Annotated in this window: 48 protein-coding genes and 2 tRNA genes (1 of these 50 cut by a window edge); 17 read left to right on the top strand and 33 right to left on the bottom strand. The window is 60.8% G+C overall.

The features are described from left to right. Positions 1-194 precede the first annotated feature (194 nt). Positions 195-3,152 (bottom strand): ABC transporter transmembrane domain-containing protein, encoded by a 2,958-nt coding sequence (locus ABWV42_RS18960; protein ID WP_353341545.1) that lies wholly within the window; start codon positions 3,150-3,152, stop codon positions 195-197. A 296-nt stretch (positions 3,153-3,448) separates the two neighbouring features. On the opposite strand from ABWV42_RS18960, the gene ABWV42_RS18955 reads away from it, so the two are divergent. Further along, entirely contained in the window at positions 3,449-3,835 is a 387-nt protein-coding gene (locus tag ABWV42_RS18955; RefSeq protein ID WP_353341544.1) for a DUF3307 domain-containing protein, read from the top strand. Here the strand turns inward: ABWV42_RS18955 and ABWV42_RS18950 are convergent. The 4 genes from ABWV42_RS18950 to ABWV42_RS18935 form a co-directional block, all read right to left on the bottom strand. Next, positions 3,832-4,617 carry a MaoC family dehydratase gene (locus ABWV42_RS18950; RefSeq protein ID WP_353341543.1) on the bottom strand — a complete coding sequence of 262 codons (786 nt, stop codon included), beginning with the start codon at positions 4,615-4,617 and terminating at the stop codon, positions 3,832-3,834. The two genes, ABWV42_RS18955 and ABWV42_RS18950, sit on opposite strands and share 4 nt — an antisense overlap. Then, positions 4,610-5,821 (bottom strand): beta-ketoacyl-[acyl-carrier-protein] synthase family protein, encoded by a 1,212-nt coding sequence (locus tag ABWV42_RS18945; RefSeq protein ID WP_353341542.1) that lies wholly within the window; start codon positions 5,819-5,821, stop codon positions 4,610-4,612. The genes ABWV42_RS18950 and ABWV42_RS18945 overlap by 8 nt, the downstream gene beginning before the upstream one ends. Continuing rightward, a complete protein-coding gene (locus ABWV42_RS18940) occupies positions 5,818-6,090 on the bottom strand; it encodes an acyl carrier protein (RefSeq protein ID WP_353341541.1) in 273 nt (90 codons plus the stop codon). The genes ABWV42_RS18945 and ABWV42_RS18940 overlap by 4 nt, the downstream gene beginning before the upstream one ends. A 187-nt stretch (positions 6,091-6,277) precedes the next feature. Further along, positions 6,278-6,670 carry a rhodanese-like domain-containing protein gene (locus ABWV42_RS18935; RefSeq protein WP_353341540.1) on the bottom strand — a complete coding sequence of 131 codons (393 nt, stop codon included), beginning with the start codon at positions 6,668-6,670 and terminating at the stop codon, positions 6,278-6,280. A 423-nt stretch (positions 6,671-7,093) separates the two neighbouring features. On the opposite strand from ABWV42_RS18935, the gene ABWV42_RS18930 reads away from it, so the two are divergent. Next, positions 7,094-7,960 carry an FRG domain-containing protein gene (locus ABWV42_RS18930; protein WP_353341550.1) on the top strand — a complete coding sequence of 289 codons (867 nt, stop codon included), beginning with the start codon at positions 7,094-7,096 and terminating at the stop codon, positions 7,958-7,960. A gap of 330 nt (positions 7,961-8,290) precedes the next feature. Here ABWV42_RS18930 and lepA read toward each other — a convergent pair whose 3' ends face one another. Then, positions 8,291-10,090: a translation elongation factor 4 gene (lepA, locus tag ABWV42_RS18925; protein ID WP_353341539.1), complete on the bottom strand. Its 1,800-nt coding sequence runs from the start codon at positions 10,088-10,090 to the stop codon at positions 8,291-8,293. Positions 10,091-10,101: 11 nt separating this feature from the next. On the opposite strand from lepA, the gene ABWV42_RS18920 reads away from it, so the two are divergent. Continuing rightward, positions 10,102-10,314, top strand: coding sequence for a hypothetical protein (locus ABWV42_RS18920; protein WP_353341538.1), 213 nt, complete (start codon positions 10,102-10,104; stop codon positions 10,312-10,314). A 108-nt stretch (positions 10,315-10,422) separates the two neighbouring features. Here ABWV42_RS18920 and arsJ read toward each other — a convergent pair whose 3' ends face one another. From arsJ to ABWV42_RS18890, 6 genes are read right to left on the bottom strand one after another with little or no spacing between them, the layout of a single operon-like run. Then, positions 10,423-11,685: an organoarsenical effux MFS transporter ArsJ gene (gene arsJ / locus ABWV42_RS18915; protein WP_353341537.1), complete on the bottom strand. Its 1,263-nt coding sequence runs from the start codon at positions 11,683-11,685 to the stop codon at positions 10,423-10,425. A 7-nt stretch (positions 11,686-11,692) separates the two neighbouring features. After that, a complete protein-coding gene (locus tag ABWV42_RS18910) occupies positions 11,693-12,682 on the bottom strand; it encodes a DUF1036 domain-containing protein (protein ID WP_353341536.1) in 990 nt (329 codons plus the stop codon). 22 nt (positions 12,683-12,704) lie between these two features. Further along, positions 12,705-13,715 carry an ArsJ-associated glyceraldehyde-3-phosphate dehydrogenase gene (locus ABWV42_RS18905; RefSeq protein WP_353341535.1) on the bottom strand — a complete coding sequence of 337 codons (1,011 nt, stop codon included), beginning with the start codon at positions 13,713-13,715 and terminating at the stop codon, positions 12,705-12,707. Positions 13,716-13,764: 49 nt separating this feature from the next. Further along, positions 13,765-14,817 (bottom strand): ACR3 family arsenite efflux transporter, encoded by a 1,053-nt coding sequence (arsB, locus tag ABWV42_RS18900; protein ID WP_353341534.1) that lies wholly within the window; start codon positions 14,815-14,817, stop codon positions 13,765-13,767. Next, the gene (locus ABWV42_RS18895) at positions 14,814-15,335 is read right to left on the bottom strand and encodes an arsenate reductase ArsC (protein WP_353341533.1); all 522 of its coding nucleotides are present in this window, start codon (positions 15,333-15,335) and stop codon (positions 14,814-14,816) included. Before ABWV42_RS18895 ends, arsB begins: the two co-directional genes overlap by 4 nt. 13 nt (positions 15,336-15,348) lie before the next feature. Further along, positions 15,349-15,681: an ArsR/SmtB family transcription factor gene (locus tag ABWV42_RS18890; protein ID WP_353341532.1), complete on the bottom strand. Its 333-nt coding sequence runs from the start codon at positions 15,679-15,681 to the stop codon at positions 15,349-15,351. Positions 15,682-15,828: 147 nt separating this feature from the next. On the opposite strand from ABWV42_RS18890, the gene ABWV42_RS18885 reads away from it, so the two are divergent. Next, the gene (locus ABWV42_RS18885; RefSeq protein WP_353341531.1) at positions 15,829-16,500 is read left to right on the top strand and encodes a cupin domain-containing protein; all 672 of its coding nucleotides are present in this window, start codon (positions 15,829-15,831) and stop codon (positions 16,498-16,500) included. On the opposite strand, the gene ABWV42_RS18880 is transcribed toward ABWV42_RS18885, so the two are convergent. Continuing rightward, a complete protein-coding gene (locus ABWV42_RS18880; RefSeq protein ID WP_353341530.1) occupies positions 16,497-16,964 on the bottom strand; it encodes an Lrp/AsnC family transcriptional regulator in 468 nt (155 codons plus the stop codon). The genes ABWV42_RS18885 and ABWV42_RS18880 overlap by 4 nt on opposite strands. A gap of 113 nt (positions 16,965-17,077) precedes the next feature. Between ABWV42_RS18880 and ABWV42_RS18875 the strand changes: the two genes are divergently transcribed. After that, entirely contained in the window at positions 17,078-18,490 is a 1,413-nt protein-coding gene (locus ABWV42_RS18875; RefSeq protein ID WP_353341529.1) for an aminotransferase class V-fold PLP-dependent enzyme, read from the top strand. On the opposite strand, the gene ABWV42_RS18870 is transcribed toward ABWV42_RS18875, so the two are convergent. The 7 genes from ABWV42_RS18870 to ABWV42_RS18840 all read right to left on the bottom strand — a co-directional run bounded on the left by ABWV42_RS18870 (position 18,487) and on the right by ABWV42_RS18840 (position 24,850). Then, on the bottom strand, positions 18,487-18,900 hold the full coding sequence (locus tag ABWV42_RS18870) for a PaaI family thioesterase (RefSeq protein ID WP_353341528.1): 414 nt from the start codon (positions 18,898-18,900) through the stop codon (positions 18,487-18,489). The genes ABWV42_RS18875 and ABWV42_RS18870 overlap by 4 nt on opposite strands. 16 nt (positions 18,901-18,916) lie before the next feature. Next, positions 18,917-19,549, bottom strand: coding sequence for a LysE family translocator (locus ABWV42_RS18865; RefSeq protein WP_353341526.1), 633 nt, complete (start codon positions 19,547-19,549; stop codon positions 18,917-18,919). Positions 19,550-19,623: 74 nt separating this feature from the next. Continuing rightward, the gene (locus tag ABWV42_RS18860; RefSeq protein ID WP_353341525.1) at positions 19,624-20,409 is read right to left on the bottom strand and encodes an SDR family NAD(P)-dependent oxidoreductase; all 786 of its coding nucleotides are present in this window, start codon (positions 20,407-20,409) and stop codon (positions 19,624-19,626) included. Beyond that, on the bottom strand, positions 20,402-21,427 hold the full coding sequence (locus ABWV42_RS18855) for a phosphotransferase family protein (RefSeq protein WP_353341524.1): 1,026 nt from the start codon (positions 21,425-21,427) through the stop codon (positions 20,402-20,404). Before ABWV42_RS18855 ends, ABWV42_RS18860 begins: the two co-directional genes overlap by 8 nt. A gap of 11 nt (positions 21,428-21,438) precedes the next feature. Then, entirely contained in the window at positions 21,439-22,107 is a 669-nt protein-coding gene (locus ABWV42_RS18850) for a histidine phosphatase family protein (protein ID WP_353341523.1), read from the bottom strand. Continuing rightward, positions 22,104-23,093 (bottom strand): NAD(P)H-dependent flavin oxidoreductase, encoded by a 990-nt coding sequence (locus ABWV42_RS18845; protein WP_353341522.1) that lies wholly within the window; start codon positions 23,091-23,093, stop codon positions 22,104-22,106. The genes ABWV42_RS18850 and ABWV42_RS18845 overlap by 4 nt, the downstream gene beginning before the upstream one ends. 137 nt (positions 23,094-23,230) lie before the next feature. Further along, positions 23,231-24,850 carry a long-chain fatty acid--CoA ligase gene (locus tag ABWV42_RS18840; protein WP_353341521.1) on the bottom strand — a complete coding sequence of 540 codons (1,620 nt, stop codon included), beginning with the start codon at positions 24,848-24,850 and terminating at the stop codon, positions 23,231-23,233. A 202-nt stretch (positions 24,851-25,052) separates the two neighbouring features. Here ABWV42_RS18840 and ABWV42_RS18835 point away from each other — a divergent pair, with 202 nt between their 5' ends. Further along, positions 25,053-25,967, top strand: coding sequence for a pirin family protein (locus ABWV42_RS18835; RefSeq protein ID WP_353341520.1), 915 nt, complete (start codon positions 25,053-25,055; stop codon positions 25,965-25,967). Positions 25,968-26,004: 37 nt separating this feature from the next. On the opposite strand, the gene ABWV42_RS18830 is transcribed toward ABWV42_RS18835, so the two are convergent. Then, positions 26,005-26,592 carry a TetR/AcrR family transcriptional regulator gene (locus ABWV42_RS18830; protein WP_353341519.1) on the bottom strand — a complete coding sequence of 196 codons (588 nt, stop codon included), beginning with the start codon at positions 26,590-26,592 and terminating at the stop codon, positions 26,005-26,007. A gap of 99 nt (positions 26,593-26,691) precedes the next feature. Between ABWV42_RS18830 and ABWV42_RS18825 the strand changes: the two genes are divergently transcribed. From ABWV42_RS18825 to ABWV42_RS18790, 8 genes are all read left to right on the top strand, one after another. Then, entirely contained in the window at positions 26,692-26,925 is a 234-nt protein-coding gene (locus ABWV42_RS18825; RefSeq protein WP_255110239.1) for a hypothetical protein, read from the top strand. 108 nt (positions 26,926-27,033) lie between these two features. Beyond that, positions 27,034-28,320, top strand: a complete 1,287-nt coding sequence (locus tag ABWV42_RS18820; protein WP_353341518.1) for a homoserine dehydrogenase — start codon at positions 27,034-27,036, stop codon at positions 28,318-28,320. A gap of 163 nt (positions 28,321-28,483) precedes the next feature. Continuing rightward, the gene (gene glpX / locus ABWV42_RS18815) at positions 28,484-29,446 is read left to right on the top strand and encodes a class II fructose-bisphosphatase (RefSeq protein ID WP_255110243.1); all 963 of its coding nucleotides are present in this window, start codon (positions 28,484-28,486) and stop codon (positions 29,444-29,446) included. A 3-nt stretch (positions 29,447-29,449) separates the two neighbouring features. Beyond that, positions 29,450-30,013: a cysteine hydrolase family protein gene (locus tag ABWV42_RS18810; RefSeq protein WP_353341517.1), complete on the top strand. Its 564-nt coding sequence runs from the start codon at positions 29,450-29,452 to the stop codon at positions 30,011-30,013. Next, positions 30,010-31,749, top strand: coding sequence for a single-stranded-DNA-specific exonuclease RecJ (gene recJ, locus ABWV42_RS18805; protein ID WP_353341516.1), 1,740 nt, complete (start codon positions 30,010-30,012; stop codon positions 31,747-31,749). The genes ABWV42_RS18810 and recJ overlap by 4 nt, the downstream gene beginning before the upstream one ends. Before the next feature lie 156 nt (positions 31,750-31,905). Then, a tRNA-Glu gene (locus ABWV42_RS18800) sits at positions 31,906-31,980 on the top strand. A 50-nt stretch (positions 31,981-32,030) separates the two neighbouring features. Continuing rightward, positions 32,031-32,105, top strand: a tRNA-Glu gene (locus ABWV42_RS18795). Positions 32,106-32,283: 178 nt separating this feature from the next. After that, positions 32,284-33,183 (top strand): LysR substrate-binding domain-containing protein, encoded by a 900-nt coding sequence (locus ABWV42_RS18790; RefSeq protein ID WP_353341515.1) that lies wholly within the window; start codon positions 32,284-32,286, stop codon positions 33,181-33,183. Here the strand turns inward: ABWV42_RS18790 and ABWV42_RS18785 are convergent. From ABWV42_RS18785 to ABWV42_RS18730, 12 genes are all read right to left on the bottom strand, one after another. Further along, entirely contained in the window at positions 33,180-34,208 is a 1,029-nt protein-coding gene (locus tag ABWV42_RS18785; RefSeq protein ID WP_353341514.1) for an ACP S-malonyltransferase, read from the bottom strand. The two genes, ABWV42_RS18790 and ABWV42_RS18785, sit on opposite strands and share 4 nt — an antisense overlap. Continuing rightward, positions 34,205-36,388, bottom strand: a complete 2,184-nt coding sequence (locus ABWV42_RS18780) for a dehydrogenase E1 component subunit alpha/beta (RefSeq protein WP_353341513.1) — start codon at positions 36,386-36,388, stop codon at positions 34,205-34,207. Before ABWV42_RS18780 ends, ABWV42_RS18785 begins: the two co-directional genes overlap by 4 nt. A 100-nt stretch (positions 36,389-36,488) precedes the next feature. Beyond that, on the bottom strand, positions 36,489-37,703 hold the full coding sequence (locus ABWV42_RS18775; protein ID WP_353341512.1) for an acyl-CoA dehydrogenase: 1,215 nt from the start codon (positions 37,701-37,703) through the stop codon (positions 36,489-36,491). A 13-nt stretch (positions 37,704-37,716) separates the two neighbouring features. Continuing rightward, positions 37,717-38,916 carry a pyridoxal phosphate-dependent aminotransferase gene (locus tag ABWV42_RS18770; protein WP_353341511.1) on the bottom strand — a complete coding sequence of 400 codons (1,200 nt, stop codon included), beginning with the start codon at positions 38,914-38,916 and terminating at the stop codon, positions 37,717-37,719. An 83-nt stretch (positions 38,917-38,999) separates the two neighbouring features. Next, on the bottom strand, positions 39,000-39,524 hold the full coding sequence (locus ABWV42_RS18765; RefSeq protein WP_353341510.1) for an SAM-dependent methyltransferase: 525 nt from the start codon (positions 39,522-39,524) through the stop codon (positions 39,000-39,002). Positions 39,525-39,809: 285 nt separating this feature from the next. Continuing rightward, positions 39,810-41,462, bottom strand: coding sequence for an amino acid ABC transporter ATP-binding/permease protein (locus ABWV42_RS18760; RefSeq protein ID WP_353341509.1), 1,653 nt, complete (start codon positions 41,460-41,462; stop codon positions 39,810-39,812). Further along, a complete protein-coding gene (locus ABWV42_RS18755) occupies positions 41,459-43,114 on the bottom strand; it encodes an ABC transporter ATP-binding protein/permease (RefSeq protein ID WP_353341508.1) in 1,656 nt (551 codons plus the stop codon). The genes ABWV42_RS18760 and ABWV42_RS18755 overlap by 4 nt, the downstream gene beginning before the upstream one ends. Positions 43,115-43,268: 154 nt before the next feature. Then, positions 43,269-44,141 carry a dimethyl sulfoxide reductase anchor subunit family protein gene (locus ABWV42_RS18750; RefSeq protein WP_353341507.1) on the bottom strand — a complete coding sequence of 291 codons (873 nt, stop codon included), beginning with the start codon at positions 44,139-44,141 and terminating at the stop codon, positions 43,269-43,271. After that, entirely contained in the window at positions 44,141-44,878 is a 738-nt protein-coding gene (locus ABWV42_RS18745) for a 4Fe-4S dicluster domain-containing protein (protein WP_353341506.1), read from the bottom strand. The genes ABWV42_RS18750 and ABWV42_RS18745 overlap by 1 nt, the downstream gene beginning before the upstream one ends. Next, positions 44,878-47,706, bottom strand: coding sequence for a molybdopterin oxidoreductase family protein (locus ABWV42_RS18740; protein ID WP_353341505.1), 2,829 nt, complete (start codon positions 47,704-47,706; stop codon positions 44,878-44,880). The genes ABWV42_RS18745 and ABWV42_RS18740 overlap by 1 nt, the downstream gene beginning before the upstream one ends. A gap of 155 nt (positions 47,707-47,861) precedes the next feature. Further along, positions 47,862-49,313 carry a siroheme synthase CysG gene (gene cysG, locus ABWV42_RS18735; RefSeq protein ID WP_353341504.1) on the bottom strand — a complete coding sequence of 484 codons (1,452 nt, stop codon included), beginning with the start codon at positions 49,311-49,313 and terminating at the stop codon, positions 47,862-47,864. Between the two features lie 135 nt (positions 49,314-49,448). Next, positions 49,449-50,018: a TetR/AcrR family transcriptional regulator gene (locus ABWV42_RS18730; protein WP_353341503.1), complete on the bottom strand. Its 570-nt coding sequence runs from the start codon at positions 50,016-50,018 to the stop codon at positions 49,449-49,451. 216 nt (positions 50,019-50,234) lie between these two features. Here ABWV42_RS18730 and ABWV42_RS18725 point away from each other — a divergent pair, with 216 nt between their 5' ends. From ABWV42_RS18725 to ABWV42_RS18715, 3 genes are all read left to right on the top strand, one after another. Next, a complete protein-coding gene (locus tag ABWV42_RS18725) occupies positions 50,235-50,417 on the top strand; it encodes a hypothetical protein (RefSeq protein ID WP_353341502.1) in 183 nt (60 codons plus the stop codon). An 83-nt stretch (positions 50,418-50,500) separates the two neighbouring features. Continuing rightward, positions 50,501-50,965 carry a nuclear transport factor 2 family protein gene (locus tag ABWV42_RS18720; protein ID WP_255109124.1) on the top strand — a complete coding sequence of 155 codons (465 nt, stop codon included), beginning with the start codon at positions 50,501-50,503 and terminating at the stop codon, positions 50,963-50,965. 14 nt (positions 50,966-50,979) lie between these two features. Then, positions 50,980-51,150 carry the start of a pyridoxamine 5'-phosphate oxidase family protein gene (locus ABWV42_RS18715; protein ID WP_353341501.1) on the top strand. It continues 447 nt past the right edge of the window, so 171 of the gene's 618 nt are visible here — the first part of the coding sequence; it begins with the start codon at positions 50,980-50,982; the stop codon falls past the right edge of the window.

The raw sequence follows: 51,150 nt of genomic DNA, 5'->3' as shown, positions 1-51,150 counted from the left end.
CACAAAAAATTCAAACATCCTTAAAAATAAGGCGCATTGGGATTTCAGAGCCTGTGTTTACGCCTCTGCCCCCATGAAATTTGCGGGGCTCAAGCCGCATGTTCTGCCCAAATCGCCAAAGAAGCCGCCGAGTCACCGTTTCCGGAAGGAGAATCCATGAATCATTTCCCGGAATCGCCGACGACTCGGGGCGATTATTTGTTCGAACGCCCCACGTAGCCCGCGAGCACCTGGAGAATCTTGTAGGCCGTTCCCGCATCATTGCCGACAACCGCGAGGAATTCTTCCTCACCCAGACGCAGCGCCTTGAGATCACTGCGCACATACATGTCGAGCGCGCGCTTTTCTTTGCGCACCAGCGCCAGTTCCCCGACCAGAGTGCCCGGCCCCGACACGGCAATGACATCACGCCGTCCGGCATCGTCGCTGAACAGCATTTCCGCTTCGCCCTCGAGAATGAGGTAAGCACCATCAGCGGCGTCATCCCCGCGATGGAACACGTAACCACCGGCTGCTGCCTCGAACCATTGCGCACCAAACGCCAAAAGGCGCAGTTGCTTGCGTCCCAATCCTGAAAACAGATCTGTCGAGACCAACGCCCGCATCTTCTTTTTCAGGTCGGCACTGGCCGCGTTGTCGTCGGTTTCCGAAGACATACCACCGCTGTCCTTGATCCGTCCGTGTTCGATCTCGACGGTGAGGTCGAACTCTTCTGGCTGGGCATGTGTTTCTTCCAGGAACAGGATCGTGGAGTTCGGGAGCAGCTTGCGGATGTTCCGGATGATCTCGCGGCATTCCTCCGGATCGTCCATCGCCAGACAGCCATCCAGGATCAGGACGTCAGGGCGCTTGACCGCCGCCCGCCCGACCGACAGGGGTTCGACAAAGGCCGACGGGAGACCGGCGCCACCGATCCCGGTCGGAACCGTGAACAGAAGTTCGGCCACGTTTGGCTTCAGCCCTTCATCAATCAGGACACGCGCCACGACATCGCGGACCTGCTCTCCCTTGCCACCGGAACTTGTGGAAAGGGTGCCATAAATCGCGTTCTCAAGCACACTCAGCCCGGGAGAGAAGGTGTTTTCGTTCAGAGGCTCAAAGGAGTCCGAAACCCAGCCTTCCAGCTTGACGCGCTGTTGATGGCGCAGATCAAGGATCATGTCCTTCAACTCGTCCGAGAAGGCCGGGCCGATCTGCTCGGCCGAAACCTCGAAGGGAAGCGTCAGCATCTTGATCTGATCTTCGTGGTCCAGCGCATCCAGCCCGCTTTCCCGGCTTTTCTGGACGAGATCGACCTTGGTACGGAAATCATCCGGGTCAAGGCCAAGGCGTCGGAACAGCGGGTGTTCGGTGCCGTCGACTCCGAAGGTGAGGTTCAGCATCTCGATCACTTCCTGCGACAGGCGCAGCATACCCGCAGACAGCCCGATTTCGTTCAGCAAGTCGAGAAAGTCGCTGACCGTGGAATGGCCATAGTCGATGGCATCCGTCTTGGGTGTCGCGAAGAACAGGTTCGCCGACACTGGCAAAGCAGGGTTGTAGACCTCGGGGTCAAAGCGGAAATACGCCTTGTCCAGCCCCTCCTCACGCAGCGCCTCCCTGACCTTCGGGCGCAAGGCGACAAGCATTTCCGCCAGTTTGGGGTGATCAACCTGCTGGAACGTCTGATCAAGCCCACGACGGAACATAGCGTTTCCGGATCCGATTGCCTCCATCACCTGAAGCCACCAGTCCCGCACATCCGCACGGGTTTCGCCACCCGCGATCTGGGGATTGACCCAGTCGGCGTACCAGGCATCCGTACTGTTGCCCGAGCGTTCGGACTCCACCGCGCGGTGCTGTTCTTTGGCCTGTTTGTCTTCGGGGATATCCAGCGGGCTTACCGGCGTGCTGCGCAAAGGCATCATCACGTTGTCGCCGAAGCTGCCTTCGAAAACATAAGGGGTCATCTCGGCATAGCCGACACGTGTGGAAATCACCATCTGGTGCAGCTTGTTGAGGTCCTCGCCCCCGATACTCACACTGCCCGAGACCGGAACAACCTCGCGCGTGAACAGATCAGCGAGAGCGCGCCGTTCTTCCTGATCTGCGGCCGAGACAGCAACCAAGGTCCCTTTCGGCACATGTTGGGTGATTTCCTCAAGAACCGCGTCGCCATTGTGATCGACAACCGTTACTTTGCGCAGGTCAATATCCCCATCCAGATGGGGGATTTCCTCTGGCCCCTCATCGAAAAGTTCTTCATCCACCATACCCTGCGGATTGAAACGATCGATGATCAGATGCCAGCGTAGCGACAGGTCCTGTACGCGGTTGTAGTAGTTCAGGAGTTCCTTCCACGGCGAGGACAGATCCTTGTACGCGGCCAGCGCCGCGACGAGCGCGCCAACGGAAACCTGCCCCTTGATGGCGAGATAGCCACCAATCGAATAGAAGAACAGCGGTGTCAGCTGGTTGATGAAGTTGTTGAGGAACTTCATGAAGAATTTCTTCTTGTAGATCGTCAAGCGGATGTCGAACAACGTGCCGAGACGCCGTGTGATGATCAAAAGGCGATGACGCCAGCCAACATTCGAGCGCAAGGTGGGGGCACCAGACGCCGTTTCGCCGATTTCAGCAGCGAGGTGACGCACTTCCTTGATGCGCTCCTTGTTGTAGAGGTTGATTTCACGCTGCAACTTGGGGATCAGCCAGGCCTGCAGGGGGATCAGCGCACAGGCCGCCACCCCGAACCAGAAGCTTTGTAGGAACAAAAAGGCAAGGATGGTGAGCATCTGACCAGCCTGAAGGACCGGCAGGCTGATCGCGTCGCCCATCATGCCGCCCATCGGCTCTGCCTCGGAGGTGATCATCGAGACCATTTCACCCTGCGAAGTCCGCTTGAGGTAGGGCTGCGGGAAACGCATGATCCGGGAAATCAACTGGAACCGGAAACGGCGCAACATCCGCTCGGACAGGATGCCTTTGAGCGTATTGATGCGCATCTTCGTGAGACCATGCCCCAACACGGAAATCAGGAAAGCACCGCACAGCAGCATCAGGAAGGTGACCTGATCGAATTCGCGATCAAGCCACTCGACGTAAATGAACGACTGATCCGACGAAATCGCATCGTTAATGATGCGCTTGGGCAGTTCAAGCGTCAGATACAAAAGAGGAAACAGACAAGCCGTCAAGATCAGGAGGAAAAGCTGATCCCGTTTCGAATACTTCCAAATAAAGGAAAAAAGTGAGCGTTCTATGACTGAAACTCCTGTGCCTCCCGGCCGGTGAATTGCCGACCTGTCGGGATATCGACATCATGCTATCAATCCGCAAGGTGCCAAATCAAGCACTTGCCGTAACGTCCCCGCGTGTGTTTTGGCGCGCCAGCGCACAGGGTGTTTGCACCCCTATCACATTCCCGCTAGTCTTTCCCGCGTAACCGCTCTTCAAATGTGAGTTCCTGATGGACGGCACCCTGACTGTTCTGCTGTTATTGGCACTGATGCAAATCAAGCATCTGTTTGCCGATTTTTTCATGCAGACACCTTGGATGCTGACGGATCGTGAACGGTACATACACATGGGGCGTGCCGTACATGCAGGCATTCACTGCGTGTTTTCCATCCTTATCTTCTGGGCCTTCGGCACCTCGGCTGTCTGGATTGCCATTCTCGTTCTGTTTGAATGGGTGACGCATTTCCATATCGACTTCTGGAAAGCCAGCACCGGCGTCAAGAAGGGCCATACTCCGGCCGATGCAGCATTTTGGCGCGCAATGGGGACAGATCAGGCCCTTCACCATCTGACCAATATCGGGATGGCTCTCGTCTGGTACCTCTACGCGACCTAACGGCCAAACTCCGCGTCCGCCACCGCGGCTATGATACTTTCTGCCGACACGCCGAACACACGCGCGGTCCGCACGATACCGTTTTCATCCCTCTGCCGTGGCAAGACCGCCAGTTTGAGCTTTGCTCCCACTGGAACCGGCGCCATGAAGCGTACCTTCAGGCTCTCGATGGAACCGGCCTTCAATCCGCGATCCAATGCGGCCTCAATAACGCCCGCAAAGAACATGCCCGGCACGACAGCGCCATCCAGCCCAACCAAACGAGCCTCCGTGTCGTCAACATGGATGGGGTTGGGATCATTTGCCAATTCCAAGTAATGCCTGACAGCATCCGCCGCGAAAGCGGAGGTTTCGAACCATACCATCTCGGGATGTTTCTGCCGTTCGGTAAACGCCGCCCCCTTGAGGTTCACCATCACCTCGGGAGGAACAAACTTCAAACGCGTTTGCATCTCTCCGGCGGGCTCTCCCGCGACGGACCAGCGAAAATCGAAAACCCGCCCCGAAGACACCTCGGTTGTTGCGACCTCAAGGGTCAGGGTGTCATCCGGCCTGAGCGAGCGCAAAACCCGAAAAGACTGGGTCTCGTGAACAACGCCCTGCCCTTGCGGCGGTACCATCTTTGCGGCCACCTCCTGCAAGCCCGGATGCCCCAGAAGAAGCGCGGGACTTGTCAGGGGAACGGGCTGCGCCCCATCAAGCATGTCGTTCAACAGGGACGACAGGGCCACAACGGCCTTGGCGTTTATCCTGATTTCCGAAAGCGTCAGGGCCTCAGCCATCGAAACGTTTCAGAATGACCGAGGCGTTCACACCGCCAAAGGCAAGCGAATTGGACATCACCGCCCCCGTGTCGATCGCGCGCGCCGTGTTGGCCACGGGATCAAGGCCGATCTTCGGATCAATTTCGTTGAAATTGATGGTCGGCGGGGCCGTCTGTTCCATCAGCGCCTTGGCCGCGACGATCAGTTCAATCGCGCCAGCCGCACCAAGGGCATGGCCGTGCACCGGTTTGGTCGAGGAGATCTCGACACCTTCGAGATCAGCGCCAAAAACTTCGCGCAACGCGCCGGTTTCCGTCACATCATTGGCGACGGTCCCGGTTCCATGCGCATTGACATAGCCGACATCGGACGGTTGCAGCCCGGCATCCTCCAGCGCAAGCTGCATGCACTTGGTGGCGCGCTCGGGATCGGGGCGCAAAAGGTCTCCGGCATCGGAATTGGTGCCAAACCCTGCGATTTCGCACAGGATCGTGGCACCGCGGGCCTCCGCGCTTTCAAGCGTTTCCAGCACCAGCACCCCAGCGCCCTCGCCAAGGATCATCCCGTTGCGATCTTTCGAGAACGGGCGGTTCTTGTCTGCGGTCATGACACGCAGCAGCTCCCAGACGCGGAACACACCGTTCACCAGACAAGCCTCGGACCCGCCGGCGATACACCGTTCCATCGCCCCGCCCTTGATAAGCTGATAGGCAAGCCCGACACCCTGACTTCCGGAAGAACAGGCCGTGGAGGGACAATAGATCGGCCCCTTGGCGCCAAACTCCATGGACACCCACGAGGCGGACGCGTTGTTCATGATCTTCGGCACCGACATCGGATCAAGCCGCATGGAGCCGTCTTTGCCGAAAGCGAGATAGTTGTCATCCAGCGTCTTGGCGCCGCCAAACCCCGAGCCGATCACGACGCCGCACCGGTCATCAATGTCGTCACTCTCGAGGCCCGACTGGGCAATCGCTTCCCTTGCGGCGTGAACCGCATAGCTCGCCACGGGGTCGCGCATCCGGTGGCCGGACTCTGCAAGCAGCTGTGCAAGGTCTTCCGCAGTCAGCGCCGCAGCTGTTCCGACCCGCTGTTGCGGGAGATCGGGAAAATCGACCGGACGCACACCTGATTTGCCGTTAACCGCTCCCTGCCAGAGTGCATCGACACCCAGACCGCAGGCGGAAACCGCACCCATTCCCGTAACGACAACCCGTCTCACGCGGTTTCGTCTTTCCGATGTTCCTCGATTTTGCCCTGCGCGAGGTCAAGAAGGTCCTGCACGGTTTCGACGTCGGTGAGTTCGTTGTCGACGGAAATGTAGACGCCGTATTCCTCTTCCAGCGCCATTAGGATCATCACGAAATCCGCGGATTGAATGTCCAGATCCTCAAGGCGGCTCTGGGGTGTGATGTCAGAGATGTCGACCATCCCCTCACGTGCAACCAGTTCCAGAAGCTCTTGTGAAAGATCGCTTTTTTCCGTGCCCATGTCTTTCCTTCCCTCGGCGGAACGGCGTCGAAATGTGACGCTCTTTCCCCGAGCTTAGGCAACCCCGCCGCATTTTTCCAGCAAGAACCGCGCGTCAAAACGACAAACCGTGCCCCGAGGGGCACCGCGAAAATCAACGTCGGTATTGCGTCGGTATCGTGACGGTATCGCGGAGGTGCGAAATTGCCTACATGCCGGGATCGACGGGCTCCGAGGCTGGCCCGCCACCCTCTTTCCAGTCGCTCAACCCGCCAAGGTTGAAGACCTCGCCATAGCCCATGTCCTTGAGCAGCTTGCCCGCAAGCGCGGCGCGACCGCCAGAGGCACAGTGCAGGATCACCGCGCGATCCTTCTGCAACTCGGGATCATGAAACTGGGTCGCGGGATCGGCACGGAATTCGAGCATCCCTCGCGGGATGTGATGCGAGCCCTGCGCCCTGCCCTGCATCTGCAACTCGGGGGCGTCACGCACATCCAGAAGCAAGGCGCCCGCCTCGATCCTGGCCATCGCATCCGCCACGGAAATCCGCGGAACGGCGGCATTGGCCGCTTCCATCATCTGAGCCACGGTGAGGGCCATCACATCTCTCCTTTTGAATCTGTCACTTTCACCCTAGCGGGCAACAGACAGGTTGCAAGCCGGAGGAGATGAAGTTTGGGTGAAGTTGGGTTGAGTTTGCGGCGTCTCGGAACGCTTGGGCACCGCTAAGAAACCGGTGACTGAAAGGCCCCCATTACTTGGGACGATCAAGTGCTACCTAGAAAATGCGGTAGGTAATTTATTGAAAATCCCAAAATCCAAAATCGCCTAACCTTTGGATTGCCCTCATTCGAACACTCGAAATGAAAATGAAGATTTAGACTTGGATGGCGAAGACTTGAATTCGTAGGCAAAATACACTTTTTTGAGATCAACTTAAAATTGTTATATGGCGATCTAGTGTTAATAAAATCTCTGCAAGAATACCTAGATTGGGTTCAGAAAACCGCCAAGCGGCAGAAAATGAGGGGCAAGGCCGCACTAGGAGAACGACTTCTGTTTCGGGGGCATAGTAACAAATCTTTTTCGGCGTCACCGTCTGTCTTTCGAACACCTGAGTGGGCACAAGCCGAGGACAAGATGTTAAAGCAACTGCTCGCCAGACATCCTAATGATTTTGAAAGAGACCGGACAGCCCTAGAAAAGATGGTCCGAGCACAGCACTACGGCTTACCTACTAGGCTTCTAGATGTTACTAGGAATCCACTTGTCGCACTGTATTTTGCGTGCTCTTCGAACAAGCAAAATGAAACGAGAGAGGCCACAGGCGAAGTTATCGTTTTTTCACCCTCCTCCAAGAGGCAGAAGTACTTTGATAGCGATACAATCAGCTGCCTTACGAACCTTGGTTTTCTGTCGTCGGAGCAACGTGAATCTTTACAAGCACACTTGTTGAAGACTTATGAGGAAGCCTTCGTAGCGTTTCCTGCAGACAAAGACGAATTTCAAAAGAGATGGGCTGATTTGTTCAATGATGCAGAGAAAAACGAAAATATCCTAAGACTGAGTCAACTGGTCTCGCAAGAGCGTCCTGGCTTCCATCCCAAGATCAATCCAAGAGATCTAGCAAATGTATACGCGGTAGTGCCAAGAATTCTGAATAAGCGTATCGCGGCCCAAGATGGGGAGTTTCTGGTCTATGGATTCGATCTTTCACCGGAAGATCATTTTTTTGTAGAGAGCATTGAGCTTCAGGAAGTTTATATATCGGGGTCAAAAAAAACTCAGATTCTGGAGGAACTCCGTGCTCTTGTGATTTCGCACGAAAACCTATTCCCAGAAATCAGTAATTCAGCAGACTTCATCAAATCGAGTTTCGCCAAAAAGTGAGTTGAAATGCTCTGGCTAAGCTCTTGTGATCGATCGACTAGTCTCAGAACTAAGGCACTTAGTTCCTAACCAAGAACTCTTGGATCAAGCTGCTTTGCACAAATCTTCCTGTGCTTCAAACCGGATCACCCCGTGATCCGGATCGCACCCGACCCCGCCCCCCAGGGCGGGTGCGATTTCTCAGCGGTTCGCAAAACGCAACGCCTTGAAAGAACGATAGGCCATGCATTGCCGAGAGCCGCCCTCGGGATCGGGCGCGATCCTCATATCACTGGCACAAAAAAGGCCGCTCTTGTGAGCGGCCTCTGAATACTTGGCGATTGCTATGGATCAATCATCCATCTTCAACGCAGAGATGAACGCTTCCTGCGGGATGTCGACCTTGCCGAACTGGCGCATCTTCTTCTTACCCGCCTTCTGCTTGTCCAGCAGCTTGCGTTTCCGCGTGGCGTCGCCGCCGTAACACTTGGCGGTCACGTCCTTGCGCATCGCCGAGAGGGTTTCGCGGGCGATAACCTTGCCGCCAATCGCCGCCTGGATCGGGATTTTGAACATGTGACGCGGGATCAGGTCCTTGAGCTTTTCACACATGGCACGGCCCCGCATCTCGGCGCGGTCGCGGTGGACCATGGTCGAAAGCGCATCCACCGGCTCGTCATTCACGAGGATCGACATCTTCACCAGGTTGTCCTGACGATAGCCCGTCATCTGGTAGTCGAAGGAGGCATAGCCCTTGGTGACCGATTTCAGACGGTCGTAGAAATCGAAGACCACCTCGTTCAGCGGCAGGTCATAGACGACCATGGCGCGGCTGCCGGCATAGGTGAGGTCTTCCTGAATACCGCGGCGGTCCTGACAGAGTTTCAGAACGTCACCCAGATATTCGTCAGGCACAAGGATGGTGGCCTTGATGCGCGGCTCTTCCAGGTGGTCCACGTGGGTCAGGTCAGGCATGTCGGCGGGGTTGTGCAATTCGCGCATGGAGCCGTCACGCATGTGGATATGGTAGATCACCGAGGGTGCGGTGGTGATCAGCTCGATGTTGTACTCGCGTTCGATCCGGTCGCGGATCACCTCGAGGTGCAAGAGGCCAAGGAAGCCGCAGCGGAAGCCAAAGCCCAGCGCCGCCGAGGTTTCCATCTCGAACGAGAAAGACGCGTCGTTCAGGGCCAGCTTGTCGATGGCGTCACGCAGGTCTTCGAACTCGGCGCTATCAACGGGGAACAGGCCACAGAACACCACCGGCTGGGCCGGTTTAAAGCCCGGAAGCGCCTCTTCGGTGCCGTTCTTATCGTTGGTGATGGTGTCACCGACGCGGGTGTCACGCACCTGTTTGATCGACGCGGTCAGGAAACCGATCTCGCCCGGACCAAGGCTGTCGATCATCTGCATTTCGGGGCGGAACACGCCGACGCGGTCCACATGGTGGATCGAGCCGTTCGACATGAACTTGACCTTCATGCCCTTCTTGAGCGTGCCATCCATGATGCGCACCAGAACGATCACGCCAAGGTAGGCATCATACCAGCTGTCGACCAGCATCGCCTTGAGCGGCGCATCCAGCGTGCCTTCGGGCGCGGGCAGTTCCTTGACGATGGCCTCAAGCGTTTCGCGAATGCCGACGCCGGTCTTGGCCGAGACCTGGATCGCGCCGGTGGCGTCGATGCCGATCACGTCTTCGATCTGTTCGGCAACGCGGTCACAATCCGAGGCCGGCAGGTCGATCTTGTTCAGAACGGGCACGATCTCGTGGTCGGCGTCAATCGCCTGATAGACGTTGGCAAGGGTCTGAGCTTCCACACCTTGCGTCGAGTCCACCACCAGAAGCGAGCCTTCAACCGCCTTCATGGAGCGCGAGACTTCATAGGCAAAGTCAACGTGACCGGGGGTGTCGATCAGGTTCAACACATAGGTCTCGCCGTCATCGGCCTTGTAGTCGATGCGCACGGTGTTGGCCTTGATGGTGATGCCGCGCTCGCGCTCGATGTCCATCGAGTCGAGCAGCTGTTCCTTCATGTCACGATCCTCCACCGTGCCCGTCTCTTGGATGAGGCGGTCAGCAAGGGTGGATTTGCCGTGGTCGATATGGGCCACGATCGAGAAATTGCGGATTTTGTTCAGCTCAGTCATAGTGGCGGGATATGGATTGGAAAGTGGATTTGGTCAAGGTGGGTTGGGCTCTGAAAACGCTTTATGTCGTCTTGGTCCTGATCGCGGCCGGCTGGGCCATGGATTTGACCTACGAATTCAGCGGGAACGGTGGCACGCCCCTGCCCTACATCGCCTATTGCGCTGTTCTGCTCGTCGGGGCGCTGCTAGATGATCTTCTAAGAAAGTCAAAGGGCAAAGAGTAACCTTCCAAATCGCGCGCAACGCGGTTTTGCGTGTCTCGTCTCTCTCGGTCTCATGCTGATCGTTTAGCCCCGGACCCTGGGTAGGGTGGAGCACGGGCTGGTTGGTGCCTAACCCCTCAGTCGGTTTGCGGCGAGCGTGGACAGTGCCGCCATCACCGCCGCGGTGAAAAGGCAGAGCGGCAGGCCGCCGAGTTGATAGCTGACGCCGGATAGAAGGGTGCCGAGCAGGCGGCCCGCGGCGTTGGACATGTAGTAGAAGCCCACATCCATCGTCACCCGTTCCCCCGTTGTGAAGGCGAGGATCAGGTAGGAGTGTACCGATGAGTTCACGGCGAAGACGAAGCCGAAGACCAGAAGCCCCGCCACAACGATCGCCGTGAGGCCCGGCAGGTCGGCCCAGACGGCGGCGGCAAGGGCCAGTGGGATCAGCGTCAGAACCCCCACCCAGACCACGGCCTTGTGCACGATCTCGGGCGTGGAGCTGGTCGCGGCCTTGAGGAGTTTCGGCGCAAGGCCCTGAACGAAACCATAAAGGATGATCCAGACCGCCATGAAGGTGCCGATGATGAAAAAGGCCGCGCGGTTGCCCTCTTCCGAGCCATCCGACAGGACGGCGTAGAAATAGATCGGGATGCCGACCACGAACCAGACGTCGCGCGCGCCGAACAGGAACATGCGCGCTAGGCTCAAGCGGTTGACGTTCTGGTCCTTGGAGAAGACCTGGCTGAACTTGGCGGATTTCTTGCCCTGCGGCAGCCCCGACGGCATGAAAAGCGCCACGCCGATCAGGATTACGGTCAGCACTGCGGCCATCACCCAGACAGAGGTCTGGAAGCCCCAGACGGCGAGTAGGACCGCGCCCAGCAGGAAGCCCACGCCTTTCACGGCATTCTTGGAGCCGGTGAGGATGGCCACCCATTTGAACAGCCCCCCCTCGCCTTCGGGGGCGAGCAGTTTCACGGCAGATTTCGCCGACATCTTGGCAAGGTCCTTGGCCACGCCGGAAAGACCCTGAACCACCATCACGAAGACCACCGAGGCTGCGAGGCTCCAGCTGGGATCAAGCTGGGCCAGGGCCACAAGGGCCACGATCTGGAGCCCAAGCCCCGCATAGAGCGTTGACGTCAGGCCAAACCGCGCCGCCAGCCAGCCGGCGGACAGGTTGGTGACCACGCCCATGACTTCGTAAAGCAAGAACAGGTAGGCCAGTTGCACGGGCGAAAACCCGATGGTGTGAAAATGCAAAAGCACCAGCATCCGCAGCGCGCCATCGGTGAGCATGAAAGCCCAGTAGGCGGCGGTCACCGTGATATAGGCGGCAAGCCCCTCGGGTTTGGCCTTTGGGGATGGGGACGCGGGGGCTTGGCTCATGTCAGTCTCAGTTCATGCGTCGAAACTCGAGATCGCGCATGGCACCAATCGGGAACATGACAAGGCGGCTGCCGGTTTCATGTACGATCATGCAGCGTTCGAACTCGGGATCGTTGAAGGATTTCAGGATCAGGGCGGGACCATCCCCGTGGGCGCCATCGCAGGTGGCTGCCCAGGTCATCAGGGAGGTGTCGGTGATGTTGTTGTTGTAGAACTCTTCGAGAACCCCGCCATAGACGAGGATCTGGTAGGCGGAATCCTGGGTTGACCCCCACATGCCCTGCAGCGCAGCCCGCCATGAGGCAAAGCCATCGCCCCCGCCAACCGAGAAATCCCGAATGGTCACGTCAGCCGTGAGACCGCTATAGCCCATCATGTCCCCAGTGATCGTCACCGGCGTGTTGGTGGGCAGCGGCATCAGCTGTTCCAGCATCCACATGGGTGTCGGATCGCCAGAATTGGCCACATAGCGCCAGCCGTCTGCATGGATTTCGCATTGGGCGGTCACGTCAAAGATATCACAATGGCTGAGCACGCCGCTGATGGTGTAGGGCTCGCCATGGGTGCCCGGCGCGGCCAGCGGTTCGGGGCGTGGGGGTTTACCTGGCGTTTCGGCGGTCAGGTTGAGGGTAAAGCTCTTTGCGTCCCCCACCTCCAGCTGCCGGAACTCGGACCGGTCATAGCCACGCGCGCCGCATTCCTTGTCACCGGCGATGGTGAAGGCCGCCGGAGAGGTGCAGAAGAAGTACTTTTCACCGGGCCAGGAATACACATCCGAAGTGACACGGTAATAGTAGTAGCGATTGGTCAGATCACTGCCTTCCACAACCGAACAGTCATACGGGGGGATGTTCCACCAGCCCTCGGACGTCCAGACGCCGCCATCATTGTAGCCGTAGGCAAAGCTGGCCTCGGCGTCGGTTTCATTACAGACCAGCAACTCGGCGTGGGCCGGTGCGGCAAGAAACATGGCGGGCAGGATGAGGTGGCGGAACATCGGTGTCCCCTTTCGGCTTGGATCAGAGAGATGCCACCACCATACGCGTCACATCCGCCAATCGCCAAGCATAGCCCCACTCATTGTCGTACCAGGCATAGATCTTGACGTGGGTGCCGCCGATCACGCGGGTCGACATGGCGTCAACGATGGTCGAGCGTTCGTCGTTGGTATAGTCGCAGCTGACAAGCGGGCGGGTCTCGTACCCAAGGATGCCTTCAAGCTCGTTTTGCGAGGCCTGTTCGAGAAGCGCATTCACCTCTTCCGCGGTGGTTTCGCGCGAGACGTTGAAGACAATGTCGGTGAGTGACGCATTCAGCAGCGGCACGCGCACGGCGTGGCCGTCGATCTTGCCATCAAGGTCGGGGAAAATCTGGATGATCGCCTTGGCGGACCCCGTGGTCGTCGGGATCAGCGAGTTCAACGCCGAACGGGCGCGGCGCGGATCCTTGTGGGCGCGGTCCACGATGGTCTGGGTATTGGTGACATCGTGGATCGTGGTGAACGATGCCTGTTCGATGCCAAGATGCTCGCGGATCACCTGAACGACGGGGGCGATACAGTTGGTGGTGCAGGAGGCGGCGGTGACAACCTTGTGCGCCTCTGCGTCAAAAATGTCATGGTTCACGCCATAGACGATATTGGCCACATCGTCTTCCTTGACCGGGGCAGAAACCACGACCTTTTTGACACCCGCATCGAAATAGGGTTGCAGCTTGGCGTTGGTCTTGAAGGCGCCGGTGCAGTCGACAACAAGGTCGACGCCCAGTTCCTGCAAAGGCAGCTCTTCCAACTTTTTCGTGGCGGTAAAGCGCATCTTCTGGCCGTCAATGGTGATGCTGTCCTCATCAAAGGCAAAGTCCGCGCGCCAGCGGCCGTGCACCGTGTCGAACTCGAGAAGGTGGGCATGCAGTTCCGCGTCGCCCATACCATCGTTCAGAAGCACGATTTCGGCGTCGAGACCGAGATCAAAGAAGCTGCGGATCACCAGTTTACCCATGCGGCCCAGGCCGTTGATGGCGATTTTGGTCATGTCAGTATCCTACGTTTTCGTTGTGTCGGGAACGGGTCCCGCAAGGTATTCAGGAAGAAGGGAACCAGCCCTTGGTGCGATTGGCAAAGGCCACCAGCGACAGCATCACCGGCACCTCGACCAGAACGCCGACCACGGTGGCCAGCGCGGCACCGGAGCCAAGGCCGAAGAGCGAAATGGCGACGGCAACGGCTAGCTCGAAGAAGTTCGATGTCCCGATCAGCGCGCAAGGCGCGGCGACGTTGAAAGGCACTTTCCACAGTTTCGCCGCGCCATAGGCGACGAAGAAGATGCCATAAGACTGGATCAACAGCGGGATCGCGATCAGCAGGATCACCAGCGGGCGATCCAGAATGACCTGCCCCTGAAAGCCGAACAGCAGAACCACGGTGACCAGAAGGCCGGTGATCGAGAAAGGGACGACACGAGCCTTGAAAGCATCGACCGCCGCTTCGCCACCCTGTTTCACAAGGCGACTGCGGGTGATCAGGCCCGCGCCCAGCGGCAGCAGAACGTAGAGTACAACCGACAGGATCAGGGTTTCCCACGGCACGGAGATGTCACTCACGCCAAGCAGGAAGGCGACGATGGGGGCAAAGGCGAAGACCATCACCACATCGTTCACGCTGACCTGGACTAGGGTATAGGTGGCGTCTCCACGGGTGAGGTTCGACCAGACAAAAACCATCGCCGTACAGGGGGCCGCGCCGAGAAGGATCACACCGGCCAGATAGGCCTGTGCGTCATCGGGCGGGATCAGCCCTGCGAAGACATAGTTGAAAAACAGAACCCCAAGCGCGGCCATGGTGAAGGGTTTGATCAGCCAGTTCACCACCAGCGTGATGACAAGCCCCTTGGGACGTTCGCCAATATGCGAGAGCGCGCCGAAATCGACGCCCACCATCATCGGGTAGACCATCGCCCAGATCAGCACCGCAACGGGCAGGTTGACCGAGGCCACCTCCAGCGAGGCCAGAAAGGCAAAGAAACCGGGGATCAGGCTGCCAAGAACAAGGCCGGCAAGGATCGCCAGTGCCACCCAGAGCGACAGCAGCCGCTCAAAGGTGCCAAGGCCCGCATCTGCTTGGGAAATATCGCTCATTCTGCCTCCGACAGGTTGGTGTTCTGGCCGATTTCGTCCAGCTGTTTCTGCAACGACAGCGTGTCGAGGGCGTCGATCGGCAGGTTCACGAAAATGGAAATCCGGTTGCGCAGCATCCGGTAGGTATCGTTGAAGGCAACCGCCACCTCGGCGGCATTGCCACCGTCCAGAGCCTTGACCGGATCGGCAACACCCCAGTGGGCCGACATCGGCTGACCGGGCCAGACGGGGCATTCTTCCGCCGCGGCCTGATCACAGACGGTGAAGACAAAATCCATCTCGGGCGCATCCGCCGTCCCGAATTCGTCCCAGGATTTGGACCGCGCAAAGCCGGTGTCGTAGTTCAGACGCTCCAGCAGCGCGAGGGTTTCGGGATGCGGTGCGCCAGAGGGGTGCGCACCGGCAGAGAAGCCTTTGAACCGGCCCATCGACTCGCGGTCGATAATAGCCTCGGCCATGAGAGAGCGCGCCGAATTGGCGTTGCACAGGAAAAGTACGTTATAGGTCTTGTCAGTCATCGGCCCGATCCTTTCAGCAGCTACAGGCAATGTCTTCGATCAAGGGCTGGCACAGATCGGGGCGGCCACCGCAGCAATCCTGCAACAGGAAGCCAAGCAGACCACGCAGACCGTCAGTGTCAGCAAAGTAACGGATCGCCCTGCCCTCGCGCGTGTTGCGCACAAGACCAGCGCCAAGCAGGACAGACAGGTTTGCGCTCATCGTGTTCTGGCGCACGTCCAAGGCCTCGGCGATTTCACCGGCCAGCATGCCCGCGTCGCCCGCCTCGATCAGAAGGCGAAACACATCAAGCCGCGTCGGTTGACTTAGGGCCGAGAAGGCGGAGAGGGCATTTGTCTTATCCATATTTCATGATTTATTGAAATGTGATTTGACCCGCAAGCAGGGATTGCGCGATTTCGGTGAAAGTTTTGTGAAAGCCGATATGCACTCCAATCATTGACTGATCGGTTCACCTGCCTACATGATCTCTGACGCAACAGGAGTTTCATCATGCGGATCAATGCAGACTTTTCCCAACGTGTGGTCGTTCGCCCGGAAAACCGTGAATGGGTCAAATCCCCTGCCAACGGTGTCGAACGCATGATGCTTGACCGGATCGGCGAAGAGGTGGCGCGGGCAACAACGATTGTCCGCTTTGCCCCGGGGTCGCGGTTTGATGCCCATACACATGGCGGCGGCGAAGAACTCTTTGTGCTGGAAGGTGTCTTCTCGGATGAAACCGGCGACTATCCGGCTGGCACCTATGTGCGTAATCCGATCGGCACATCCCATACCCCGCACACAGACGACGGCTGTACGATTTTCGTGAAACTTCACCAGTTCGATGCCGACGATCAGGACCAGTTCCACATCGACACCACCAAGGCCGACTTTCGCCCGGGAAGTGTTCCCGGCCTGTCGGTGCTGCCTCTGCATTCCGTTGCCGGTGAAAACGTCGCCCTTGTCCGCTGGGAGCCGGGCACCCGCTTCACCCGCCATCGCCATTGGGGCGGGGAGGAAATCCTTGTGCTGGAGGGCACATTTCAGGACGAACACGGTGACTATCCCGCTGGCACATGGCTGCGCAGCCCGCATATGTCGGAACACACCCCATTCTCAGAGGATGGCTGCCTGATCTATGTGAAAACAGGGCACCTGACGCCCGACGCCCTACCGGCCTAGCCGAAAACGTCCAGCGGGCGATCTTCGAGCATGGTTTCCATCGAGAAAAACCCCGTGACGGTTTCAAGCTCGATCCCGGTGGTCAACCGTTTGTAGACACTGTCGTAGCCCGCCATGCCGCGGGTCACGACCTTGAGCATATAGTCCCAGTCCCCCCCGATCCGGTGCATCTCGGCGACTTCGGGGATGCGGGCGACATGGGCGCGAAAGGCTTCTATCCACTCGTCGGAATGGGTGCGGGTGCGCACCATGACAAAGACCGTGAGATCAAGGCCAACCTTGCCCGCGTCGACACGACGACGGGTGCCCAGCAGCACCCCCGCCTCTTCCAAGCGTTTCAGACGACGCCAGAGCGCATTCTGGGACAGGCCGACTCGGTCAGCAAGCTCGCGTTGCGCCAGCGAACCGTCCCTTTGGGTGATGTCGAGGATACGACGATCAATCTGATCCAGCTTTTCCATCATATTCGATCAAATGACACAAATTTTGTAAAAAATCAATCAAACTCAACCAACATGCACCAGCAATCCACCCATAGTGTTGCACCACATCACTCACGGAACACGAAAGGTGCCCTATGCCGTCCACGACCTCGCCACTCACCCGGTTCAGGAACACCCTTCAGGGTGAGGCTGATCCGATCGCATCCCTGGTGGCCGGGCAGATCGGCAAGGGCACCTTCATCGAAACCCCGTTCGGGCGCAAACCGCTGATTTACGCGGATTATATCGCGTCGGGCCGCCCGCTGCGGCAGGTCGAAACCTTTGTGATGGAAGACATTCTGCCCTTCTATGCCAACAGCCACACCGTCGATTCCCACTGCGGCGCGACCATGACCAACATGCGCGAAGAGGCCCGCGAAGTGATCGCGGCCCATTGTGGCGGCAACACGGATGAACACGCGGTCATCTTCAGCGGCTCGGGCGCAACCTCGGCGCTCAACCAACTGGTGCATTTGCTGGGATTGCGGGATGCAACCCAGCGGGGCGAGAAGACCTTTGTTCTGATCGGGCCTTACGAACATCATTCAAACATCCTGCCGTGGCGCGAAAGCGGCGCCGAGGTGATCGAGATTGCCGAGGCCCCCAACGGCGGGCCGGACCTTGCACAGCTGACGATGGAACTTGCCCGTTGCACCGTTGAGGGGCTGGTGGTGGCGGCTTTCTCTGCTGCCTCGAACGTCACGGGTGTCTGCACCGATGTGGCCAAGGTCACGCGGCTGGTGAAAACCTATGGCGCGGCGATGGTCTGGGACTATGCCGGTGGCGGCCCCTACCTGCCGATCTCCATGGCGCAACCCGGCGGTTTCGAGATCGACGCCGTGGCGCTGTCACCGCACAAGTTCATTGGTGGCCCCGGCGCAAGCGGCGTTCTGGTGATGCGTCGGGACGCGGTGAAAACCGCCCTGCCCAGCCGCCCCGGCGGCGGCACCGTCGCCTTTGTGAACGGCGACAGCCACGACTATGTCACCCGTCTCGAGCAACGCGAGGAAGGCGGCACGCCGAATGTGATCGGCGACATCCGCGCCGCGCTGGCGATGATCGTGAAAGAGGTTATCGGGCAGGAGGAAATCTCGGCCCGGAATGCCGGGAACGCAGGGAAGGCTTTTGCCGCCTGGGGTGACGTTCCCGGCATTGAAATTCTGGCCCCCGACCGGCAGGATCGCCTGCCCTTCCTGAGCTTTGTGCCGTGCGGTGCAGATGGTCAGCGGATGGACTACCGCGCCTTTACCCGTGCTTTGTCCGACCGGTTTGGCATTCAGGCGCGCGGCGGGTGTTCCTGCGCGGGGCCTTACGTGCACAGCCTGATGGCGATCAGCGATGCCCAATCAGCGCAGATTCGCGAAGACATCCTCGCGGGCGATGGCAAGACCAAACCCGGTTTCGTGCGGCTGAACCTCAGCTACCTGATGGATGACGAGACGATGGACTATATCCTGAACGCCGTCGTCGAACTGGTCTCGGAACAGGCCGACAGCAAGGCCGCCTAGAGCGTTGTCTTGCGATACTTGAAGGCACCTGAGCCGCGCGCAATCACCTCGCCGGTTTCATCAAGAATGGTGGCCTCGGCAAAGAACGTCGAGGCCCCGCCCCCGACCTTGCGCCCCTCGGCGATCAGCAGTCGCCCCTTGGGCCGGCTCAGGAAATTCGTGGTGAGCGACAGGGTCAGCGCCAGCTTCTTGTGCGCAGGATCGCCGGTGAAACAGCCTGCATATCCCATGACCGTATCCAAGAGCGTGGCATAGACCCCGCCGTGCGGCAGGCCTGCGCGGTTGCTCAGGTAATGTTCGATCGGCAACTCAAGGCGCGCGTGATCCTCGCCCCAATGGGTCAGGTGAAACCCGAGGTGTTTCTGAAGGGCATAGGGTGTTTCATCGAGGGCGGGGTCGAGTGGTGTCATAGAAGAAGTGCGTCTCTCAGGAGTTTTGTGTCAGGGACTTGAGGCCCAGCAGGATGGCGGCACCGATCATGAAACCGCCGCCGATGCGTTCGATCCAGACCTTTGCACCGCCCTTGAAGCGCCGCGCGATCCAGTGCGCCCCCGCGCCATAGGCAGACAGGAACATGCCGTCCAGGGCGATATAGGTCAGTGACAGGATGAAGAACTGAAGCCAGAACGGGCCATCGGCCTGGATGAATTGCGGAAACAGGGCGGCGAAGAAAACAACCGCCTTGGGGTTGGCGGCTGAGGTGATGAACCCCTGCCCCCAGAGCGCCGCCAGAGAGGCGCGCGGGCCATCGCCGTGCACACCCGGATCATTCGGACGCGCCTTGAGGATCATCCGGGCGCCAAGCCAGATCAGATAGGCAACACCGGCCCACTTGATGATCGAAAGTGCATTGGCCGACGCCGCGATGATCGCGGCAAGGCCGAGACCCGCCGCCAGCATCTGGAGCGCATTTGCAGTCAGGTCACCTGCGGCCGTCGACAAGGCACGTCGAAACCCATGCGTCGCGCTGTTGGACAGCATCAAGAGCTGGCTTGGTCCGGGGGTGCTCATGAGCGCCAGAACCGTTGCCACGTAGATCAGCCAGGTATCAAGTGTCATCTCTCAGTTCCTTCCCGTGCCTTGAGGTGCCTTGCCAGCCAAGCACAGAAACCGCCGCATTCCCAGCCCCTTGCCTAAACGGCCGTCAATCCGCCATCCAGCGCGATGGACTGGCCCGTCATGAAGGAATTTTCAGGGGCGCAGGCCCAGAGCATCGCCTGAACAATCTCTTCCGGCTGGGCGACGCGGGCCATGGGAATGCGTCCCGCGATGTGGCCAAGCGCCTGCTCGCGGTTCATCCCTCCACGTTCGCTGACTTGAGCCGCCATCTCCTCGACCAGCGGCGTGACCGTAAAGGCGGGACACAGCGCATTCACACGGATGTTCTTGCGGGCATATTCGTCTGCTGCGGCCTTGGTCAGACCAATGACCGCGTGTTTGGCAGCGGCATAGGCCGAAAGCTGGGCCGCGCCCAGCAGGCCGGCAGCGGATGATACATTCAGGATAACCCCCTTGCCCGCCTGCAACATCATCGGCAACTGCGCCTTCATGCAAAGAAAGACACCGCGGGCATTGACGGCATAGTTGCGATCGAAGGCTTCGACCGGCAACAGGTGCAGCGGGGCCAGATCATGCCCCATACCGGCATTATTGATGCCCACGTCCAGCGTGCCAAAGGTCTGCGCGATGTTGGCCGCATGGGCCGCGACCTGATCGGCGTCAGAGACATCGACAACATCCGCGATCACCTCGGTGCCATCCGCACGCAGCGCCTCGGCAACCGCCTCCAGCGCGTCCCCCGAAATATCCGACAACGCCAGACGTGCGCCCTCGGCGGCAAACCTTTCCGCGGCCATCTTGCCAAATCCGCTTGCGGCACCGGTGATCATGACCACCTGGTTTTCAAAACGCTTATCCATGTTTCGCGGCCTCCAGACCCGCGTTGGCAAACAGCGGCACATAAGCGCCCAGCTTTCCTGCGCGCTCCGGGTCGGATGCGTTGCCCTCAAGACCCCGTTTCTTGACCCCTTGCAGGATCGCGGCCATGCGGAAAAAGCTGAAAGCCAAGTAGAAGCCGAACTTCTCGATCCCTGAAAGCCCCATGCGTTTGCAATAGGCCGCAACGAATTCCTGATCCGAAGGAATGCCCAGCGCCTTGCGGTCCACGCCCTGCAAACCGCGCCCTGCCCCACCCGGCGGCATCTGCCACTGCATGATCATGCCGGCAAGGTCGGCGTAGGGATGGCCAATGGTGGACAACTCCCAATCCAGCACCGCAACGCAATCACTGCCGCCCTCGGCAAACAGCATGTTGTCGATACGAAAATCGCCATGCACCAAGGTGCGTTTGCCATCATCTTCGGGGACATTGGCTTCGAGCCAGGAAATCAACGCGTCCATGGGGGGCACTGTTTCCGTTTCCGAGGCGCGATACTGCTTGGTCCAGCGGCTCAGCTGGCGTTCGAAATAGTTACCCTCGGGGCCATAGTCGGCAAGGCCAACAGCGGCGATATCAATCGAGTGTATCGCCGCCATGACGCGATTCATCTCGGTATAGATCGCCGTACGACGTTCGGCGTCCAACTCCTCAAGGCGCGGGTCGTCAAAGTTCTCGCCCCGCACCCGCTCCATCACGTAAAACGCCGAGCCGATCACGTCGTCGTCTTCACATAGGACATGCATCTGCGCGACCGGCACATCGCTGCCCGCCAGGGCGCGTTGCACACGGAATTCACGATCAACGGCGTGGGCCGATTTGAGCAGGATGCCCGGCGGCTTGCGGCGCAACACGTATTCACGCGAGGGCGTTTTCAGCAGGAAGGTTGGGTTTGACTGCCCGCCCGCGAATTTCTCGGCGTCCAGTGGCCCCTCAAAGCCCTCAAGGTGATCGGAAAGCCATGCTGCCACGGCCTGCGTGTCCAATGTGGTCGCGTCCATAAGCGTCTCCCTCAGCTATAGGTCAGCATCTCGGCGGTGTTCTCCGCGTCGATGTGGGGTGTTTCGTTGAACCCGTGCAGCCACGTGCCATTGCGCGAGACGACAAAGCGGGCCACGGCGCAATTCTTGACCTGAAGTTGCAGCGCGATCATCTGGTCTGCCGGGCCGCCGGTGATCTGCGCTACGGTCTGGCCGATGGCACCGCCGGACGACACGGCCAAAGGCACCTTGGCACCGCTTTCGGCCACGATTTCGCGGGCTTCCTGCACACGGGACGAAAAGTCGGCAAACATTTCGGGCGGGTTTTCGATCTCGTCGCGCTGCCACATATGCACGGTTTCGCGCAAAGCCCGGAAATGCGCACGACGTTCCGAGAATATCCCGTCAGGTGCCTGCTCTTCCGCAAAGCGCGCTTTCAGCAGGCCGTCGAAATCGAATTCGTTCCACCCCGGCAAAACCGTGGCTTCGGCCTCGCGCCCCATGCCCTTGAGAATCCCCTCAAGGGTCTGGCGGTGGCGCTTCATGGCACCGATGAAAAAGCGGTCAGGCGCAACGCCCTGCCGCCTGAGAGCACGGCCCAGCGCCTCGGACTGGCGGTGGCCCAGATCGGACAGGTTGTCATAGTCCTCAGCGCCGAACGATGCCTGCGCGTGGCGGACAAGGTGGAACATCTGGCTCATGCCATGCGGTCCTGAAGGCGGGCATAGGCCGCGTGGTATTCCTTTTCGATCCGCTCCACAATGTTGGCGGCGGGGCCAACCGATTTGACCGCGCCAATACCCTGCCCCGATCCCCAGATGTGTTTCCAGGCCTTGGGCTTTTCGCGGTCGCTGCCGAAACTCATGGTTGAGACATCGCCGATCGGCAGGTCGTCGGGGTCCATGCCCGCATTGCGCACCGATCCCTTGAGGTAATTGCCCCAAACCCCGGTGAACAACGAGGAATAGACGATGTCTTCCGCGCCACTGTCGACAATCATGTCCTTGTAGTCCTGCGCCGCATTGGCCTCTTCCGTCGCGATGAAGGGAGAGCCGATATAGCCCAGGTCCGCGCCCATCGCCTGCGCGGCAAGAAGCGCGTCGCCGGTGGCGATTGAGCCGGACAGCAGAACCGGGCCGTCGAACCATTCGCGAATTTCGCGCACGAGGGCGAAGGGCGATTGTTGCCCCGCGTGACCGCCTGCACCGGCGGCAACCGCGATCAGACCATCCGCACCCTTCTCGATCGCCTTTTTGGCGAAGGTGTTGTTGATGATGTCATGCAGGGCGATGCCGCCGCAGCTGTGCGCCGCGTCATTCACTTCGACCCGCGCCCCAAGCGAGGTGATCCAGACAGGCACCTTCCATTTGACGCAAAGGTCAATGTCACGATCCAGACGGGTATTCGAGCGATGCACGATCTGGTTCACCGCAAAGGGGGCGGCCGGGGTGTCGGGGTTTTCCTGGTTGTGGCGGTCCAGCTCCTCGGTAATCTCCTTGAGCCAGGCCTCAAGCAGAGGCGGCTCTCCCTCGCCCTCGCGGGCGTTCAACGCCGGAAAGCTGCCGATCACACCCGCCTTGCACTGTGCAATCACCAGCGCTGGCACCGAGATGATGAACAACGGCGAGGCCACCGCAGGGATGCGCAGCCCTTGCAGGGCCTTGGGCAAATGACTGTCTCCGGGCATGTGCGACTCCTCCTCAATACCGCGACATACCCGACGGTATGTAAATCAGAGGACAACGCAAGGCCCTTGAAAAAGGACATTGCGTCATTTGCGAAACTGGCCGGAGAACGCCACGTCACGTGTCAGGGGAACGTATGTCAGTCTGGAAGCCTGTGATCGGCATAGGTCTTGCGCAGGGTCAGCTTGGACACCTTGCCTGTTGCCGTGAGCGGCAGGGCGTCGGCAAAGACCACGTCATCCGGCAACTGCCATTTTGCAAAATGCTCTTCCAGAAGCGCCATCAACTCGGCCACTTCGGGCCGGCCTTCCGGCGAAGGCACCACAACCAACAGGGGCCGTTCATCCCATTTTTCATGCGGCACCGCAATCACGGCACAGTTGGCGACCTTTGGATGCGCCATGACCGTGTTTTCCAGATCTAGAGAACTGATCCATTCGCCACCCGATTTAATCAGGTCCTTGGCGCGGTCGGTGATGTTGAGATAGCCGTGCCTGTCAATCGTCGCGACATCCCCCGTGCCGAACCAGCCCTCATTGTCGAAGGCCTCGGCATTGGCGTCATCGTTCTGGAAATAGCCCGAGGTGATGGTATTGCCCCTAACGTAAAGCTCTCCTGCCGCAACGCCATCATGCGGCAAACGATTGCCGTCTTCGTCGACGATCTTCAACTCGACCCCAAAGACGCGCCGCCCCTGTTTGCTCTTGATGGCGACCCGTTCGTCTACAGGAAGATCGTCCAGGTGATCCGGCAGATTGCCCTGCGTCCCAACCGGGCTCATCTCGGTCATGCCCCAGGCGTGGCAGACATTGACGCCGTGGCTTTCAAAATAGGTGATCATGCTGGCTGGTGCCGCCGATCCCCCGATCACGACGTCGCCAAACCCTTCCGGCACGCGCCCCTGCGCTTCGATTTCGCCCTGCAAGCCAAGCCAGACCGTTGGAACACCCCAGGCCGAAAACACCCTTTCCTGCTCCATGAGCTTGAACAGGCTCGGGCCATCCAACGCAGCGCCCGGGAAAATCAGCGATGCGCCCGTCAGAGGCGCAGAGTATGGCAGGCCCCAGGCATTCACATGGAACAGGGGCACAACCGGCAGGATGCGCTTACCCGGCTGCAACGCGGCCGGCAACGACAGGCCCACCATCATCGCATGCAGAACGGTTGAACGGTGCGTGTAGAGCGTGCCCTTGGGGTTCCCGGTTGTGCCGGAAGTATAGCAAAGCCCCGCCGCGGTCTCTTCCGGGAAGTCGGGCCAGTCATGGGTTTCGGGCTGACCTTCAAGAAGCTCTTCGTAGCACAGGTAGTCCCCCTCGGGCATGTGTGCGCGATCCGTCATGACAACGACCTTCAAACCTTCAGGCCACTGGCTGCGCAGCCCGTCGACGATGGGCACAAACGTCGTGTCGACGAACAGCATCGTGTCATTGGCATGGGTCACGATATAGGTCATCTGCTCGGCAGACAGGCGCGGGTTGATGGTGTGGCAGACCGCACCGATACCAGAGATCGCGTAGTAGAGTTCGAAATGGCGATAGCCGTTCCAAGCCAGCGTCGCGATCCGGTCGCCCATCTTTGCGCCCTGTTTCTCCAGACCGTGAGCAAGCTGCGCCACCCGCTTGGCCGTTTCGGCATAGGTGGTGCGGTGAACATCGCCCTCGGTGCGGACCGACACGATCTCGGCTGTCGGGTGAACTTCGGCGGCAAACGTCAAAATGTCCGCTATTTTCAGCGGACGCATCATCATGGAACCCAGCATCTTCGGCCCTCCCCTGCCGTTTGTGATGGTCGTGTTTTTTCCAAGCCTAGTCTCAGGATAGCTGGATCGCCAAGCAGGATTGGCAAATGCCGTTGCGTCGCCACTGTTCGCAGATGCGCAAGTCTCGTTCAGCGTGACACATAGCGTTCAATTGAGAACAGGGGATGCGCGCTCTACATTTCAAAACGAAAGGAGACGCACCATGTCGATCAGACCTGTTCTCGAACAACGCAAGGCCGAACCGCATATTGAAGGCGCCGGGGTGCATCTGCACCGCGCCTTCGGGTTTCGTGACCCCGAAGAGCTTGATCCCTTCCTGATGATGGATCACTTCCGCAACGACGACCCCGCCCGCTATGAAGCCGGTTTTCCCTGGCACCCGCATCGCGGGATCGAAACCATCACCTATGTGATTTCGGGGACGGTTGACCACCAGGACAGCCTTGGCAACACCGGCACGCTTGGCGCAGGCGACGTCCAGTGGATGACCGCCGGGTCGGGCATCCTGCATCAGGAAATGCCTGCACCGGATGCGCGGGGCGTGAACCACGGCTTTCAGCTTTGGGCCAACCTGCCGCGTGATCTCAAGATGACTTCTCCGCGCTATCAGGACGTCGGGGCCGGGGAGATCCCGGAGATTATCGACGACGACGGCACCCGCGTGCGCGTGGTGGTCGGGTCCTTCTGGGGCAAACGCGGCCCGGTCGACGGGATTGCAGCCGACCCGCAATACCTCGACATCACGGTGCCACCGGGCGTTAAAAAGACCTTTCCGGTTGATACCTACCGACGTGCCTTTGCCTATGTCTTTGAAGGCGACGGTGCCTTTGCGGACGCGTCACAGCCCACCGGTATCTTGCTTGAAAAGGAAGTGGCCGGTGAAGAGGTCCACATCCGCGACATGTCGGGCGACCGCACCCTGATCCGCTTTGGCACCGGCGACGAGGTGACGGTTCAGGCTGGTGAACAGGGTGTGCGCTTCCTGTTGATCTCGGGCGCACCGATCCAGGAACCCGTGGCATGGCACGGGCCTATCGTGATGAACACCCAGCAAGAGCTGATGCAGGCCTTTGCCGAACTGCGCAACGGCACCTTCATCCGCGAGAGCGCCAGATAACCACGCTAAAAGGCCGGGCCACCCCGGCCTTTTTGCCCTAGGCCCCCACGGCCTTGCGCACCATGTCCCAATAGACCTGTTCGACTTCGTCAAGCGACAGACGGCCCCCTTCGCGGAACCATGTGTTCACACCGGTCAGCATGGCAATCACGGCATAGGTCGCCAGTTTGGTATCGGGCACGGCAAAGACACCCTCGCGCTGTCCGGCGTCCAGTATGGCCTCCAACTGGCCTTCATAGCTGCGCCGCAACCCTTCGATGACCGCAAAGTTTTCGTCGGTCAGGTTGCGCAACTCCATGTAGGCGATGAAAACCTCGTCGGGACGCTGCGAGTGATAGCGGATGTGAAAGCGGGTGAACTCTTCAAGGCGGGCCAAGGCCCCCTCCGGCAGGGTCAGCCCTGCGCGCTCCTGCATGAGTTCTTCCATGTGATTGCGCATCAGGTCAAACAGCAGGCTTTGTTTGTCCGGCGTATAGTTGTAGAGCGCCCCTGCTTGCACCCCCACTTCCTTGGCGATCTGGCGCATGGACACGGCCGCAAACCCGTGACGGGCAAACAGCGAAAGGGCTGCCGCGCGCACGCGTGGGCCGGTAATATCGGAATGTGATCCTGCGGTTCTAGCCATGGGGTCAGATTAACTGAACATTTGTTCACTTAAAAGCCCTGCTTGCCCTCAAGGCCCGACTGGGGCAAAACAGACGCAGTTCTTGTACGGAAAATAATCATGCGCCTGACTGTTGCCGCCCTGCCCCTGATGCTTGTCGCCGCCTGTGCGCAGTTTCCTGACGTTGATGCCGCCACCGATGCCGAGGTCGCACAGGCCGAATACCCGGTCCTGCTTCCCGTCGAGGATATCCTCCCGGAAAACCAGCCGCGCCTTGATGAAGACAGCGAAGGCGAGCTTGAAGCGCGTATTCGCCGCCTGAAGCGCCGCGCAAACGATCTCAAGAGCCAATAAACCGCCAATTTCCCCACCCTGTCCGACCTTGGGTCACAAGTCGCGTTGCACCACCGCCGCGAAGAGGTTAGAGGGCATGACAAGAGCCGTTCAAACAAGGAGAGAACGATGACCACCCCCCTGCGTCTGGGTATTGCCGGATTGGGCACCGTTGGTGTCGGTGTCGTAAAGATCGTCCGCCAGAAAGCGAACCTTCTTGCTGCGCGAACTGGACGCCCCGTGGTCATCACCGCCGTCTCGGCCCGCTCGCGTGACAAGGATCGCGGCGTGAACCTGAACGACTATGCCTGGGAAGATGATCCCGTGGCCCTGGCCAAGCGTGACGACGTGGATGTCTTTGTCGAACTGATGGGCGGCCATGAAGGCCCCGCCAAGGACGCCATCGAAGCGGCGATTGCCAGCGGCAAGGATGTCGTGACCGCCAACAAGGCGCTTCTGGCACATCACGGCCAGGCCATCGCCGAGGCCGCTGAAGATGCCGGCCGCGTGGTGCGTTTCGAGGCCGCGGTTGCGGGCGGCATCCCCGTGATCAAATCGTTGACCGAAGGTCTGGCAGGTAATGACATCACCCGCGTCATGGGCGTGATGAACGGCACCTGCAACTATATCCTGACCCGGATGCAGGATGCCGGCCTGCCTTACGAAGAGGTCTTCGCCGAAGCCGACGCGCTTGGCTATCTCGAGGCCGATCCGAACCTTGACGTGGGTGGTATCGACGCCGGTCACAAGCTGTCGCTCCTGTCGTCCATCGCCTTTGGCACACAGGTCGATTTCGACGGTGTCGAACTGGAAGGCATCCAGCGCATCTCGATCGAGGACATCAAGCAGGCCGAAGACCTTGGCTACAAGATCAAGCTCCTGGGCGTGGCCCAGATGAGCGGCCGTGGCCTTGAGCAGCGCATGTCGCCCTGTCTTGTCCCCGCCGACAGCCCGCTTGGGCAACTGAAGGGCGGTACCAATATGGTGGTGATCGAAGGCGATGCGGTAGAACAGGTAGTCCTGCGCGGCCCCGGTGCAGGCGAAGGCCCGACAGCCAGCGCAGTGATGGGCGACGTCTGCGACATCGCCCGCGGCCTGCGTATCTCGACCTTCGGCGCTCCTGCCAAGGGCTTGCAGAAAGCCAAGACGGCCAAGTCGAACTCGCCTGCCGCCTTCTACCTGCACCTGACGCTTCTGGATCGCCCCGGCGCGCTGGCCAAGATCGCCACGGTTCTGGGCGAAAATGGCATCAGCATCGACCGCCTGCGCCAGACCCGCCACGACGATGCAAACGCCCCGGTTCTGATCGTGACCCACAAGACCCAGCGTTCGGCCATCGACACGGCCATCGACGCCATGGCCGAAACCGGCGTCATGGTCGGCGCGCCCGTTGCCCTGCGCATCGAAAGCGTTTGATCGCCTGAAACTGTCGCAATAAATTCAAACACGCGCCCCATAGAACGGGCGCGTGGCACATTTCACCCCGCACACAGTTTTCAAACCGCCTTTGACGCTTGTGTATAAGGCCCCGTGCGTCTAAACCCCTTTGTCAAAATACCCATCTCCAAGGATTGTCTTCATGCCAACCAAAGCCGAATTTCAGGATCGTATGCTCTCGCTGGGCCTCGCCCGTGTTGCCGAACAGGCCGCACTGGCCTCGGCCAAGCTCGTAGGCCGCGGCGATGAGAAAGCCGCCGACCAGGCTGCGGTAAACGCCATGCGCGATCAGCTGAACCTTCTCGACATCGCGGGTGTTGTCGTGATCGGCGAAGGCGAACGTGACGAAGCCCCGATGCTCTATATCGGCGAAGAGGTCGGCACCGGCAACGGCCCGGGCGTTGACATCGCGCTGGACCCGCTGGAAGGCACCACCCTGACCGCCAAGGACATGCCGAACGCCCTCACCGTGATCGCCATGGGCCCGCGCGGCTCGATGCTGCACGCGCCGGACGTCTACATGGAAAAGCTGGCCATCGGCCCGGGCTATGAAAAAGACGTCGTCTCGCTCGACATGAGCCCGAAAGAGCGCGTCGAGGCGCTGGCCAAGGCCAAGGGTTGCGAAACCTCGGACATCACCGTCTGCATTCTCGAGCGCCCGCGCCACGAAGACATGATTGCACAGGTCCGCGAAACCGGTGCCGCCATCCGCCTGATCACCGACGGTGACGTTGCAGGCGTCATGCACTGCGCCGAAGCCGAGATCACCGGCATCGACATGTACATGGGTTCCGGCGGCGCGCCCGAAGGCGTTCTGGCCGCTTCGGCTCTCAAGTGCATGGGTGGCCAGATCTGGGGCCGCCTGCTGTTCCGCAACGACGACGAACGTGGCCGCGCTGCCAAGGCCGGCATCACCGATCTCGACCGCATCTACAGCCGCGACGAGATGGTCACCGAAGACGTGATCTTTGCCGCAACCGGCGTGACCAACGGCTCGCTGGTGTCTGGCATCAAGTCCGAGCCGGGCTGGGTCACCACCGAAACCCTGATCATGCGGTCCAAGACCGGTTCGGTCCGCCGCATGCAGTACCGCACCCCGGTGTAATTCGTGACGCGTGCACTTGTCCTGATCGACATCCAGGAAGGGATGGACAGCCCGCTTTGGGGCGCACGCAACAATCCCGACGCCGAAACACAAGCGGCGCGTCTCCTCGCCCATTTCCGGGCCAAGGGCGCGCCGCTTTTTCATGTCCATCACCTGTCGACGCGCCCGGCGTCACCGCTGCATCCCGACAATGGCGGAACGAAGATCAAACAGGTCGTGGCGCCCATGGGCAATGAGCCAGTTTATGCGAAATCCGCGAACTCGGCCTTCATCGGCACCTCGCTTGAGGCTGACCTGCGCGCCGCCGGTGTGACCGGCCTTGTGATCGCCGGTCTCTCCACGCCGCAGTGTATCTCTACAACAGTGCGCATGGGCGCAAACCTCGGGTTCGATGTCTGGCTGGCGCATGACGCCTGCGCCGCCTTCGAAACCCACGCGGGCTATGGCTGGAACGCCGACGCGCCGCGCATGTCGGCCCAGATGATCCACGATTGCGAAGTGTCGATCCTGCATGGCGAGTTCTGCGAGGCCCGCGCCACCGATACCATCCTCGAGGCGCTGGCATGAGCTTTCTTGACGTCGAAAGCTCGCTGACCGGGCGACGCTGGCTTGGGCCGTCGGTCGAGATCAGCCGCGCCGCCGAACTTCTGGCGCAGGACACCCCCCTGCCCCCGGCCCTCTGCGCCGTTCTGGCCCGCCGTGGCGTGAGCGCCAACGAGGCCGAGGCCTTCCTTGAACCGAAGCTCTCCGAACTCCTGCCCGATCCGCGCAAGCTGAAAGACATGGAAGCCGCCGCAGCGCGTTTCCTTGAGGCCGTGAAACAGCGCCAGCGTATCGCGATATTTGCCGATTATGATGTTGACGGCGGCACCTCTGCGGCCCTGCTAATCACGTGGCTGCGGGCCATGGGCCTGCCCTCCACGCTCTATATCCCCGACCGCATCGACGAGGGCTATGGCCCCAACGAAGCGGCCATGGAGGGGCTGGCGCGCGACCACGACCTGATCATCTGTGTTGACTGTGGCACCCTCTCTCATGGGCCAATCGAGGCCGCCAAAGGGGCCGAGGTGATCGTTCTGGACCACCACCTTGGCGGCGAAACCCTGCCGCCTGCTCTTGCGGTGGTGAACCCCAACCGACAGGACGAAGACGGCAACCTTGGCCACCTCTGCGCGGCAGGGGTCGTGTTCCTGATGTTGGTCGAAGCCAACCGCGTGATGCGCGGTGAAGGCGCACAGGGCCCGGACCTGATGGCCATGCTTGATCTGGTGGCCCTGGCCACCGTGGCCGACGTTGCGCCGCTGACCGGTGTGAACCGCGCCTTTGTGCGTCAGGGTCTCAAGGTGATGGCGCGGCGTGAACGCCCCGGCATCGTCGCCCTGTCCGACGTATCGCGCATGGATTCGGCGCCGAACTCCTATCATCTCGGCTTTCTGCTGGGTCCGCGGGTGAATGCGGGCGGACGCATTGGCCAGGCCGATCTGGGCGCGCGCCTGCTTTCGACCGATAACCTGCAAGAGGCCAAGGCCCTCTCGGAACGTCTTGACCAGCTCAACACCGAACGCCGCGACATCGAAGCCGCCGTGCGCGCCGCTGCGATGGAACAGGCCGAAGCACGCGGTCTGGACGCGCCGCTTGTCTGGGCCTCTGGCGAAGGCTGGCACCCCGGTGTCGTCGGCATCGTCGCCTCGCGCCTCAAGGAAGCCACCAACCGTCCGGCCATCGTGATTGGCTTTGACGGGGACGAGGGCAAAGGCTCCGGCCGGTCGATCTCTGGTGTCGATCTCGGGGCCTCGATCCAGCGCCTCGCGGCCGAAGGTCTGTTGATCAAGGGCGGTGGCCACAAGATGGCCGCTGGCCTGACTGTTGCGCGCGACAAGCTGGAAGAGGCCATGGAGCGCCTGTCCGAACTCCTTGCCAAACAGGGCGCCGGAGAGGCCGGCCCTGCCGATCTCAAGCTGGATGGCATGTTGATGCCCATGGCGGCGACGCCTGAACTGATTCAGGACATCGAAAAGGCCGGTCCCTTCGGGGCCAGTGCCCCTGCCCCGCGCTTTGCCTTTCCCGGCGTTGAAATCCGCTTTGCCAAACGCGTCGGCGACAGCCACCTCAAGCTGACCTTCGGCGATGAAACCGGCACCCGCCTTGATGCCATCGCCTTTGGCGCTTTTGACACCGCCCTTGGCCCGACATTGCAGAATCACGGCGGCGCGCGCTTCCACCTCGCGGGCCGCTTGGAGATCAACACATGGGGCGGACGGCAATCGGTGCAGCTGCGCCTTGAGGATGCCGCCCCCGCATAGCCCTTGTTTTCCAAGGCTGTTCCCGCACGAACCACCAGCAAACCTGAGGCCGGAAAAACAACCTTCGGGATCGGTTGGAAAAAAACGCATCAAGGGCGAAATTTCCGCTTGCACCGCCACGGCGCATTGCATAAATACCGCCTCACGCTTCGGAATGGCCCGTTCGTCTATCGGTTAGGACGCCAGGTTTTCAACCTGGAAAGAGGGGTTCGATTCCCCTACGGGCTGCCACCGAAGCATCGTTCCAGACATCTGGAACACCCCGAACCAAAGGTTCAAGTGGCCCGTTCGTCTATCGGTTAGGACGCCAGGTTTTCAACCTGGAAAGAGGGGTTCGATTCCCCTACGGGCTGCCACTTTCTCACAGACGACACCTCATCGCACCGCCAAACGGGCGAATTCGCGACGTTTGTTTCACATCCGCCCGTATGGTTGCGGTCTGCCCTCATGGATCGAAAACGCGGCAAGAACGGGCTTTCCATCCAATGCGTCCTCACGCTAGCTTCGCGGCAACACAAAGAAGAAAGCCCGCCCATGTCCCTTCGCCTGCCCAGCCTGACGCATCTTCGCTGTTTCGAAAGCGCGGCGCGGCATCAGAGCTTTACCGCGGCAGCCGAAGAACTGGGCATGACACAGGGCGCCGTCAGCAAGAAAATCAAGGAGTTGGAGACCGACGTCGGCTTTGACCTGTTCCAGAGGGTCGGGCGTGGGGTCGTCCTGACGGCAGCCGGGCGCAGCTTTGCCGAGAACCTGACTCGCGACCTCGAAGGCCTTGAGGCCACGGTACAGGACGCCGTTGCCGCGGGGGCTGGCAAGTCCACCCTGTCGATTGCAACCTTGCCGACCTTTGCCAATCTCTGGCTGATCCCGCGCCTGCCCGCTTTCTTCGAATTGCACCCGGAGATCGAGGTGTCCCTGTCGACCCGCCTTGTGCCTTTCGAGTTCGACACCGAACCCTTTGACCTTGCCTTCCACTATGGCACCGAGAACTGGCCGGGCACCACCATGCGGCACCTGTTCGGGGAACAGATGGTCGCCGTCTGCTCACCCGCGTTTCGGGACCACCATGGCCTCGATAACCTTGCCAACCTCGACAATGTCCCGCTCCTGCATATCTCCACCCGAAGCGACTCCTGGCCCGACTGGATCGAACGTGCTGGCGGGGTGGCCCGCCCGCGCAAGGATGGCCGCTATTTCGATCAACACTCGATGGTAATCTCCGCGGCCAAAGCCTCGCTTGGCGCGGCGATAGTGCCGCTTGTCGTTGTCGCGCAGGAACTTGAAGCGGGACATCTTGTGCAGTTGGGCAAGACGACCCTAACGACGGAAAAATCCTACTACCTCGTACGCCCCGCTGGTTACAAATCAGAACCGGCCAGGGCGTTCGAGACCTGGGTCACCCAACAGGCCCAGAAGACGCGACCACGCCCCTAACCCGTGACCAGCGCCCGCTGATCGGCCAGTCCCATCGAAAGCATACGTGACCCCGCCGCCTTGAAGTCGGCCTTGTCCGTCCAGCCACGCCAGCCGCAGGACACAAGGCTTTGCGCAACCGCGCCGCCCAAGGTGGTGCCCGGCCCCAGAACGATAAAGACGTCCGGCATCAACTCCCGCGCGGCAACGCGAATAGCCGCCGAAAAGTCATAAGGTTCAACCACTTGATGACCAAGTGTATAGGCCCGCAAGTCCGCCGGATTGGCCGCTTTTGGATGCCAGATGGCACCCCGCCCGTCGATCATCGGCAGGTCCGGCGCGGCAAACAGATCTTCGGTCAGCCGCGCCTGTCCCTGTGCCGCCACGGGGGCCTGCATCGCGGTGTGAAACCCCGCATGCCCCGGCAGGCGCATCGGAAAGCGCCCCTGCACCACCGGCATCTCGGCCTCGAAAGCGGCCAGCCCGCTGTCGTTGCCCGCCAGCACCAGCATCCCGCCAAGATCAATGGACAGGCCAAGCACGTGGCCGTCACGCCGGTTGATCTCGGCCACCGCGGTTTCGATCTTCTCCCGTTCACCGGGGATCGCCTGCCAGTTTTCATCGACAAACGGATAGATCAACTGCCCCCCGATCATGTTCTCATGCATCAGGGTGCCCATCGTGTTGACCACCTCGAACCCGTTCATCACGTCCAGTGCCCCGGCGCAGGCCAGCGCAATGTACCAGCCCATCGAATTCCCGGTGACGCCAAGAATGTCGAACGTCTCGCGGTCAATCGCGAGGAAATCTGCATAGGCACAGGCATAGATCAACCCGCTGGCATTGTCCCCCCGCGTGAAGCGGCTCCCTGAAAAGCGGGCCGCACCGTCCAGCTCCGACAGCTTTTCCTGACCCAGCGCTTCGCGATAGCCGTCAAACCGCGCCATGAGGGCGGATTGGCCCGCGTGGTGACGCGCGAAATAGCCAAGTTCCTCGCGATTATACGTCCCCCGACCGGGGGCCACGACAACGGCAGTCTGTTTCATTTCGCCCCCCACAGGTTTCGCGCGGCCTCGGCGATGGAAGCGCGTGATGGCATGGTTGCGGCATAGGCCGGACCGGTTGCAATGAAACTGTCCTCGGCGGCGATACGGGCGTGCGGGAGATCACATTGCTCCTGCAACAGCGCCATCAGGGCTTCGGACTGGCTGCCGGTTGTGCGGCACTCGTCGACAATCAGAACCTTCTCGGCCCCTTTCAGCGCGCCCAGAATACCCTCGACCGGCAGGGGCGCCAGCCAGCGCATGTCGATCACCCGCGTCGCGATACCCTCTTTGGCAAGGTCTGCCGCGGCCTGCGTCGAAAGATACCGCCCGTTGCCATAGGTCAGGATGGCCAGCGGCCCGTCGCCCTCAACCCCAACCTCGCCCAGACCAATCCGCTGATCCGGAGAGGGATAGGTTGTCATCCAGCCGCCGTCCTTCTCGTCCATCAGGTCGCGCATCGGATACAGCGCGATGGGCTCGACAATCACCACCACCCGCTGTTCCTCGCGCGCCAGCCGCACGCATTCGCGCAACATCCTGGCCCCGTCATCCCCGCGCGACGGGCAGGCAATCACAATGCCCGGAATGTCGCGCAGCACCGCCAGCGAATTGTCATTGTGGAAATGCCCGCCAAACCCCTTCTGGTAACCGAGCCCGGCAATCCGCATCACCATTGGATTGGTGAACTGCCCGTTCGAAAAGAACGGCAGGGTCGCCGCCTCGCCGCGCAGCTGGTCTTCGGCGTTGTGCAGATAGGCCAGGAACTGGATTTCCGGCACCGGAACAAAGCCATTGTGCGCCATGCCGATGGCGAGACCAAGGATCGACTGCTCATCCAGCAGGGTGTCGATCATCCGGTCCGGGCCGAAACGGTCAATCAGCTTCTGGGTCACACCATAGACGCCGCCCTTCCGGCCCACGTCCTCGCCCATCATGACGATCTCGCCATGTTCCAGCATCAGGTCGGTCAGCGCCCAGTTCAAAAGGCGCGACATCGGCTGCGGGTTGTCCATCTGCTTGAGGTCTGCGCCAAAAGCCTTGGCCCGGGCGTCTTCCGAGGGGCCATTGGTAGCCGCACAGGCCCGTTTCGGCGGGATCAGCGAGGCCATAACATCCTCTGCCGTCTCAAGGCGCGGGCGCTTCACCACCTCGGCGGCAACACGCGCACATTGGTCTTCGCTGTCCTGATAGATCGCCAGAACCTCATCCGCCGTCAGGATACCGGCCTCGATCAAAAGACGGGCGGAATGCAACAGGGGATCATCCGCTTCCCATCCTTCGAAAATGTCCTTCCTGAGATAGGCCTGCTGCAGATCCGATCCTGCATGGCCATAAAGGCGCACCAGCGACAGGTGCAGGAAGGCCGGTTTGCGACGGCGGCGCACATAGTCTGCCGCCTCTCGCGCAACGCGGAACGTGTCAAAGATATCAAGACCGTCCGCCTTGAAGTATTTCAACCCCGGCTTGTTGGCATAGTTCGCACCAACCCAACCGCTGGGCGTGCGGGTCGAAATGCCGATACCGTTGTCCTCGCAGACAAACAGCAAAGGCAGCGGCACCGACTGGTAAGAGGTCCAGCAGGCGGTGTTGATCGCCCCCTGCGCGGTCGAGTGGTTCGACGAGGCATCACCAAAGGAACACATCACGAGGCTGTCGTCGGCCAGCACCTGATGCTCGACGGGATGACGCTTCGCAAGACCGATGGAATAGGCCGCCCCTACCGCCTTGGGCAGGTGGCTGGCAATGGTCGAGGTCTGTGGCGGGATCATCAGGGACTTCGATCCCAGAACCTTGTGCCGCCCACCCGACATCGGGTCTTCGCTGGAGGTGGCAAAACTCAGCAACATATCCCATGTCGCCGTGGTGCCGGGCACCTGCGCCGAGCGCATGGTCTGAAACGCGCCGTCGCGGTAGTGAAGAAACGCCATGTCATCGGGGCGCAGCGCCGCCGCTACTGCGGCCATCCCCTCATGGCCGGACGAGCCGATGGTGTAATACCCCTGCCCTTCGGCCTGCATCTTGCGGGACCGGCGATCAAGGTTGCGGCTCAGAACCTGTGCCCGGAACACCTCGACGGCCTGCTCGGGCGTCAACGGGCCTTGTGCCGGTTTACCGCCGGGCAACTGGCCCGCGGCCACCTTTTCACGAAACGCCTGATCGACAATATCGGCACGATCCATCACGTTCTCCCGGATCTTCTTCTTGTCTCAAATACCCTTCGGGGGTGAATTGGCGCATTGCGCCAAGAGGGGGCCGAGGCCCCCTTCTGTCTTCACGTCCTCAGGCAAAGGCCTGCAGGCCGGTCTGTGCGCGGCCCAGGATCAGGGCGTGCACGTCGTGGGTGCCCTCGTAGGTGTTCACGGTCTCAAGGTTCACCATGTGGCGGATCACGTGGAAATCCTGGCTGATGCCGTTGCCGCCGTGCATGTCACGCGCCACCCGCGCGATGTCCAGCGCCTTGCCGCAGTTGTTGCGCTTGATCAGCGACACCATCTCCGGCGCCGCCTGCGCCTCGTCCATCAACCGTCCCACACGCAGCGCCGCCTGAAGCCCAAGGGTGATCTCGGTCTGCATATTGGCCAGCTTCAGCTGGAACAGCTGGGTCTGCGCCAGCGGCTTGCCAAACTGCTTGCGGTCCAGACCGTACTGGCGCGCCGCGTGCCAGCAGAACTCGGCCGCGCCCATCGCGCCCCAGGCAATGCCGTACCGCGCCCGGTTCAGACAGCCGAACGGCCCCTTCAGACCCTCGACATCGAGCAAGAGCGCGTCTTCGCCGACCTCGACATTGTTCATCACGATCTCGCCGGTGATCGAGGCCCGCAGCGACAGCTTGCCCTCGATCTTCGGCGCGCTCAGGCCCTTGGTGCCCTTGTCCAGCACGAACCCCTTGATCTTGCCGCCATGCGCCTCGGACTTGGCCCAGACCACGAAGACATCTGCGATCGGCGCGTTCGAGATCCACATCTTCGAGCCGTTCAGCACATAGCCGCCGTCAACTTTCTTCGCCACGGTCTTCATCGAACCCGGGTCCGAACCCGCATCCGGTTCGGTCAGGCCGAAACAGCCGATCCATTCACCGCTCGCCAGCTTGGGCAGGTACTTCATGCGCTGCTCTTCGGTGCCATAGGCATAGATCGGATACATCACGAGGCTGGATTGCACCGACATCATCGAGCGATAGCCGCTGTCGATCCGCTCAACCTCGCGCGCCACCAGACCATAGGTCACGTAACCTGCGCCGATACCACCGAACTTCTCGGGGATGGTGGTGCCCAACAGGCCCATCTCTCCCATCTCGCGGAAGATCTCCGGATCGGTCTCTTCCTTGGCAAAGGCCTCGGTGACGCGGCTCATCAGCTTCTCGTCACAATAGGCCCTGGCCGCATCCCGCACCATGCGCTCTTCTTCGCTCAACTGGCCTTCCAGCAGGAACGGATCCTCCCAGGAAAACCCGCTCAAACCAGGTTGCGATTGCGGGGTTAGATCTTTTGCCATGGGTCTTTTCCTTTCATTCAGCCAGGGCATCCACCGCCGTCCCGATACGCGCCAGACCGGTTTCAAGGTCTGCCATCGCATAGGCATAGGACAGGCGGAAATGCCCCGGCAATCCAAAGGCGCGGCCGGGGACCAGCGCCACGTTTGCTTCGTTCAGAATATAGTCGCAGAAATCCGCATCGTCAGTGATGACGCTGCCGTCGGGGCGGCGTTTGCCGATCGCGCCCTTGCAGGAGGGAAACACGTAGAAGGCGCCCTGCGGCTCGGGGCATTCGATCCCCGCCATCGCGTTCAGCGCAGCCACCACCCTGTCGCGTCGCTCGCGGAAGGCGGCGTTGCGGGTGGGCAGGTGATCCTGTGGGCCTTGCAGGGCCGCCAGCGCCGCCGCCTGCGAGATCGAGGAGGCACCGGAGGTCGATTGCCCCTGCACCGCCACCATCGCCTTGACAAGATCGGCCGGACCAATGCCCCATCCCAGACGCCAGCCCGTCATGGCATGCGCCTTCGAGACGCCGTTCACGATCAGCGTGCGCTCTGCCAGGTCGGGCGCAGCCACGACAAAGCTGGTGAACGGCGCATAGGCGATGTGCTGGTAGATCTCGTCGGCGATCACCCAGACATGCGGATGGCGGCGCAGCACTTCGGCCAGCGCCTTCAGGTCGGCCTCGGAATACATGGCCCCAGAGGGGTTGCCTGGCGTGTTCAGCAACAACCAGCGGGTCTTGTCGGTGATCGCAGCCTCAAGCGCGGCCGGCGTCAGGAGAAACCCCTCCTCGGCCGAACAGGCGACCGGCACAAGCGTTGCCTCGCAAAAATCGATGATATCGCCGTAGCTTGTCCAATAGGGCGCAGGCACGATCACCTCGTCACCGGGATCAAGGCTAGCGGAAAAGGCGTTCGACAGCACCTGCTTGGCCCCGGTCGAGACAATCACCTGCGCCGGATCGCAGTCAAACCCGGCCTGCGCGGCAATGGCCTTGCGCAATTCGGGCGTACCTTGGGTTGGCGGATAAGAGGTCTGGCCACCCAAGGCGGCCTGATGAGCCGCTTCGATCACATGCGGCGGCGTGGGGAAATCCGGCTCTCCGGTTCCGAAGGTCAGGACATCCCGTCCTTCGGCACGCAAGGCACGCGCGGCCTCGGAAATGCGGACGATTTCGGACAGGCTGAGCGAGGCAGCGCGGCGGGAACGTTTGAAACTGGCAGCAGGCATGAGGCGAACCCCTTTGGGACGGGCGTATCCCACAAGGTTTAGACCAGCTTTTCATTCAGAAAAACACCGAACTCCGCATTAATTCATTCCTCAAGGGAATGATTTTTCGCACCATCGTAGATCAGAAACGCACTCTCCGGCATGTCGACCGTCGGCAACCATGTCTTGAGATCCACAAGCGGGGTCCCGTCGAAACAATCGATGGCATCGATCTCGATCAGGCCTTTTTCCAGATCAAGACCGGTGATGGTCACGGCGGACATGGCAACCGGATTGGGACGGTTCGGCGAGCGCAGGGCAAAGGTCCCGCGTGCGCCTTCGACATGGCGGGGCGTCTGTTTGATCAGGTCGCGCCGCGCCTGGTGCATCCAGTAGATCAGCATCAAGCCCTGCCCGACCTGCAAGCCTTCCAGCCCCTCGACCAACTCGGGGCGGATTTCGATGCACGCGCCCTGCCCGGTTTCCCGCGCCTTGCGCACGTTCTTGGGGCAGTTCTCGCGCGACCATGGGGTGCGGATACGTCCGATGAACGACAGGCGCGCGTCATCCTCGGCACCGGGATCAAAATCCAGTTCTTTTTCCCCCGGGCGGGTGGCGTTTCCTTGCATGGTACTCTCCCTCTGGTCTTGCCTATGCAGTAAAAAGGCGGGCACGCCGGAGTCAACGTACCCGCCCCAGTCCAAACCCGTCAGGGACGCAGAACAGACGGATCCAACTTTTTTCGAACCGACACAGGACGAATCCGACCCGTCCATTCAGCTCGAAGTGATCTGGTCCAAAGGGATGCGAACCGATCACTTTTGATAAAGGTGAAATAGCCACAGGCGCGAATCGCCGCCTTGACTTTCGTTAATTGCGTGTGGCAGCGCCTCGGCACTTTTTCGCCGGCACATTCAGGCTGCAGGCGTCAGGGTCACAATACGCTGTGCCATGGCAATCTCGGTCTCGCGGTGCGATGCCGTGATGATCGCAGCCTCCGGCAGCCAGTCGCGAATGCCTTCCAGCACTTTTTTCGCGGTCTGGGTATCAAGACCTTCTGTCGGCTCATCCAACAACAGCACCTTGGGATGCCGCAGCAGCGCACGCGCCAGAACAAGGCGGCGGGTTTCCCCGCCCGACAGGCCACCGCCACTTTCCCCAAGTTCCGCATCAAGACCGCCCATGTTCTCGACCACGCGGTCAAGCTGCACGGCCTGCAATACGGCTTGGGCCTCGTCGCGCGACAGGCCTTCCTTGGCCAAGGACAGGTTGGCCAGAATGCTGCCGCTGACCAAAGCGCTGCGCTGGGGCACGAGGGTCAAAAGGCCGCGCAACTCGCGCTCGCCGAAAGCTCGCAGGTCCTGCCCCGCGATCCGAACCTCTCCGTCATAGGCCATTTCGGTGCCTGCAAGAATGGCCAAAAGCGTGGATTTCCCCGAACCGCTTGGGCCAACAAGGGCAACGGTTTCGCCTGCGTTCACCTCAAGATCGACACCGCGCAAAAGCGGCGCATCCGCGCCATTGCGCGAGAAACCAACACCTGTTGCACTCAGCCCGATGCCCGTGGCCCCGCCACCGACGCGCGGCGCACCAAGGCCCTGTTCATCATGCGCCAGAACACGTTCTGCCGCGTCGCGGATGCGGCCGATCTCGGCGATCCCTCGGCGCAGGGGCATGATGGTTTCACCAAGGGCAACTGCCACGAAGAACCCAATCGCCGCATGTGCGGGCGAGACCGCGCCAGAGGCAATCAACTGCCCGCCAAGCGCCAGAGCGCCCCCCGTCACGACGGCAATCACCACCGACAGGATCAAGCCAGAGCGGCGATCAACCTCGTCAAGGCGACGCATGGCGCTGCGCATTTCGCTCTCGGTCTGCTGGATATCGGCCAGACGGCTTTGTACCTGCCCCTGCAGGAACAGATCAGCGCGGCCACGCATCATGCCGATGGTGTCACGGCGCATCGCCTGATTGGCGCGCTCGGCGGTTCGCGAGGGGCCGAAGGTCGCCTTGGTCAGGCGGATCAGCACAACCGCACCGCCGCCGACATAGCCCACCGCAATGGCAATCGCCATCGACGGGGCAACCAGCATCCAGAGCATGAAGAACACGGCCACATGGGTCAGAACACCGGCAATCACCGGCAGCGCCAGCCGCAACACGATGCCATCCAGCGCATCAACATCCGCAGTGATCCGCGTCAGGGCCAGCGGCCCGCGCAAACGCTGCATTTCAGGCAGACTCAGGCGCGACAGGCGGCGCATCAGGCTCACCCGCAACTTCGACAGGGCCTTGAGGGTGGCGTCATGGGTCAGAACCCGCTCGCCATAGCGGGCACCGGCCCGCCCAAGCGCCAGAAGACGAACCGCGGCACGCGGACCAAACAGCTTGAACCCAAGGGTCACACCCGCCGCGGTGGCGGTGGCGGTTGCCGTGATGAACCAGCCGGAAAGCCCAAGAAGGGCCGTCCCCATCAGGGCCACCAGAACCGCCATGATCGCGCCCTGCCACATCGAGATCGGAGCCGCGGACCAGATCAGCCGGAAAGCCTGCCAGAGGTGTTTCATGCCGCGCCCTCCACGAATACGGATCGGTCCATCACCTCGATAACCGCCGGATCATGCGAGGCAACGAGCACGGACGCACCAGCATCGGCCAGCCCCCTCAGGGCCGCCACGACATCAGCAGCGGTCGCGGCATCAAGGTCTGCCGTTGGTTCGTCTGCCAGCACCACATCAGCACCGCGCAGGATCGCGCGGGCAATCAACAGGCGGCGCGCTTCGCCCCCGGAAACACCGGCACCGGTTTCGCCAAGGCGGGTCGCCAGTCCTTCGGGAAGGGCCGCCACGATCCCTTCGGCACGTGCGAGTTTCAGCGCCGCAGCAATGTCACCCGTCCCGTCAGGCGACAGAAAGTCCAGCAGCGAGACATCCGGCATGTGCACCAGCTGCGGGATGAGCGCCACGCGCGTGCGCCAGGCATCCGCGGTCTCTTCGGTGAGGGTAGCGCCTGCCACCGTGATCTGCCCGCCCTGTACCGGCACCAGCCCTGCAAGCGCCATCAGGCAGGTCGACTTGCCCGCGCCGCTGTCACCACAAAGGGCAATCGCCTCGCCCGGCTGCATCTCGAAGTCCGGCAGGGTCACAGGTTTGCCGCCACGCGAGACAAGGGCACCAAGCGTGGCAACCGATGCCCTGCCCGCAAGCGGCGCGACCTTGTCACCATGCCCCGGCACTTCGTCGCCTTCCATCGCCTCAAGCTTGTCAAGCTCCGCAGCCACGGAAAGCGCCCCGGCCCGGTCATGCCAAGCTGTCGCCATGTCGCGCAGCGGCTGGAAATACTCCGGTGCCAGCAGAAGGATGAACACGCCTTCGTAGAACGAAAGCCCGCTCTGCCAAGCGCCCCAGCCGATCTCGCCCAGAAGCGAGAAACCGACAAAGATGGCAATTGTCGCAATTCCGACGCTCGCAAAAAGTTCAAGCGCGGTGGACGACAGGAAAGCCACCCGCAGAACGGCCATGGTACGTGCCCGAAGCCCCTCGGCGCGGTTTTCGAAATCGGCCTCGGCGCGTTCGGTGGCGTCCAGCAAACGAATATCGGCCAGCGCCGACAGGCGGTCGATCAACAGGCGGTTCATGTCGCCAATCTCAACCATCTGTTTCTCGCTCGCCTTCTGGGCGCGAATGCCGATGATCGCCATGAAAACCGGCACCAGCGGCCCCGCAATCAGCAGGGCCAGACCAGCAGCCCAGCTAAAGTAGAACGTCAACCCAGCCAGCAGCAGCGGAATGACCCGCACCCGCGCCATGACGGGCTGGAACTGGGTCAGGTAAGGCGTCAGTACCGACAACTTCTGCGCCACCAGCGCCGCGATTTCCGCCGAACTTGCCGCCTGCTCGGTGCGCTTGATCTCGCGCGCCAAAAGCGCCTGTCGCTCCTCGGCAATCACCCGGTCGGCGGTATCGAACAGGATCGCGCCAGAGCGGTGCATCAACACCGCCCGCAGAATGCCAACCACCACGAAGACAGCCGCCGCAAACCACAACCACGTATAGGTGCCGTCCACCCATTCCTTGAGGCTCCACGCCGCAGCAGCTGCCTGCGCGGGCCACAGAACCCCGGCAAAGGTCTGCATCCGGGCAGCGCGTTTCAGTGTCGGGCGGGCAGCAGCGTCAATCCGGGCCAGGGCCGCAGACTTGGGAGGTCGTTTTTTCTTCATGGCGTCGAGCTAGTAAGTTTGCCAAGCCATACGCTTTTTCACCCCTACGTCACAAGTGCGCTGCCGCGACAAATGCGCCTCACCAACACGCTTGGACCCTCGCCATGTTGCCGATACGAAAACAACATGGCGACGCGCTTGCCCGCAGATGGGGTTAACGACCGTAGTAGAGGGAAACCACGTGCTTGGCCTCGGCAAAGAAAAGCCACCGCGTCGCAAACACGCCCGCGATATGCGACACCACTGCCAGAAGCGCGACGAAGTGATTGACCGGAGCCAGCAGCAAGAGCGCCACAGGCAGGCCAATCGCCAGCACAAAGCCAATCGCGCGCAGCTTGCGGGCATGTTTCCGTCCCACCTCAAAGGCCATTTCCTTCAGAAGATAGTTCTCTCCCGAATGCGGCGCTTCAAGCTGGCGCACCTTGCCGATGCGGCCCAGCCCGGTTGCCGTCTCGAGCGAAGCGCCCGACGCGGCAAAAGCGCCGTCTCCCTGCTGCCACGCCACGATCTGAGCAAGACCCAGCACCGCAAGCAGGATGGCAGCCACGGTAACCTGACCGGCCAGAAGCGCACCGCCCGCAATCGCGTGCAGCATGAACAGAACCGAGGTCCAGGGCGTGTTCCAGCGCGGCACGGTCTTGAGCTGCGCATAGATCATCGAAGTGGTGAACACGGTGCCAAGGCTCAGCACCGCACCCAGAACGCCCAGCGCACCCCATTTTTCGCCAAGGAAGATATGGCCCGCCGCGTAGACGCCCATCACGATCAGCGAAGTTACCGCGCCCACGCCTTCACGGCTGAGCCAGCTTGTGCGCCACTGGCTGAAGGCCTTGATGGCGTTCTTGCGGTTGCCAAGGTGAAAGGTCGACGCCAGAAGCCCGCCCACCGCCAGCGCAAAGGCGATGGCATAGAAAACAAAGGCCACAACACCGGAAACGTCCGGATAGCCAAGACCCAGCCAGGCCAGGAGACCAAAACCGAGGCCAGACAGGGTTGTGAAGATGATAACGGAAGGGGCCGGATGCATCAGATCGCCTCCAGTGCTTTGTCGAGCCACGCCAGAAAGCCCTTGGGCTCTTCCGATTTGGCATCAAGCTGCTTGGTTTCGCCAACCAGCACGTCTTTCTTGCGTGGCGGCAGGTACTTGTTCACGGGCGCCGTGCCCATTTCCGGCATCAGGTCCATGCCGTCACGTTCGGCAACAAGGCGCGAGACATTGCTGTCGGGATCGGCGAAATCACCAAAGTGGCGCGCCCCTGCCGGACAGGTCCGCACACAGGCGGGTTCGCGATCTTCTTCGGGGATGTTCTCATTGTAGATCCGGTCCACGCAGAGGGTGCATTTCTTCATGATCCCCGCCAGCTGGTCCAGCTCGCGCGCGCCATAGGGACAGGCCCAGGCACAGAGGCCACAGCCCATGCAATCGGTTTCATTGACCAGAACAATGCCGTCCTCGCTGCGCTTGTAGCTTGCCCCGGTCGGGCAGACCGTCACACAGGGCGCATCGTCACAATGCAGGCAGGATTTCGGAAAATGCACCGTCTGGGCACAGCCACTCTGCGGCGTGACCTCGTAGGAATGCACCCGGTTCAGGAACGTCCCCTCCGGCGCGGCCCCATAGGCATCCATGTCCGACAGGGGCGTACCATAGTTCGACGTGTTCCATTCCTTGCAGTTCACCACGCAGGCATGGCAGCCGACACAAGTATCAAGGTCGATCACAAGGCCCAGCTTCTTTTCGGTCTTTTCGGGAAGTGCGGTCATCAGAAGTCCTCCCCATAGGCCACATGTGCGGGGCCCTGGCCCACCTGCGATTTCGCCGCCGGATGTGCGGGCTCCGAAGGTCCGCCTGCCGGTGCTTTCTCGATGTTCACGCGCAGATCAAACCACGCCGCCTGCCCCGTCACCGGATCCGAGTTGGCCCAGCGCAGGCCGTCCCCCTTGTCCGGCAACAGCTCGTGAATAAGGTGGTTCAGCAAGAACCCCTGCGTCGCCTCGGGTGCATCTTCGCTGAGCGCCCAAGCGCCGCGTTTCTTGCCAATCGCGTTCCAGGTCCAGACCGTATCGCCGTTCAGCGCGTCCATCCGGGCAACCGGCACCTTGATCTTGCCGTGCACCGACGTGACATAGGCCCAATCCCCCTCTTCGAAACCTTTCTCGTCCCAGACCTTGCCGGGGATATAAAGGCGGTTGACGTTAGTGATCTGGCGCAGCCACGCATTCTGCGATCCCCACGAATGGTACATGTGCATCGGGCGCTGGGTCAGCGCATGCAGCGGATATTCATCGTGATCCACCGCGGCATCCTCGAACGGCTGGTACCATTCAGGCAGGGGCGTAAAGGCCGCCTTGATCCGTTCGCGCATGTTTTCAGGCGGTTGGCGGTCACCGATCCCCTCGGCCGCACGCTGCATCTTGCGGGCGGGTTCAAGATAGAGATTGAACACATAGGGCTGTGGCGCGTCGAACAGGCCGATGCTCACCGCCCAGTCCTGATAGGCGGCGTTCCAGGGCTTGTAATACAGCGCCTCATCCGGCACGTGGCCCATCCAGAAGCCACCGTTTTCGATGTATTTGTCCAGCTGATCCGGGTTCGGGGCCCCACGCCCCTCGCCCGAACCGTCCTCGTCACGCCAACCTGCCAGCGGCCCCACACCGGGGCGGCGTTCGTGAGTGGTGATATAGTCGGCATAGTCGGCGTATTTCTGGCTACCATCCTCGTTGACCCACCCCGGCAGACCAAGGCGCGCGCCCAGATCACAAAGCGCAGACTGGAAGCCTTTGACATTGCGGTCGGGTTCGACCACCGGCCAGCGGATCGCATCCGCCGCCGCATCCGCCTCGCAGATCGGGCGATCCAGAAGCGAAATACAGTCGTGCCGCTCAAGATAGGTGGTGTCCGGCAGGATCAGGTCGGCATAGGCCACCATCTCAGAAGAATAGGCATCCGAGTAGATGATATGCGGGATCACGTAGTCGCCGTTGTCATCCTGGTCGGTGAGCATGCGCATCACCTCGGATGTGTTCATCGACGAGTTCCACGCCATGTTCGCCATATAAAGGAACAGCGTATCAATCTTGTACGGGTCACCGGCATGGGCGTTCGAGATCACCATGTGCATCAACCCATGCACCGAGAACGGGTTCTCCCAGCTGAAGGCCTTGTCGATCCGCTTGGGCGTGCCATCCTCGTCGATCAGCAAGTCTTCCGGCCCCATCGGATAGCCAAGGTGCGGCCCCGGCAGCGGCTGTCCCGGCTTGTCACAGGCGTGCGGTTTCGGATGCGCCTCGGGCGGCTTGGGATAGGGCGGCTTGAAGCGAAACCCACCGGGCACCTCGACGCTGCCCAGCAGGATCTGCAAGAGATGCAGCGCGCGACAGGTCTGGAAACCGTTGGAATGCGCCGAAATCCCGCGCATGGCGTGGAATGCGACCGGACGGCCGATCATCTTGTCGTGCTTTTCGCCCTTCCAGTCCGTCCATGGCTGATCAATGGTGATTTCTTCTTCAAAGGCAACCCGCGCCAGTTCCGCCGCCACTGCCCTGATTTTGGCAGCCGTCAGACCACAGGTCTCTGCCACCGCGTCCGGCGAATAGCGCGCATCCAGATAGGTTTCCGCCAACAGCTGGAAGGCCGTGCGATAGGTTTTGCCATCCTGCGAATAGCTGGCGGCAAGGTTCGCAGTCACGCCTTTCGCGTCATAGGCGGCAAGACCGCCATTCGCGCGATCCACCACCTGCGCCTTGCCCTCTGCATCGCGCAGGAACAGGCCATAATCATCGGCCCCTTCATCCGCGCTCACCAGGAAACCGGCGTTGGTATAGCGGCAGAGGTAATCCAGATCGACCTTACCGGCGCGCAGCAGCTCGTGCATGATCGCCATGATGAACAACCCGTCGGTGCCGGGGGTGATGCCGATCCATTCATCGGCCACCGCGTTATAGCCCGAACGGATCGGGTTCACGCCGATGACCTTGCCGCCATTCGCCTTGAGACGGCCAATACCCGCCTTGATCGGGTTCGAATCGTGATCTTCCGCAACGCCGAAAATCATGAACAGCTTCGCACGGTCCCAGTCCGGCTGGCCGAACTCCCAGAACGCACCGCCCATGGTATAGATACCAGCCGCCGCCATGTTGACCGAGCAAAAGCCACCATGCGCGGCATAGTTCGGCGTGCCATAGGCCTGTGCCCAAAGCGAGGTGAAACTCTGCGACTGGTCACGTCCGGTGAAGAAGGCAAGCTTTTCCGGCGTCTTGTCACGCAAGGGGCCCATCCAGCCCACCGCGATGTCATAGGCCTCGTCCCAACTGATTTCCTCGAACTCGCCCGACCCACGCGGCCCCACCCGTTTCATCGGCGCCTTGAGGCGCGCGGGAGAATAGTGCTGCATGATTCCCGCAGAACCCTTGGCGCACAACACACCCTTGTTGACCGGGTGGTCGCGATTGCCCTCGATGTATTTGACCTTGCCGTCTTGCAGGTGGACGTTGATCCCACAGCGGCATGCGCACATATAGCAGGTCGTTTTGCGGATTTCGTCCGACACTTTCGGCGACGGACGCGCCGCAATCTTGGTCCCCTGGCTCACGCTTGGTCCTCCCTGTTCGTCCGCGACACAATGCGCGGAAAAGCCTTCCCGACATAAGGCCAGTCACAAGGGGACTATAGTCCCAGATAGGCATCTGGAAAGAACATGTTTCCAAGAAAGAGAAAATGATCCGAAAATCGTCCCGCAGACGCCTGTCAGAGCTTGGCGACTTCGCCAGCGGACAGCGACAGGGCATGGAGCCCCTCGGCCCCGGATTTCCCTGCTCCCGATAGGGTTTCACGCAGGGCAACCACGCCGCCGATGATAATCATCGCTGGCCCTCTGAGCCCTGCCTTTGCGACCTCATCGACGATTGTTGCCAAGGTTCCAACCACCACCTTTTGCTGTGGCGTTGTACCATTTTCGATCACAGCAACCTCGGTGCTCATTTCCACGCCATGTGCCTCGAATCCATCGGTCAATTGACCAAGGCTGCCCAAGCCCATGTAAACCGCGACGGTTTGGGATGGCCGAACGAGCACCTCCCAGTCGAGATCCAGCACGCCATTCTTGCCATGCGCCGTCACGAAGACACAGGATTGCGCGTGGTTGCGATGGGTCAGTGGAATGCCCGCATAGGCCCCGCAGCCCGCCGCCGCCGTGATCCCCGGCACCACCTTGAACGGAACACCGGCTTTGGCCAGAACCTCGATCTCTTCCCCGCCGCGCCCAAAGATAAAGGGATCACCGCCCTTAAGCCGCAGCACGCGATTGCCCTCAGATGCCAGCCGCGCCATCAATTCCGAGATATCTTCCTGCGCCATGACGTGATTGTTGGGGCTCTTGCCCACATAGATCCGCTCTGCATCACGCCGCACGAGGGACAGGATGTCATCCCCGATCAGGCGGTCGTAAAGCACGACATCCGCCCGCTGCATCAGGCGAAGCGCCCGGAACGTCAGCAGGTCGGGATCGCCCGGCCCCGCCCCGACAAGATAAACTTCGCCCATCGGGGTCTGACCTTCGGTGCGTGCCTGTTCGAGATCGCGATCGAACCGGGCGTTCGCGGCATCCGTGTCCCCTTCGAGGAACAGATCACCAACAGGCCCGTCGATCATCCTCTCCCAGAAATGGCGCCGTTCCCGCCCACCGCTGATTGCCTCTGCGATCCGCTCGCGAAACTCACCAACAAACGAGGCCAGCCGCCCATAGGCGGACGGCAGGGTCGCCTCGATCCGCGCCCGAAGGGTGCGGGCAATGATGGGGGCCGCGCCTCCCGTCGAAATGGCGACGACCACCGGAGACCGGTCCACGATCGAAGGGGTGATGAAATCGCAGTAATCGGGACGGTCGGCGATATTGCAGAGTATCTTGAACTCGCGCGACCACGCATAAAGCCGCTCGTCGCGCTCATCGACCTCGGATGCCCCGTAAAGAATCGTCGCGCCTTCAACGTCTTCCCGCTCTGGCAGTCGGGCCTCAAACGACATGTTCGCATCGCCCTTCTCCACAAGCGCCAGCAACTCGGCACCCGGCTCAGGATCAAAGGCATGTACCTTCGCCCCGGCGGACAAGGCCCTTTCCACCCGGCGCGCCGCCACCGTGCCGCCGCCATCGACAACGACAAGTTTGTTCTTCAGGCCAAGGAAAACGGGAAGATGTTCCATTTCGGGTCCAGTCGCATTGCATTTGATTGCGGGCAAAAGCCACGGTTTGCCGCGGGACTTCAAGCATACGCCTGCCGCATTCCTCCTGAAAAGGACGCAGTTGCAGGTTGTCTGCCTTAAATTTCGGCAGTTTCCTCAGCCGTCACTCAGGGCCGCATTGATCAGGGTCGTGGCCGCGCCCTTCGCATCCTGCGCCGGATCACAGCCGAATTTCATCACTGCGGTCACGATCGCGCCCTCCTTCAAAAGCATCAGCTGGCACGCCAGTGCTTCTGGATCCGTGGCCCCCGCCTCGCGGGCAATGGATGTCACGTAGTCAAGAAGCAGACGCTTGTGTTCGCCCGATTGCACATGGATCGGATGATCCGGTTCCTGGAACTCGGCGCTGGCCTTGATGAACATGCAACCGCGGAACTCCGGTTCATCAAACCACTCTCCAAGCGCATCGAACATCGCAAGCAGACGCTCGCGCGGCGTGTCGCCCAGGGCTTCGATCCGACGAAACAGCCAGTTGCGAAAATTCTCGTCCCGCAGGCGCAGCACGGCAAGGATGATCTCTTCCTTGGTGCGAAAATGCTTGTACATCGACGTCTTGGAGACCCCCGTCTCCTTGACCAGCATATCCATGCCCGTGGCGTGAAATCCGTTCCGATAGAACACCTTCAACGCCTGCCGAATCAACTCATCACGCTTATTGGGCCGCATATCGCCTCCAAACTGTACTGATCGGTAAATATTTTTTCCGAGCGCGAATGTCAAGAAACCTCTGAGAAATCACGAAAAATTTGGCTGACTGTGAAGCTTTGAAAGCTCCTCAGAGCAAGAGGGCAAAATTTTTCCTTGCCAAAAAGTACCGATCGGTACACTTATGACCACACAGGGTGAACAGATCGGTACACCCAATATTTGGAGACCGAATTCATGACCAAACTACCTTTGACCACCTCCGTCACTTTGGCAGGCCTGATGATTGCCGGCCTCTCGACCGTTGCCGACACGGCACCGCTTGGCGCCAAGGCCACCATTGATCCCATGCTCGACAAAGGCGCCTGTGCGCTTTCGTTCAGCGACACCCTCGAAACACCAACACGGGCGACGCGCTAAGGCCCGTTCCCCGGCCGGGCAACACTCCTAGACTCTCTTACCCGGCCCGGTCGGGGAGAAATCACCATCCCGAAGGACATCCAATGACCCGCCCTCCTCTTCCCCCGTTCACCCGTGAAACCGCCCTGCAAAAAGTGCGCGCCGCAGAAGACGCATGGAACACCCGCAATCCGCAGGGTGTCGCGCCCGCCTATACCGACAACAGCGTCTGGAGAAATCGCGACACCTTTCTGCGTGGCCACGGGGAAATCATCTCGTTCCTGAGCCGCAAGTGGCAACGCGAGCAGGATTATCGCCTGATCAAGGAGCTCTGGACCTACGCGGAGAACCGTATCGCCGTGCGCTTTGCCTATGAATGGCACGACGGCTCGGGCCAATGGTACCGCTCCTACGGCAACGAAAACTGGGAATTCGCCGAGGATGGCCGCATGCGCCGCCGCATCGCGTCGATCAACGACATGCGCATCGATCCCCGGGATCGCCTGTTCCAGTGGCGGCTTGGTCCCCGCCCCGCAAACCACCCCGGCCTTGAAGACTTCGGCCTGTAAAGAAAGGACATCCCATGCCCCGCGCATTTGCAGAAATCGCCTTTACCCCCGCCGTGCAGGCCCAACAAACCCGCATGGGCAGCGCTGGCAGTTACGCCAAGTTCCTCTCGCCCGAGGTCGAAGGCGGCCGCCTAATCGGGCCGGACGAAAGGGCCTTCATCGAGGCCCGCGATGGCATGTATCAG

The organism is Pelagimonas sp. KU-00592-HH (assembly GCF_040369695.1).
GTDB lineage: Bacteria > Pseudomonadota > Alphaproteobacteria > Rhodobacterales > Rhodobacteraceae > Shimia.
The sequence above is the reverse complement of the archived record's forward strand: the minus strand, read 5'-3'. Positions and strand labels throughout refer to the sequence as shown.

Excerpts from the sequence above, each read along its gene's own strand:
- ABWV42_RS18955 (WP_353341544.1), top strand. The coding sequence starts at position 3,449 with ATGGACGGCACCCTGACTGTTCTGCTGTTATTGGCACTGATGCAAATC.
- ABWV42_RS18950 (WP_353341543.1), bottom strand. The coding sequence starts at position 4,617 with ATGGCTGAGGCCCTGACGCTTTCGGAAATCAGGATAAACGCCAAGGCC.
- ABWV42_RS18940 (WP_353341541.1), bottom strand. The coding sequence starts at position 6,090 with ATGGGCACGGAAAAAAGCGATCTTTCACAAGAGCTTCTGGAACTGGTT.
- ABWV42_RS18935 (WP_353341540.1), bottom strand. The coding sequence starts at position 6,670 with ATGGCCCTCACCGTGGCTCAGATGATGGAAGCGGCCAATGCCGCCGTT.
- ABWV42_RS18930 (WP_353341550.1), top strand. The coding sequence starts at position 7,094 with ATGAGGGGCAAGGCCGCACTAGGAGAACGACTTCTGTTTCGGGGGCAT.
- lepA (WP_353341539.1), bottom strand. The coding sequence starts at position 10,090 with ATGACTGAGCTGAACAAAATCCGCAATTTCTCGATCGTGGCCCATATC.
- ABWV42_RS18920 (WP_353341538.1), top strand. The coding sequence starts at position 10,102 with ATGGATTGGAAAGTGGATTTGGTCAAGGTGGGTTGGGCTCTGAAAACG.
- arsJ (WP_353341537.1), bottom strand. The coding sequence starts at position 11,685 with ATGAGCCAAGCCCCCGCGTCCCCATCCCCAAAGGCCAAACCCGAGGGG.
- ABWV42_RS18910 (WP_353341536.1), bottom strand. The coding sequence starts at position 12,682 with ATGTTCCGCCACCTCATCCTGCCCGCCATGTTTCTTGCCGCACCGGCC.
- ABWV42_RS18905 (WP_353341535.1), bottom strand. The coding sequence starts at position 13,715 with ATGACCAAAATCGCCATCAACGGCCTGGGCCGCATGGGTAAACTGGTG.
- arsB (WP_353341534.1), bottom strand. The coding sequence starts at position 14,817 with ATGAGCGATATTTCCCAAGCAGATGCGGGCCTTGGCACCTTTGAGCGG.
- ABWV42_RS18895 (WP_353341533.1), bottom strand. The coding sequence starts at position 15,335 with ATGACTGACAAGACCTATAACGTACTTTTCCTGTGCAACGCCAATTCG.
- ABWV42_RS18890 (WP_353341532.1), bottom strand. The coding sequence starts at position 15,681 with ATGGATAAGACAAATGCCCTCTCCGCCTTCTCGGCCCTAAGTCAACCG.
- ABWV42_RS18885 (WP_353341531.1), top strand. The coding sequence starts at position 15,829 with ATGCGGATCAATGCAGACTTTTCCCAACGTGTGGTCGTTCGCCCGGAA.
- ABWV42_RS18880 (WP_353341530.1), bottom strand. The coding sequence starts at position 16,964 with ATGATGGAAAAGCTGGATCAGATTGATCGTCGTATCCTCGACATCACC.
- ABWV42_RS18875 (WP_353341529.1), top strand. The coding sequence starts at position 17,078 with ATGCCGTCCACGACCTCGCCACTCACCCGGTTCAGGAACACCCTTCAG.
- ABWV42_RS18870 (WP_353341528.1), bottom strand. The coding sequence starts at position 18,900 with ATGACACCACTCGACCCCGCCCTCGATGAAACACCCTATGCCCTTCAG.
- ABWV42_RS18865 (WP_353341526.1), bottom strand. The coding sequence starts at position 19,549 with ATGACACTTGATACCTGGCTGATCTACGTGGCAACGGTTCTGGCGCTC.
- ABWV42_RS18860 (WP_353341525.1), bottom strand. The coding sequence starts at position 20,409 with ATGGATAAGCGTTTTGAAAACCAGGTGGTCATGATCACCGGTGCCGCA.
- ABWV42_RS18855 (WP_353341524.1), bottom strand. The coding sequence starts at position 21,427 with ATGGACGCGACCACATTGGACACGCAGGCCGTGGCAGCATGGCTTTCC.
- ABWV42_RS18850 (WP_353341523.1), bottom strand. The coding sequence starts at position 22,107 with ATGAGCCAGATGTTCCACCTTGTCCGCCACGCGCAGGCATCGTTCGGC.
- ABWV42_RS18845 (WP_353341522.1), bottom strand. The coding sequence starts at position 23,093 with ATGCCCGGAGACAGTCATTTGCCCAAGGCCCTGCAAGGGCTGCGCATC.
- ABWV42_RS18840 (WP_353341521.1), bottom strand. The coding sequence starts at position 24,850 with ATGCTGGGTTCCATGATGATGCGTCCGCTGAAAATAGCGGACATTTTG.
- ABWV42_RS18835 (WP_353341520.1), top strand. The coding sequence starts at position 25,053 with ATGTCGATCAGACCTGTTCTCGAACAACGCAAGGCCGAACCGCATATT.
- ABWV42_RS18830 (WP_353341519.1), bottom strand. The coding sequence starts at position 26,592 with ATGGCTAGAACCGCAGGATCACATTCCGATATTACCGGCCCACGCGTG.
- ABWV42_RS18825 (WP_255110239.1), top strand. The coding sequence starts at position 26,692 with ATGCGCCTGACTGTTGCCGCCCTGCCCCTGATGCTTGTCGCCGCCTGT.
- ABWV42_RS18820 (WP_353341518.1), top strand. The coding sequence starts at position 27,034 with ATGACCACCCCCCTGCGTCTGGGTATTGCCGGATTGGGCACCGTTGGT.
- glpX (WP_255110243.1), top strand. The coding sequence starts at position 28,484 with ATGCCAACCAAAGCCGAATTTCAGGATCGTATGCTCTCGCTGGGCCTC.
- recJ (WP_353341516.1), top strand. The coding sequence starts at position 30,010 with ATGAGCTTTCTTGACGTCGAAAGCTCGCTGACCGGGCGACGCTGGCTT.
- ABWV42_RS18790 (WP_353341515.1), top strand. The coding sequence starts at position 32,284 with ATGTCCCTTCGCCTGCCCAGCCTGACGCATCTTCGCTGTTTCGAAAGC.
- ABWV42_RS18785 (WP_353341514.1), bottom strand. The coding sequence starts at position 34,208 with ATGAAACAGACTGCCGTTGTCGTGGCCCCCGGTCGGGGGACGTATAAT.
- ABWV42_RS18780 (WP_353341513.1), bottom strand. The coding sequence starts at position 36,388 with ATGGATCGTGCCGATATTGTCGATCAGGCGTTTCGTGAAAAGGTGGCC.
- ABWV42_RS18775 (WP_353341512.1), bottom strand. The coding sequence starts at position 37,703 with ATGGCAAAAGATCTAACCCCGCAATCGCAACCTGGTTTGAGCGGGTTT.
- ABWV42_RS18770 (WP_353341511.1), bottom strand. The coding sequence starts at position 38,916 with ATGCCTGCTGCCAGTTTCAAACGTTCCCGCCGCGCTGCCTCGCTCAGC.
- ABWV42_RS18765 (WP_353341510.1), bottom strand. The coding sequence starts at position 39,524 with ATGCAAGGAAACGCCACCCGCCCGGGGGAAAAAGAACTGGATTTTGAT.
- ABWV42_RS18760 (WP_353341509.1), bottom strand. The coding sequence starts at position 41,462 with ATGAAACACCTCTGGCAGGCTTTCCGGCTGATCTGGTCCGCGGCTCCG.
- ABWV42_RS18755 (WP_353341508.1), bottom strand. The coding sequence starts at position 43,114 with ATGAAGAAAAAACGACCTCCCAAGTCTGCGGCCCTGGCCCGGATTGAC.
- ABWV42_RS18750 (WP_353341507.1), bottom strand. The coding sequence starts at position 44,141 with ATGCATCCGGCCCCTTCCGTTATCATCTTCACAACCCTGTCTGGCCTC.
- ABWV42_RS18745 (WP_353341506.1), bottom strand. The coding sequence starts at position 44,878 with ATGACCGCACTTCCCGAAAAGACCGAAAAGAAGCTGGGCCTTGTGATC.
- cysG (WP_353341504.1), bottom strand. The coding sequence starts at position 49,313 with ATGGAACATCTTCCCGTTTTCCTTGGCCTGAAGAACAAACTTGTCGTT.
- ABWV42_RS18730 (WP_353341503.1), bottom strand. The coding sequence starts at position 50,018 with ATGCGGCCCAATAAGCGTGATGAGTTGATTCGGCAGGCGTTGAAGGTG.
- ABWV42_RS18725 (WP_353341502.1), top strand. The coding sequence starts at position 50,235 with ATGACCAAACTACCTTTGACCACCTCCGTCACTTTGGCAGGCCTGATG.
- ABWV42_RS18720 (WP_255109124.1), top strand. The coding sequence starts at position 50,501 with ATGACCCGCCCTCCTCTTCCCCCGTTCACCCGTGAAACCGCCCTGCAA.